Annotated in this window: 59 protein-coding genes and 1 pseudogene (1 of these 60 cut by a window edge); 19 read left to right on the forward strand and 41 right to left on the reverse strand. The window is 61.2% G+C overall.

What is annotated here, in order from left to right:
* Positions 1-254: 254 nt before the first annotated feature.
* From FHP91_RS00010 to FHP91_RS00050, 9 genes are all read right to left on the reverse strand, one after another.
* Entirely contained in the window at positions 255-1,286 is a 1,032-nt protein-coding gene (locus FHP91_RS00010) for an acyltransferase family protein (protein ID WP_144307667.1), read from the reverse strand.
* A gap of 392 nt (positions 1,287-1,678) precedes the next feature.
* Entirely contained in the window at positions 1,679-3,433 is a 1,755-nt protein-coding gene (locus FHP91_RS00015; RefSeq protein ID WP_222105062.1) for an asparagine synthetase B family protein, read from the reverse strand.
* Positions 3,434-3,451: 18 nt separating this feature from the next.
* Positions 3,452-4,693, reverse strand: coding sequence for a pyridoxal-dependent decarboxylase, exosortase A system-associated (locus FHP91_RS00020; protein ID WP_144307668.1), 1,242 nt, complete (start codon positions 4,691-4,693; stop codon positions 3,452-3,454).
* 56 nt (positions 4,694-4,749) lie between these two features.
* Positions 4,750-5,670 carry a hydrolase 1, exosortase A system-associated gene (locus FHP91_RS00025; protein ID WP_144307669.1) on the reverse strand — a complete coding sequence of 307 codons (921 nt, stop codon included), beginning with the start codon at positions 5,668-5,670 and terminating at the stop codon, positions 4,750-4,752.
* Positions 5,667-6,524 (reverse strand): hydrolase 2, exosortase A system-associated, encoded by an 858-nt coding sequence (locus tag FHP91_RS00030; RefSeq protein ID WP_186301390.1) that lies wholly within the window; start codon positions 6,522-6,524, stop codon positions 5,667-5,669. The genes FHP91_RS00025 and FHP91_RS00030 overlap by 4 nt, the downstream gene beginning before the upstream one ends.
* Positions 6,525-6,558: 34 nt before the next feature.
* Positions 6,559-7,323, reverse strand: coding sequence for a hypothetical protein (locus tag FHP91_RS00035; protein ID WP_144307671.1), 765 nt, complete (start codon positions 7,321-7,323; stop codon positions 6,559-6,561).
* 15 nt (positions 7,324-7,338) lie between these two features.
* Complete coding sequence (locus FHP91_RS00040) at positions 7,339-8,337, reverse strand: glycosyltransferase family 2 protein (RefSeq protein WP_144307672.1); 999 nt, start codon at positions 8,335-8,337, stop codon at positions 7,339-7,341.
* A 3-nt stretch (positions 8,338-8,340) separates the two neighbouring features.
* Positions 8,341-9,969, reverse strand: a complete 1,629-nt coding sequence (locus tag FHP91_RS00045; protein ID WP_186301391.1) for an arsenate reductase/protein-tyrosine-phosphatase family protein — start codon at positions 9,967-9,969, stop codon at positions 8,341-8,343.
* Between the two features lie 137 nt (positions 9,970-10,106).
* Entirely contained in the window at positions 10,107-11,594 is a 1,488-nt protein-coding gene (locus FHP91_RS00050; RefSeq protein WP_144307674.1) for an oligosaccharide flippase family protein, read from the reverse strand.
* Between the two features lie 174 nt (positions 11,595-11,768).
* Between FHP91_RS00050 and FHP91_RS00055 the strand changes: the two genes are divergently transcribed.
* The 3 genes from FHP91_RS00055 (at position 11,769) to FHP91_RS00065 (ending at position 14,395) form a co-directional block, all read left to right on the forward strand.
* Positions 11,769-13,373, forward strand: coding sequence for an acyl-CoA ligase (AMP-forming), exosortase A system-associated (locus FHP91_RS00055; protein ID WP_246116170.1), 1,605 nt, complete (start codon positions 11,769-11,771; stop codon positions 13,371-13,373).
* 74 nt (positions 13,374-13,447) lie between these two features.
* Complete coding sequence (locus FHP91_RS00060) at positions 13,448-13,696, forward strand: acyl carrier protein (protein WP_144307675.1); 249 nt, start codon at positions 13,448-13,450, stop codon at positions 13,694-13,696.
* A 3-nt stretch (positions 13,697-13,699) separates the two neighbouring features.
* On the forward strand, positions 13,700-14,395 hold the full coding sequence (locus tag FHP91_RS00065) for a hypothetical protein (RefSeq protein ID WP_144307676.1): 696 nt from the start codon (positions 13,700-13,702) through the stop codon (positions 14,393-14,395).
* Here FHP91_RS00065 and argB read toward each other — a convergent pair whose 3' ends face one another.
* The 15 genes from argB to FHP91_RS00140 form a co-directional block, all read right to left on the reverse strand.
* Positions 14,396-15,295, reverse strand: a complete 900-nt coding sequence (gene argB, locus FHP91_RS00070; RefSeq protein ID WP_144179017.1) for an acetylglutamate kinase — start codon at positions 15,293-15,295, stop codon at positions 14,396-14,398.
* A 77-nt stretch (positions 15,296-15,372) separates the two neighbouring features.
* A complete protein-coding gene (locus tag FHP91_RS00075) occupies positions 15,373-16,542 on the reverse strand; it encodes a right-handed parallel beta-helix repeat-containing protein (protein WP_144307677.1) in 1,170 nt (389 codons plus the stop codon).
* Positions 16,543-16,636: 94 nt separating this feature from the next.
* Positions 16,637-17,053: an Hsp20/alpha crystallin family protein gene (locus FHP91_RS00080; RefSeq protein ID WP_144307678.1), complete on the reverse strand. Its 417-nt coding sequence runs from the start codon at positions 17,051-17,053 to the stop codon at positions 16,637-16,639.
* A 106-nt stretch (positions 17,054-17,159) separates the two neighbouring features.
* Positions 17,160-17,645 carry a dihydroneopterin triphosphate diphosphatase gene (gene nudB / locus FHP91_RS00085; RefSeq protein WP_144307679.1) on the reverse strand — a complete coding sequence of 162 codons (486 nt, stop codon included), beginning with the start codon at positions 17,643-17,645 and terminating at the stop codon, positions 17,160-17,162.
* Positions 17,642-18,064: a barstar family protein gene (locus FHP91_RS00090; protein ID WP_246116171.1), complete on the reverse strand. Its 423-nt coding sequence runs from the start codon at positions 18,062-18,064 to the stop codon at positions 17,642-17,644. The genes nudB and FHP91_RS00090 overlap by 4 nt, the downstream gene beginning before the upstream one ends.
* Positions 18,061-18,441, reverse strand: a complete 381-nt coding sequence (locus tag FHP91_RS00095; RefSeq protein WP_144307680.1) for a ribonuclease domain-containing protein — start codon at positions 18,439-18,441, stop codon at positions 18,061-18,063. Before FHP91_RS00095 ends, FHP91_RS00090 begins: the two co-directional genes overlap by 4 nt.
* 67 nt (positions 18,442-18,508) lie before the next feature.
* Positions 18,509-20,134, reverse strand: coding sequence for a response regulator (locus FHP91_RS00100; protein WP_144307681.1), 1,626 nt, complete (start codon positions 20,132-20,134; stop codon positions 18,509-18,511).
* 132 nt (positions 20,135-20,266) lie between these two features.
* A complete protein-coding gene (gene aspS, locus FHP91_RS00105) occupies positions 20,267-22,069 on the reverse strand; it encodes an aspartate--tRNA ligase (RefSeq protein WP_144307682.1) in 1,803 nt (600 codons plus the stop codon).
* A 48-nt stretch (positions 22,070-22,117) separates the two neighbouring features.
* Positions 22,118-22,744: a DUF502 domain-containing protein gene (locus FHP91_RS00110; RefSeq protein WP_144307683.1), complete on the reverse strand. Its 627-nt coding sequence runs from the start codon at positions 22,742-22,744 to the stop codon at positions 22,118-22,120.
* Positions 22,745-22,753: 9 nt separating this feature from the next.
* Positions 22,754-23,026 carry an FmdB family zinc ribbon protein gene (locus FHP91_RS00115; protein ID WP_144307684.1) on the reverse strand — a complete coding sequence of 91 codons (273 nt, stop codon included), beginning with the start codon at positions 23,024-23,026 and terminating at the stop codon, positions 22,754-22,756.
* Between the two features lie 107 nt (positions 23,027-23,133).
* A complete protein-coding gene (locus FHP91_RS00120; RefSeq protein WP_144307685.1) occupies positions 23,134-23,985 on the reverse strand; it encodes a prepilin peptidase in 852 nt (283 codons plus the stop codon).
* A gap of 43 nt (positions 23,986-24,028) precedes the next feature.
* Complete coding sequence (locus tag FHP91_RS00125; protein WP_144307686.1) at positions 24,029-25,264, reverse strand: type II secretion system F family protein; 1,236 nt, start codon at positions 25,262-25,264, stop codon at positions 24,029-24,031.
* A gap of 17 nt (positions 25,265-25,281) precedes the next feature.
* Entirely contained in the window at positions 25,282-26,997 is a 1,716-nt protein-coding gene (gene pilB / locus FHP91_RS00130; RefSeq protein WP_144307687.1) for a type IV-A pilus assembly ATPase PilB, read from the reverse strand.
* Positions 26,998-27,085: 88 nt separating this feature from the next.
* Entirely contained in the window at positions 27,086-28,354 is a 1,269-nt protein-coding gene (locus FHP91_RS00135) for an HlyC/CorC family transporter (RefSeq protein WP_144307688.1), read from the reverse strand.
* A gap of 73 nt (positions 28,355-28,427) precedes the next feature.
* Positions 28,428-29,255, reverse strand: coding sequence for a cytochrome C assembly family protein (locus tag FHP91_RS00140; RefSeq protein ID WP_144307689.1), 828 nt, complete (start codon positions 29,253-29,255; stop codon positions 28,428-28,430).
* A gap of 37 nt (positions 29,256-29,292) precedes the next feature.
* Between FHP91_RS00140 and ffh the strand changes: the two genes are divergently transcribed.
* Together ffh and FHP91_RS00150 are read left to right on the forward strand one after the other, a co-directional pair.
* Entirely contained in the window at positions 29,293-30,651 is a 1,359-nt protein-coding gene (gene ffh / locus FHP91_RS00145; protein WP_144307690.1) for a signal recognition particle protein, read from the forward strand.
* Positions 30,651-31,484: a ferritin-like domain-containing protein gene (locus FHP91_RS00150; RefSeq protein ID WP_144307691.1), complete on the forward strand. Its 834-nt coding sequence runs from the start codon at positions 30,651-30,653 to the stop codon at positions 31,482-31,484. Before ffh ends, FHP91_RS00150 begins: the two co-directional genes overlap by 1 nt.
* Before the next feature lie 281 nt (positions 31,485-31,765).
* Here FHP91_RS00150 and FHP91_RS00155 read toward each other — a convergent pair whose 3' ends face one another.
* Positions 31,766-32,392: a c-type cytochrome gene (locus FHP91_RS00155; RefSeq protein WP_144307692.1), complete on the reverse strand. Its 627-nt coding sequence runs from the start codon at positions 32,390-32,392 to the stop codon at positions 31,766-31,768.
* A 113-nt stretch (positions 32,393-32,505) separates the two neighbouring features.
* On the opposite strand from FHP91_RS00155, the gene yihA reads away from it, so the two are divergent.
* The 3 genes from yihA to FHP91_RS00170 all read left to right on the forward strand — a co-directional run bounded on the left by yihA (position 32,506) and on the right by FHP91_RS00170 (position 34,819).
* Positions 32,506-33,132, forward strand: coding sequence for a ribosome biogenesis GTP-binding protein YihA/YsxC (gene yihA, locus FHP91_RS00160; protein WP_144307693.1), 627 nt, complete (start codon positions 32,506-32,508; stop codon positions 33,130-33,132).
* 185 nt (positions 33,133-33,317) lie between these two features.
* Positions 33,318-34,325 carry a porphobilinogen synthase gene (hemB, locus tag FHP91_RS00165; protein ID WP_222105063.1) on the forward strand — a complete coding sequence of 336 codons (1,008 nt, stop codon included), beginning with the start codon at positions 33,318-33,320 and terminating at the stop codon, positions 34,323-34,325.
* Positions 34,322-34,819 carry a GNAT family N-acetyltransferase gene (locus FHP91_RS00170; protein ID WP_246116172.1) on the forward strand — a complete coding sequence of 166 codons (498 nt, stop codon included), beginning with the start codon at positions 34,322-34,324 and terminating at the stop codon, positions 34,817-34,819. The genes hemB and FHP91_RS00170 overlap by 4 nt, the downstream gene beginning before the upstream one ends.
* Here the strand turns inward: FHP91_RS00170 and FHP91_RS00175 are convergent.
* From FHP91_RS00175 to bioB, 3 genes are read right to left on the reverse strand one after another with little or no spacing between them, the layout of a single operon-like run.
* The gene (locus tag FHP91_RS00175) at positions 34,794-35,462 is read right to left on the reverse strand and encodes a pyrimidine 5'-nucleotidase (protein WP_144307694.1); all 669 of its coding nucleotides are present in this window, start codon (positions 35,460-35,462) and stop codon (positions 34,794-34,796) included. The two genes, FHP91_RS00170 and FHP91_RS00175, sit on opposite strands and share 26 nt — an antisense overlap.
* Positions 35,459-36,337 (reverse strand): methyltransferase domain-containing protein, encoded by an 879-nt coding sequence (locus tag FHP91_RS00180; RefSeq protein ID WP_144307695.1) that lies wholly within the window; start codon positions 36,335-36,337, stop codon positions 35,459-35,461. Before FHP91_RS00180 ends, FHP91_RS00175 begins: the two co-directional genes overlap by 4 nt.
* Before the next feature lie 7 nt (positions 36,338-36,344).
* Positions 36,345-37,337, reverse strand: coding sequence for a biotin synthase BioB (gene bioB / locus FHP91_RS00185; RefSeq protein WP_144307696.1), 993 nt, complete (start codon positions 37,335-37,337; stop codon positions 36,345-36,347).
* A 30-nt stretch (positions 37,338-37,367) separates the two neighbouring features.
* Here bioB and FHP91_RS21675 point away from each other — a divergent pair.
* From FHP91_RS21675 to FHP91_RS00195, 3 genes and pseudogenes are all read left to right on the forward strand, one after another.
* Positions 37,368-37,586 (forward strand): annotated as a pseudogene (locus FHP91_RS21675) (double zinc ribbon domain-containing protein); the annotation flags it as partial.
* A gap of 168 nt (positions 37,587-37,754) precedes the next feature.
* Entirely contained in the window at positions 37,755-38,102 is a 348-nt protein-coding gene (locus FHP91_RS21380; protein WP_246116181.1) for a ComF family protein, read from the forward strand.
* A gap of 33 nt (positions 38,103-38,135) precedes the next feature.
* On the forward strand, positions 38,136-38,600 hold the full coding sequence (locus FHP91_RS00195; protein ID WP_144307697.1) for a tRNA (cytidine(34)-2'-O)-methyltransferase: 465 nt from the start codon (positions 38,136-38,138) through the stop codon (positions 38,598-38,600).
* Between the two features lies 1 nt (position 38,601).
* Here FHP91_RS00195 and FHP91_RS00200 read toward each other — a convergent pair whose 3' ends face one another.
* The 6 genes from FHP91_RS00200 to FHP91_RS00225 all read right to left on the reverse strand — a co-directional run bounded on the left by FHP91_RS00200 (position 38,602) and on the right by FHP91_RS00225 (position 41,648).
* The gene (locus tag FHP91_RS00200) at positions 38,602-39,585 is read right to left on the reverse strand and encodes an NAD(P)H-dependent glycerol-3-phosphate dehydrogenase (RefSeq protein WP_144307698.1); all 984 of its coding nucleotides are present in this window, start codon (positions 39,583-39,585) and stop codon (positions 38,602-38,604) included.
* A 61-nt stretch (positions 39,586-39,646) separates the two neighbouring features.
* On the reverse strand, positions 39,647-40,087 hold the full coding sequence (locus FHP91_RS00205) for an SH3 domain-containing protein (RefSeq protein WP_144307699.1): 441 nt from the start codon (positions 40,085-40,087) through the stop codon (positions 39,647-39,649).
* Positions 40,088-40,089: 2 nt separating this feature from the next.
* Positions 40,090-40,575 carry a protein-export chaperone SecB gene (gene secB / locus FHP91_RS00210; protein WP_144307700.1) on the reverse strand — a complete coding sequence of 162 codons (486 nt, stop codon included), beginning with the start codon at positions 40,573-40,575 and terminating at the stop codon, positions 40,090-40,092.
* A gap of 33 nt (positions 40,576-40,608) precedes the next feature.
* The gene (gene grxC, locus FHP91_RS00215) at positions 40,609-40,878 is read right to left on the reverse strand and encodes a glutaredoxin 3 (RefSeq protein ID WP_186300410.1); all 270 of its coding nucleotides are present in this window, start codon (positions 40,876-40,878) and stop codon (positions 40,609-40,611) included.
* A gap of 2 nt (positions 40,879-40,880) precedes the next feature.
* Complete coding sequence (locus tag FHP91_RS00220) at positions 40,881-41,297, reverse strand: rhodanese-like domain-containing protein (protein WP_144307701.1); 417 nt, start codon at positions 41,295-41,297, stop codon at positions 40,881-40,883.
* Between the two features lie 21 nt (positions 41,298-41,318).
* Positions 41,319-41,648: an ArsR/SmtB family transcription factor gene (locus FHP91_RS00225; RefSeq protein WP_144179676.1), complete on the reverse strand. Its 330-nt coding sequence runs from the start codon at positions 41,646-41,648 to the stop codon at positions 41,319-41,321.
* Between the two features lie 116 nt (positions 41,649-41,764).
* Here FHP91_RS00225 and gpmA point away from each other — a divergent pair, with 116 nt between their 5' ends.
* From gpmA to FHP91_RS00250, 5 genes are read left to right on the forward strand one after another with little or no spacing between them, the layout of a single operon-like run.
* The gene (gene gpmA / locus FHP91_RS00230) at positions 41,765-42,514 is read left to right on the forward strand and encodes a 2,3-diphosphoglycerate-dependent phosphoglycerate mutase (RefSeq protein WP_144307702.1); all 750 of its coding nucleotides are present in this window, start codon (positions 41,765-41,767) and stop codon (positions 42,512-42,514) included.
* 4 nt (positions 42,515-42,518) lie between these two features.
* Positions 42,519-43,772 (forward strand): murein hydrolase activator EnvC family protein, encoded by a 1,254-nt coding sequence (locus FHP91_RS00235; protein WP_186301392.1) that lies wholly within the window; start codon positions 42,519-42,521, stop codon positions 43,770-43,772.
* Between the two features lie 49 nt (positions 43,773-43,821).
* Positions 43,822-45,213: a S41 family peptidase gene (locus tag FHP91_RS00240; protein ID WP_144307704.1), complete on the forward strand. Its 1,392-nt coding sequence runs from the start codon at positions 43,822-43,824 to the stop codon at positions 45,211-45,213.
* Positions 45,214-45,243: 30 nt separating this feature from the next.
* Positions 45,244-45,699: a hypothetical protein gene (locus FHP91_RS00245; RefSeq protein WP_144179672.1), complete on the forward strand. Its 456-nt coding sequence runs from the start codon at positions 45,244-45,246 to the stop codon at positions 45,697-45,699.
* A gap of 23 nt (positions 45,700-45,722) precedes the next feature.
* Positions 45,723-46,478 carry a HesA/MoeB/ThiF family protein gene (locus tag FHP91_RS00250; protein ID WP_144307705.1) on the forward strand — a complete coding sequence of 252 codons (756 nt, stop codon included), beginning with the start codon at positions 45,723-45,725 and terminating at the stop codon, positions 46,476-46,478.
* Here the strand turns inward: FHP91_RS00250 and ribD are convergent.
* The 4 genes from ribD to FHP91_RS00270 all read right to left on the reverse strand — a co-directional run bounded on the left by ribD (position 46,463) and on the right by FHP91_RS00270 (position 50,068).
* Positions 46,463-47,560, reverse strand: coding sequence for a bifunctional diaminohydroxyphosphoribosylaminopyrimidine deaminase/5-amino-6-(5-phosphoribosylamino)uracil reductase RibD (gene ribD, locus FHP91_RS00255; RefSeq protein WP_144307706.1), 1,098 nt, complete (start codon positions 47,558-47,560; stop codon positions 46,463-46,465). The two genes, FHP91_RS00250 and ribD, sit on opposite strands and share 16 nt — an antisense overlap.
* Before the next feature lie 5 nt (positions 47,561-47,565).
* Positions 47,566-48,042, reverse strand: a complete 477-nt coding sequence (gene nrdR, locus FHP91_RS00260; RefSeq protein ID WP_144307707.1) for a transcriptional regulator NrdR — start codon at positions 48,040-48,042, stop codon at positions 47,566-47,568.
* A gap of 52 nt (positions 48,043-48,094) precedes the next feature.
* The gene (gene glyA, locus FHP91_RS00265) at positions 48,095-49,345 is read right to left on the reverse strand and encodes a serine hydroxymethyltransferase (protein WP_144307708.1); all 1,251 of its coding nucleotides are present in this window, start codon (positions 49,343-49,345) and stop codon (positions 48,095-48,097) included.
* Between the two features lie 75 nt (positions 49,346-49,420).
* A complete protein-coding gene (locus FHP91_RS00270; RefSeq protein ID WP_144307709.1) occupies positions 49,421-50,068 on the reverse strand; it encodes a histidine phosphatase family protein in 648 nt (215 codons plus the stop codon).
* Positions 50,069-50,223: 155 nt separating this feature from the next.
* Between FHP91_RS00270 and FHP91_RS00275 the strand changes: the two genes are divergently transcribed.
* Positions 50,224-50,787 (forward strand): TRAP transporter small permease subunit, encoded by a 564-nt coding sequence (locus tag FHP91_RS00275; RefSeq protein WP_313791133.1) that lies wholly within the window; start codon positions 50,224-50,226, stop codon positions 50,785-50,787.
* Positions 50,784-52,352 (forward strand): TRAP transporter large permease, encoded by a 1,569-nt coding sequence (locus tag FHP91_RS00280; protein ID WP_144307710.1) that lies wholly within the window; start codon positions 50,784-50,786, stop codon positions 52,350-52,352. Before FHP91_RS00275 ends, FHP91_RS00280 begins: the two co-directional genes overlap by 4 nt.
* A gap of 144 nt (positions 52,353-52,496) precedes the next feature.
* Here FHP91_RS00280 and FHP91_RS00285 read toward each other — a convergent pair whose 3' ends face one another.
* From FHP91_RS00285 to FHP91_RS00295, 3 genes are all read right to left on the reverse strand, one after another.
* Positions 52,497-53,081: a DUF3501 family protein gene (locus FHP91_RS00285; RefSeq protein WP_144307711.1), complete on the reverse strand. Its 585-nt coding sequence runs from the start codon at positions 53,079-53,081 to the stop codon at positions 52,497-52,499.
* Positions 53,082-53,096: 15 nt separating this feature from the next.
* Complete coding sequence (locus tag FHP91_RS00290) at positions 53,097-54,446, reverse strand: heterodisulfide reductase-related iron-sulfur binding cluster (RefSeq protein ID WP_144307712.1); 1,350 nt, start codon at positions 54,444-54,446, stop codon at positions 53,097-53,099.
* A gap of 61 nt (positions 54,447-54,507) precedes the next feature.
* Positions 54,508-54,933 (reverse strand): rubrerythrin family protein, encoded by a 426-nt coding sequence (locus FHP91_RS00295; RefSeq protein WP_144179662.1) that lies wholly within the window; start codon positions 54,931-54,933, stop codon positions 54,508-54,510.
* Between the two features lie 213 nt (positions 54,934-55,146).
* Here FHP91_RS00295 and pepN point away from each other — a divergent pair, with 213 nt between their 5' ends.
* Positions 55,147-55,300 carry the start of an aminopeptidase N gene (gene pepN / locus FHP91_RS00300; RefSeq protein WP_144307713.1) on the forward strand. It continues 2,513 nt past the right edge of the window, so 154 of the gene's 2,667 nt are visible here — the first part of the coding sequence; it begins with the start codon at positions 55,147-55,149; its stop codon lies off the right edge, out of view.

The following is a 55,300-nucleotide window of genomic DNA, read 5'->3' on the forward strand; positions in this document are numbered from 1 at the left end:
AACCATGCAACAAAATGGCTCTGGACCTACAATCATGAGCGTCCGAACATGGGCCTTGGAGGCATCACCCCGAAACAGAAATTGGCCCTCGTGCCATGACCTCTACTTCTGGTGAGCGCTAAAAACGGGGGGATTACCGGGGGATGCGGAGGGCAGGTTGGTGAACGATGGTGCGACGGTGGAGATGGTGGCTGATCAGTGGCGCGCCATGCTTCACGAAAAACGGATGGTCGACTAACTTTGATTCGCAACGTTCAGGAAGTCACCGGCGCATGGCGCTTGAGCGCCCGGCGCAATGCTTCGATGCGTGAATCGAGGATCCGGTTGATGAGATACGCCGTGGCGACGGCCAGGGCTGCCGCCAGCGCCGCCGCAAGCATGCTGGCGTTGCTCCCTTCTCTCAGGGGGCTTCCCCAAAAAACTATGGTGACGATGAAGCCCGCTTGATAGTGCCCCAGATAGATTGGGTAACTCAAGTCGCCGATCAGTTTATCTGCTTGCGTCAACCAGCCGCTGCGTGGCATGTCGCGCAGCTTGGTGATGATCAGGGCGTGCAACGCAATATTGGCAAAAAACACTGGCTCGATCAAAGCGCGATTGTTGGATTGGGCGAGGAAGGCCAGAAGGAGGTAGAGCGGCAGCCAGGCCAGCGCGTGCCCCGGCACTGCGGCCGCGATGCGTGCTGTTTGCGTTTTGTAGTGGAACAGCAAAGCACCGATTGAAAAGGGCAAAGAGGCTGCCGGGATGTAGCTGTAACGAGACTCGTGGCCAAGCTCCAGCGCGAACGTCGCGCCGACGTAGCCCGCGCCGACAGCCAGCCACGCCAACGTGGTGCGCCGCGAACGCGATACGCCCAAGCCGATCAGGACATAGAAAACAATCTCGAGTGTCAGTGCCCAAGTGGGCGGTGCCAGCCGGGGTTCGACCCACTTTGGAGAGGTTGCGGGAAAGATCAGCGATGCATTGGCGATAATGTCTGCAAGCTCGCGCGGCAGGAATATCGCGCTATGGTAAGCGCGTGTGGCTGCCTCTCCGTAGAACAGAATCAGCCCGATCGTCAGTAGGCAGATCAGCCAGTAGGTGGGAAATAAGCGGAGAAAGCGGTTGACCAGATAGGCGAACCTGCCTTGCAGGCTGTAGCCGTAGGTCTTGTGCATGATGGCCGTCATCAGATAGCCACTGAGGACGAAGAAGCCGTAGACCGCGAAATGCCCAATCAGCGGAACACCCGCCAGGTGCTGAAACAGGACCGCCAATGCGAGGAGCGTTCGGTAAGTGCCGAACATGACGCACCTTGAAATGTTAGGACTAAACACTTTGCAGGAGTGACTTCGCTGCGGGTGCGACAGGTGGGGCGGGAATGCAAGCGGATGCTTCTTCGGTGCGTTGGGCGATGTTAGCCCCGGAGCATCCTGTGAGGGTGGCTTGGGAATGGCTGATGGCCAAGAGCCCGTCGGTGCTTTACATACAGGGCAATCTGCCGCGCTACCTGCGTGTCGCAAGTGGCAGTGCTTTATCCTTTACGGCGAATCTATAGGAAACATCTTGAAACGCGTCGTGCGCGGACTCGCACGGATGGGGGCTTACGAAGCCCCGCGGACGTGTTCGGGTGGACTTGACTGACAGCGGCCGGCTGAAAAGCGCCCTGAATAAGAGGGGGCGATAGTACCAATGGAGGTCACTCGTCGTTGCGGTTGGGCTTACCCGAAAGCCACAACTCCATCATCATCAAAATCCAGACCAACTCACCGTAGTAGCCGGGATGTTCCGGGAGGAGTTCGTTGATCAGGCGGTCGATGAAGGCAGGTTGAATGATGCGGCGTTGCTTGAGCTGGCTGAGGGTGTCGCCGGCGAGGTTGCGTAGCCCGGCATGCTGGCAGGCCCAGACGCCGAAAGGCAGGCCGAAGCCGTGCTTTTTCTTCTTGATGATGGCTTCGGGTAGAAAATCGCGCAGGGCTTCCTTGAAGAACCACCGTAGTTGGAAGCCCCGCAGTTTGTAGTCGAGTGGCAGGTTCAGCGAGAAATCGATCAATGCGTCATCGAGCAACGGGAAGCCGACGCCAATGTTGGCCAGCTCTGTGGTGCCGAGAATTTTCGGCAAATCGTTGTCTTCAAGGGTGAACTTCCAGTCGAAGGCCAGTTGGCGGTTCAGGTCGCTGCTGGCCTGGATGCGCTGCCAGGCGGCCTCATGCGCCTGGGCCGGGCCATTCAGGTCGATGTGCGACAGGTAGTCGGGCGTAAAGACCTGATTCGCTCCCAAGCGTACCAGCAGGTTGTATTGGTGAATGCGATGGGGCAGGGGCACCTTTGCCTGATCTACGTAGCTGGCGGCCTTTCTGAATACTGGCAGACGTTTGCTGATGGGTTGCGATAGCAGCGGTTCGAGCACACCACTGCGCAGCGGCGCGGGTACCCGGTCGTACCAGCCGAACACTTGCTGCTTGGCGTAGCGGGTGTTACCACCGAAGAGTTCGTCGCCGCCGTCGCCAGCGAGGAGCGTGTCGATGCCGTCGCGCTTGGCCAGCGAGGCGCATAGCCAGGCCGGGACGGCGGAGGAGTTGCCGAATGGCTGGTCGTAATGGCGGGCGACCTTGGGGATGCCGTCGAGCAGGTCTTCGGGGGTCACGTAATACTCGTGATGCTTGGTGCCGAAGTGCTGCGAGGCCGTCCGGGCGTATTCCATTTCGTCGTAGCCGCTGGCGTCGAAACCCATGGAATAGGTTTCGGCGGGTTCGCCGAGGATTTTGCACAGCATGCCGGCGACGGTGGAGCTGTCGGTGCCGCCGGACAGGAAGCTGCCGACCTTGCCGGTGGCAGAGCCACGGCGAACGGCGTTTTCGATGATGCCCATGAACTGCGCTTTGGCGTCGGCGAAGTCAAGGCTGCGCGGCTCGGTGAAGACGGGGCGCCACCAGGCATCGATGCTCGGTTGTGCGCCGTTCCATTGCAACCGATGGCCGCCTTCGAGTCGTTTGACGTCGTCGAAGATCGTGGTCGGGGAGGGAATCATGTGGTGGAACAGGTAGCTGTAGACCGCCGAGGGTGACAGCGCACTGTGTGTGTCAGCAGCCAGATCGGCGCGGTCGGCGACGATGAGGCGCTCGCCCCGGCGCGTGAAGCACCATGGCGCGGTGCCGAAGCGGTCGGCAGCGAGAAAAACGCTGCGCGCGCGGGTGTCGATGATGGCAAGGCCGAAGCGGCCATGGACCTTGGTCGGGGCGTCGGCGCCATGTTGTCGGAACAGCGCGAGCCAGGCCGCTGCAACGGGGGCTTCAGCCGCCAACGTGGTTTCGGTCGGGAATTCTGGCGTGCCGCGGGCGATGCAGATCAGGCCATCGGCTTCAATGATTGATGCTGGGCCGCTGAGGCGGACTTCCGCATGCGGCCATTCAAGGCGTTCAGTCATCGGGCGAGTGGTTTGGACTTGGGTCATGGCGACAACTTTTCTGGATCAGACGAGGACTTCAGCGACGGCGGGGTGCCCCAGAAAACGCTGCGGGCTGGCGGTCGCGCCGTAGGCGCCGGATTGATACACAACGACGAGATCACCGACCTGGGCGGGTGGGAGCATCATCCGGTCGCCGAGGATGTCCAGCGGCGTGCACAGGGGGCCAACTACATTGGCGGCTTCGAGCGTCGTGGCATCCATGCGGTTGCCGATGGCCACCGGGTAGTTCTTGCGGATGACCTGGCCGAAGTTGCCCGAGGCCGACAAGTGGTGGTGAAGACCGCCGTCGGTGACAAGAAAGACCTGCCCGCGCGACAGTTTGCGGTCAAGCACGCGGCACACATAGAGGCCAGCCTCGCCGACGAGGTAGCGGCCCAGTTCGATGCACAGTTCGGCCTGCGGAAACCGGGTTTTCGCTTCTTCGGCAATTTGCGCCAGATTGGCGCCGATGGGGGCGAGGTCGACCCGTTGGTTGCCCGGAAAGTACGGAATCCCGAGCCCGCCGCCGAGGTTCAGCGAGCGGATGGGGTGACTGGCATGCTTGGCCAGTTCACCGGCCAGGTCGAAGCATTTGCGTTGGGCTTCAATGATGGATTCGGCTTGCAGGTTCTGTGAGCCGGCAAACAGATGGAAGCCTTCAATGACCAGCCCCTGTGACTCGGCGCGGGCAATGACCTCGGGAATGGTTTCGGCGTCGATGCCGAATTGCTTCGGCCCGCCGCCCATGCGCATGCCGGAGCTCTTGAGCTCGAAGTCCGGATTGACGCGCAGCGCGATGCGCGGCGTCCAGCCGGTATCGGCGGCGATGCCGGCCAACGCATCGAGCTCGGCGGGCGATTCGACGTTGATCAGCACGCCGGCGGCAACGGCCTGGCGAAGCTCTTCGATGCGTTTGCCCGGCCCGGCAAAGGAGATGTCTTTGGGTGACATGCCGCTGTCGAGCGCCACGGTGAGTTCGCCACCTGAAGCCACATCCAGCCCGTCGACAATGCCTGCCATATGCCCGACCAGCGCCGGCATGGGGTTGGCCTTGATGGCGTAGTGCAGCTTGATGGCCGCGGGCAGTGCGGACTTGAGTTCGCGGACGCGCTCGCTCAGGAGCTGGCGGTCGTAGGCGTAAAACGGCGTACTGCCGACACGGGCAGCCAGCCGCGTGAGCGGGATGCCGCCGACGAGCAGCTCGCCATCGCGAACCGGGAACTGGCTCATGGGGACATGGACGGGCGGGGTCTTGGGTGCGTTCATAGAGCTCACTGATCTGGGGTGATGCACAAGCGAGAAGGCATCACGTTCGCATGAATTCAGGGGTTTGTCTGCGGCGCATGCAACGGTGCCGCTGCGTTGTGCAGCCATTGTTGTGCTACGGCGATCACTTCGCGACGCGAAGCCACGGAAGAATAGGTCTGGTCGGCCTCGGGCATGTCGTGCCGGGCGAGGTGTCGCGGCGTTGCCATGGCTTGCTGCCATCCGGGGTTGCTGGCGACGAGTTCGTCGAACTCTTTGCTCACCAGCGAGCGGCCGCTCATGAGGAGAAGCACGTCACCGCGAAACTGCGACATGCCGAGGCGCATGCGGGTGACAAAGGGGCGTGTGCGGTCGTCGACGACTGGCCCGTTGTCAGCGCGGGGGCCGATGGTTTTGGCTGTCAGTGTTTGACGTACGCGAGAGCGCAGGGTGCGGCCGACGGTGGCCAGTGCGGGAAGCGGATTGAACTGCCCGCGCAAGACCTTGAGCCAGAAGTCCTTGTCCTTGATCCGCTTCGCGTAGTGGTGCTTGACGGTGACGGCGTTGCCGGTTTCTTCGGTGTGCACCCAGGGGTTGCCGACCATGATGCCCGTGACCTGTGGGTACTTCCAGGCGTTGATCATGATCGCGGCGGCCGCATCGCAGCCGCCCCAGAGGACGACTTCTTTCATGTCGGGCACGTGCGCCAGAAAGGCATCAATGGCGGCACGGAAGTCGGCTTCGACATCCTGAAAGCCGCGGAATTGCCCTTCGCTGTCGCCCAGTCCGCGGTAATCAAAACGCAGGATGGGGGTGCCGGTAGCGGCTAGTTGGCGCGCCAGTTGCACTTGCAGGCGGCCGACGCCGCCACGGTATTGCGGCCCGCCGGCAACGATGGCGATCACGCCGCGGGTCTGGATCGTTTCGGGCACATGCATCATGCCGATCAGTTCGCTGCCTTCGCACTCGAAGACGATGGGGGTCTCCTGGACGTTCATGCGGGGGCTCCCTGCTGCGCGAAAATCAGTTCAAGTGTGGCCGTTTCGAGCGCGTGCGCGTCGGCGCGCTCGTGCAACTGCCAGATCATCGGGCAGGCCACGGACTGGACGTCGATGCGACCACCGGCTTCGGTCAAGGTGTCGATCAGTTTGCGGCTGGGGAGTGCGAGTGCCTGACCGGGTTTGGCGACGACTTCGACCCAGGCGATGCGCGTCTTCGAGAGGGCTGTGAAGTCGCTCATCTTGCGCGTGGCCAGACTGTCGGCCATGGCGCCGCCGAGCGGGTAGCCGGCCACTTCGATGACTTCGCCAGCGCTCAGGCGATCACGCAGTTGCTCGGTGGTTTCCTTTTCGGTGTCATTGAACATCTGTGCAGCAAGCCGCAAACGCAGTAGTTGATTGAGGAACAGCTTGCCGTCGAGTACGGGTTGCCAGAAGAGGAGACGTTCAAGCGCTGGGGCGTTTTCGCTGGCGGCCAGCTCGGCGGCCAGCAATGCGCCGGTGCGCACGCCCCAGAGTGTCGGGGCATGGCCGGTTTCCTGAGTGAGCCAGTGCGCTGCTGCGCGCGCGTCGTCCAGCCACAGATCCCAGCGCGCGTCGATGATCTCGCCCTCGCTTTCACCGGTGCCGAAGGGATCGAGGATCAGGCAGTGCAGGCCGCGCTCGGCCATGGCACGCGCTTGCGCGACGACATGTGAGCGGCAGCGGTTCATTTCCTCGGCAAAAGGGGGCAGATACAGCACGGCGCCGCTGGTCGCGCCGGTGGGCACGATCTGGAGGGCAAACAGGCGGCGCCCGTTCAGCGTGAGAAAGACGGGCTTGGCGGTCGTGGTTCTGGCGGCGGTTGTATTCATGGCGTCAGGTGAATCTGCGATGAGGCGCGTCGGCTCATGCCGTCGCATGCCGGTCGGCGCCGGCGATGATTCGGCCGCGATGGCGTTGATAGGCCTCTTCGGCGGCGGTTTGTTGGGCACTTGTCAGCACGATGTCGGAGTAGTCACTGCGGGCACGATTGACCTTGCCGGACTTCAATCGGCTGGAATGGTCGCCGGTGTTGCCTTGCCCGGTGTTGGCAAAGGTGTCGTATTCGGAGGGAATCGGCGTGTCAAACCCCAGCCAGCCCGAGAGCGCGGCGAGTGTGGTGTCGGTGCATGAGATCAGGCTCTCGGCATCCAGGTAAAAATAGCGTGGGCCGATCGCGCGCGCGGTGTCGGCCAGCGAAGCGAGGCGGTCGACGTAGTACTGGGTGGCGCCTTCGGGCGTGGCTTCGGGTAGATGCGGGTTGCGTTGGCGAAACAAGGCGACCAGGCTTTTGATGGATTGCTCGGGCGAACGCAGCATGATGAGGGTGCGACTGGTGTCGCGCATCAGCAGCGACGGCGCGACGTGGTGCCCGTCGTGCAATACCTTGTCGAACATCCAGCGCGCGCCGGGTTTTACGTTGTGATTGGCGAAGTGGCGCAGTTTCTGCCGCCACAGGCTTTTCCAGCTGTAGTAGCTGATATGCATCTCGTAATATCCCTCGACCAGCGGATGGCTGCCGATCAGGTGGCCGAACAGACTGGTGTTGGCGCGCATATGGCTGAGCAAAAAGATATTGCGGTGCTGCAGGATCAGTTCGGGGTTGGCGAGCAGGGCCTTGGCAAATGACATGAGCCAGCGTCCTTGTCAGTGATCTTTGGGGCGCAGCGCAAGTTGCGCCACGTTGGCAAGCGTGTAGGCCAGCCACTTGAAGGTGAAGGACACCAGCAGGGCTTCTTTCATGTAGTAGACGGCCTCGCGATGACGGCCTGCTTGCTTGAGCAGCGCGGCCATGTTTTTGAGTTCAAACCCTTTTGTTCTTCGGGCGAAGGCGCGCATGCTGGCATGGCGGCTGAAGGCAATCGCCTTGTCGAAAATCCGGAACTGGATAATCTTCTTTTCGATCCGCGTCACTGCGGTTGATACGTTGTCGGTCTTTTTTGGATCGGGAATGTGATGTTGCGCGATGATCGCCGGGTTGTAGCGCATTGTCTGCGCTGCATCGATGGCGCGCAGATACACGTCCCGATCGTTTTCGTAGCGTAGCGATTCGTCCATGCCACCGATGGATTCAAAAAAGTCTCGCCGGTATACGGTGCAGTTCAAGTGTGCAAACCCCATCGTTTGAAGCAGGTGTTCGAGCGTGACGGCATAGTTGCCCAGCGAATCGCCTGGGCCATCGATCCGTTGTTCGAGACCGGAGATCCACAGGCCGCCGGGGTGCTTGGTGCCATCGGGATACACCGCGCGCTGGTCGGTGAAGTACAGATCGATCGGCGTTTCGCTGGCCGCCAGGCTGTCGCGGACACGACGCAGATGACTGATGTCGATCCATAGGTCATCGTCGTCAAGAAAACACAGGTAGTCGCCTGAGGCGTGTGCCGCGCCGACGTTGCGTGAATAGGCCGGCCCATGACCCCGCTGCCGGTGCTGCAGATAGACCCAGCGCACACGCCCATCGTATCGGGATTCCATAGCCTGGTAGGCGGCCAGTTGATCGCCGCTTGAGCCATCATTGACGATGATGACTTCGAAGTCATCGATGTCTTGCTGGAAAACCGATTGCAGCGTGCGCTCGAACAGCTCGGCGCGATCGCGGGTGGGAATCACGATGCTGAACATGGGTGATGATGGGGAGGCGGTCATGGTTCAGCGCTCCGTGTGGGCTTGTGTGTGGCCGAGCCAGGTGTCGACTGAGCAGATGACCTGGCGGCATACGGTTTGATAGATGTCGGGTGACAAGCCATATGGGTCGATGATTTCGACATCATTGCCAATGGCACTTGCGCCCCTGAGCAGAAAAGTCTTGTCGGCCGCATCTGGATACTGCTTCAGCAGGCGGTCGATGTGGGGGAGTTCCATCGCCAGAACGAGATCGGCTGACGCTACCATCGTTGCGTCGACGGATTTAGATTTCCAGCCGCTCAGATCAATGCCCTGGGCCGCCGCCGTTTCGACCATGACAGGGTCGGCGGGTCGATCACCCTGGGCGTGGAAGCCTGCGGACATCAGTTTGACATCGCGGCCCAAACGCTGCGCGGCGTAGGCATGCGCCAGTGCGCTGCGGTTGATGTTTCCATAGCACAGGAAAAGAACGGTTTTGATCGGGCGCTTGCCGCATGCCTGACGCGCGCGCTGACCGTGCCGTCTGAGTTGCCAACGGCGACGGAGCAGATCGGTCACACGCTTGACCTGACTGTTGACGATGCGGCCGAGGTCGATCAATCCGGGCTTTGGATCGCGCAAGGATTGCACGTCGAAGTGGTGCCGTGGTGAAAACACCAGTGCCGAGTCGCGAAGGACGTCTTTCCAGCTTGGGAGGCGGACCAGCGATGCAGGGGCATTGCGTCGCAGTACATGCTCAAGCCAGTCGACATCGCGTGCTAATTGACGGCATACGACGTTTTCACGGGCGGGGGGGCGGGGGGCAATGCGGCCTTCGCAAATCAGCTCGTAAAGCATGCGAGGGAAGTCGGCACCCGCGGCGATCGCCAGCGGCAAAGACCCCCAGAAGCGGCCGTTGATTTCCATGAGACGGAATTCACCTGTCCGGGTGTCGTACTTGAATTCGACCATCGCGACACCGTGCCACTTGAGCGCTTTGATCAGTTTTTCCGACGCTGCCAGCAGCGGCGGGGAAATTGCTTCGCTTGTTCGCAAACTGCTGCCACCACCGGTGAGCGGCACCTCGTGCAGCCTGCGGTGTTGGAAGGCAAAGCGTATCTCGCCATGGTCGGCGATCAGTTCGATGCCCACGCCGTCGCCGCGGAAGTATTCCTGCAAGATGACGGCGCCGTGATTCAGTGCGTGGCGCACCTGTTTTTCCAGATCGTCGCGGTTGTGGGCATAGCTCACACTGAGTTGAACGCCGCCGTCATTGCCATGGCCGACCGAGCGCGAGGGCTTGATTACCATCGGGTAGCCCAGGTCGGCGGCTGCGGTGTCCAGTTGATCCAGCGAATCGATGGGCCAAGAGCGTGGAACGGGAATGTCCAGGCGCGTTGCAAGCGTGACGGTGCGCTCCTTGTCGAGCACCTGTTCCAGTGCGTCGCTTGGCGCCATGGCAATCCGGGTGTCGTCGATTGCTTCTCTGTGACGTAGCAAGGGGACCAGCGTGCGCTCGGTAACCGGAATGATCAGCGCGTAGCCACCGCTTTCCATCCGTTCGTTGATCCAGTTGATAAAGCGAGATTCGTTCTGGAGCGGATCGGGGTAGCGAGTGCATAAGCGTGTATGGCGAGAAGCGGCGCAAATAGGTGACTCGAATGCACTGGCCACATCGACAACCAGCCCCGAGTGGCCTAGCGAGCGAACGACCGCCAGCGCGGAGGTTTGGTCACCATCCAGAACGAGGATGGTGTCGGTGCGATCGGAGAGGCGCGATGAGCCCTGCGTCATTGTTTATATCGCTCCGCTCAAACGCCCGCGGCACGCCCTTTGCGGGCGAGCAGGCTGATGAAAATGGCTTCGAGGCCATTTGGACGCCCGGATGCGTGCCAGATGGCAAACGAGCAAACGGCATAAGTTGCCGCGCCGATGCCTGCGCACAGCGCCAGTTTGACAATCGGTATAACGTCGAGGGCTTGTACCAGCGGAAGCAGCACAATGGCCATGCCGGCACCGGCAAGGAGTGGCCGCAGGTAGGTGAGCAAGTAGTCGATGAGCGATGCTTCGATACGGCGCGTGCAGTGGTGTGACAGGTACAGGATCTCAAGGGAGGACAGAGTGATCTTCATTTCAATGAGCCCGGCAATGCCGCCGAGTTGGAAGGCTGGGTAGATCAGCATCAGGAACAGACTTGTGCGCACCATGCCGCTACGGGCGGCCACGGCTTGCAGGCCGGTCATCGCCATGAAGCGATTGAGGTTCTCAACGACCGAATAGCACAGATAGAACACCGCAAAGAGCCCCAGAATAGGTGCGGCATCGGCCCATTGAGCGCCGAGCACGACGGCCGTCAATTGGTCTGCGAGGATGGCAACGCCGATCGCGGCAGGAATCAGAAGGGCAACAAACGCCGATTGGGACACGAGAAATGCGGAACGCAGCCGCGATGGTTCGTCCTGCAATTTCGCGTAGCCGGGGATCAGCGCATTGCCGACGGCGCCGACGAGCTCGTTGGTAATCATTGCGGCGAGGCTCCCGCCAACGCTGAAGAAGCCGAGGCGCTCTTTGGAAATCCAGCCTGAGAGCAGGAATTGGTCAGTTGCCGCGAAAAGCTGTCGACTGATTGCCGATATGACGATCCACTTGGAAAAACGCCAGAGCTTGCCGGCACCCTCTAGTCGCAAGCGTGGTCGAAAGTCGCACATCAGATAGCTGAACAGGGTCTGATAGACGTTCTGCATGACCGCGCCGATAACGATTGCCCAGTAGGAGCGCAGCCACAGCGCCATAACCACGCTGGTGATCACCGCAAGGAGGCGTGGGTAAAGCTTGATGCGGAACAGACGGTCGAACTGGAGTTCCTTCTGGAAGCGTACGATGCCGACGTTTTCCGCTCCACGGATAAAGATACCAGCGCCGATCAGTGCGCTGATGGCGACGAGACTCTCTTCATTGGCGTAACTCGCCACGAAGGGTGAGGCCGCAATGACGGCGACGCCGAACAGCACCCCCTTGAGCAGGCGCATGGTCCACGCGGTGTCATAGTCTTCTCGAGTGACATCTTTATCGCGAATCAGCGCCAGATCGAAGCCGAACTCAAAAAAACCATCCATGATGGCCACAACGGCTGTCACCGCCGCGACAATGCCGAAATCTTCCGGCATAAGGACACGCGCAAGCACCATGGTGCTGACGAGGCCGAGCAGTCGGTGTACCCAGCGGGTGGCAATCAGCCATAAGGCGCTGTTGACGACTTTGTCTCGCAGTGAAGGTACAGGGGGTGGACGGGAGGGCATGCCTGAGGTTCGTTGGACGCAGCGCGCAGGATACCGCAACTATCGATACGCAAATGTGATGTCGGACACAGATACCGAGGGTGTGCTGGGCGACCATTGGCAAGCGATAGCCCCGCGGGGCGATTGGTTTGCGCGCTCTCATGCAGAGGCTGTGGGAGAATCTGCGAAACTGGAATGAACGGAAGGATGACAATGGGTAGGTTGTTGCATGAGCTCGTTTTAGATAGTGCGCAGCGCAGTCCTGACGCAGAGGCGCTCAAATATCGACAAGAATCGTTAACTTACGCAGATTTGTCGCGTGAAGTTCGACGCACGGCCAGTGCGTTTCGCCACATGGGCGTGGCACGGGGCGAGCGTATTGCCGTGTGGATGGAAAAGCGCGTCGAGACGGTTGTCGCGCTGTTTGCTGCGAGCGCCGCGGATGCCGTGTTCGTGCCGGTCAATCCGCTTCTGAAGCCGGAGCAGGTACTGCACATCTTGCGTGACTGCGATGTGCGCGTGCTTGTAACGACCATTGAGCGCGTTGGCTTGCTCGCGTCGGTCATTGCACAATGCCCCGCACTCAAAGACGTGATGATCGTGGGTGACGCCGATGTGACGCTGGACGACGTTGCGGTGGCGCGTTGGTCGGCTCGTCCGGACGGCGTTTTGCGCGACAGCCAGGTCATCGATGCCGATATGGCGGCGATTCTTTACACCTCGGGCAGTACCGGCAAACCCAAAGGGGTTGTTCTCTCGCATCGCAACATCGTTGAGGGCGCCAGAAGCGTGGCGGAGTATCTGGAGAATACGAGCGAAGACCGGATTCTCTCTGTGCTGCCATTGAGCTTCGATTATGGCCTCAACCAGATCACCACGAGCTTCTTGGTGGGTGCTTGCGCGGTGCTCATCAATTATTTAATGCCCAGGGATGTCGTTAACGCGGTTCGCAAGGAGCGTATTACCGGCCTGGCGGCTGTGCCGCCCTTGTGGATTCAGCTTTCCCAGCTCGAATGGCCGGAAGGATTGGATGAGCATCTGCGGTATTTCACTAACTCGGGCGGGCATATGCCGAGGACCACGCTTGATGCGTTGCGCTTGCGCATGCCAAGGGCTCGCCCGTATTTGATGTACGGTTTGACGGAGGCTTTTCGGTCGACCTACTTGCCGCCCAGCGAGGTGGATAGACGCCCTGACTCCATGGGGAAAGCCATCCCGAATGCGGAAATTCTGGTTGTTCGCGCCGACGGTACGTTGTGCGAACCGGACGAACCCGGCGAACTGGTCCATCGAGGTGTCCATGTATCAATGGGCTACTGGAACGATCCTGCCCGGACCGCAGAGCGGTTCAAACCAGCGCCCGGGCGACCACAGGGCATTCCGACGCCCGAACTGGCGGTGTTTTCCGGTGACACTGTCCGTCGTGACGCCGATGGCTTTCTGTATTTCATCGGCCGTCATGACGAGATGATCAAGACGTCCGGCTATCGGGTGAGCCCAACCGAGGTGGAAGAGGTATTGTACGGCTTTGACGGTATTCAAGAGGTGGCCGCCGTGGGGGCGCCGCATCCTGCGCTGGGGCAGGCGGTTGTTCTGGTAGTGATGGCGGCATGTGTGGATGACGCGCTCGAAGCAAGGCTCTTGCAGGCGTGTCGCCAGCACTTGCCTGTCTTCATGGTGCCGGCCAAAGTGATCTGCTCCGAGTCTCCCTTGCCGCGCAATCCCAATGGTAAAGTCGATCGCAAGCGCTTGGCGGACTCTGTGGTGGATTTGTTTGCCGATGTTTCTCAATTGAAATAGGATGCCCCGGTTCCCGCAAAGTGGCGGATCTGCGTTAGGGGCCGGCTCGTCAGCCGGTTTGATGGAGAATCGAGTTGGATATCAAGAACGAAGTACTGGAAATTCTCGACGATGCTTTGGGGCTCAATGGCCGGGCACAGGCGTTTGCGCTTGACACACCGCTGCTGGGGGCACTCCCCGAGCTTGACTCGATGGCCGTCGTGGCAGTCATCAATCTGATGGAAGAGCGCCTCGGTGTGTATGTAGATGATGACGAAATCGATGGAGCAACATTTGCGTCAGTCGGCACGCTGGTTGATTTTGTTCAAACAAAGGTGACCTGAGCAATGACGCCGACTGGTTTCTCCCCTTCGCGAAAGGCGGTTCGACTGGCGGCCGTAATTTGCACAGTTTTTCTGGGTTGGGTGGTGTCCGGCACCGTGCGCGCGGAGGGCCGGCTACCGGCGCAGTGTGGATCACTCGCAACGCATTTCGGGCCGTTCGACTACCGTGTTGAGAAAAGCAAGCTCCCCATTGTCGAGCGCTATCACTTCACCCCCGATATTGAAAGTCTGTCTGCTGGGGCTCCCAATCCGGGCGGCAATATTGTCTATACCTTGCAAGCCTTCCCCAATCACCACCGCGCGCTCATGTCATTGCTTCGATATGGCGAAAAACAGCGCAGCGATAGGCCAAGGGGACTGCCTTTCACCATTGAGTGCTTCATGCTGAGGGCAGAAGCTTTTGCTCATGATGATGCGATGGTGAAAATGATTTCCGGGCTTTACTACCTCAAGCACGATCAGGCGAAAGTCGCTATCGAGCGGCTGGAGCAGGCCGATGCGCTGGGCAGTGCCAATCCCAATCTTTACTACAATTTGGGCTTGGCCTACCTGGAGGTCGGAGAGAAAGAGAAGGCACTGGAGAGCGCCCACAAGGCGTATGCGGCCGGATTTCCGTTGCCTGGGTTGATGAATCGCCTCAAGCGGGCCGGCGCATGGCGGGATGTCCCGCCTAAGCCTGCGCCGAAAGCCGACAAATAACTAACGACTCTTGATCATCGTGCCGACGCCATGGTCGGTCAGGATTTCCAGTAGCAGACAGTGTTCAACCCGGCCATCGATGATGTGCACCGAGTTGACGCCGCTGCGGGCGGCATCTAGTGCAGAGCCGATTTTCGGTAGCATGCCGCCGGACAGGGTGCCATCTTCGACGAGGCCGTCGATTTCTTTTGGGGTGAGACCGGTAAGCAGTTTACCGTTCTGGTCGAGCACGCCCGGGGTGTTGGTCAGCAGGACCAGTTTTTCGGCCTTGAGAATTTCGGCCAGCTTGCCGGCCACCACGTCAGCGTTGATGTTATAGGTTTCGCCATCTTCGCCAACGCCGATCGGGGCAATCACCGGAATGAAGTCGCCCTTGTCCAGGAAGGAGATGAGACTGGGGTCGATCTGTGTGATTTCGCCAACCTGGCCGATGTCGACCACGTCGCCGAGCGGGGCGCCGGTTTTTTGCATCAGCAATTTCTTGGCGCGGATGAAACGCGCGTCCTTGCCGGTCAGGCCCACGGCCTTGCCGCCGTGCTGGTTGATCAGGTTGACGATTTCCTTGTTGACCTGGCCGCCGAGCACCATTTCCACCACTTCCATGGTTTCGGCGTCGGTGACGCGCATGCCCTGAATGAATTCACCCTTCTTGCCGACACGGGCCAGCAGGCTTTCGATCTGGGGGCCGCCGCCGTGGACGACCACCGGGTTGAGTCCGACCAGCTTGAGCAGCACGACGTCTTGCGCGAAGCAATCCTTCAGGTGCTGGTCGGTCATGGCGTTGCCGCCGTATTTGATGACGATGGTCTTGTCGAAGAAGCGTTTGATGTAGGGCAGCGCTTCGGAGAGGATGGCGGCTTTGCGGGCCGGCGTGATCGGGGTGGGCGTGTCGGTGCTCATCTAGGCGGTCGCGAGGGGTGAGATAAAACCTGATTCTAACGGCCCGGCCCCCCGCCGCAAAGCCGGCGCGTGTTTGTTTAACGTGGCCGGGGGGTTTGCCAGGCCCCGGGGGCCCAGCGTTGAGGGGGCTCAAGTGCCACGGTGCCGGCGGGATGGCGAAATTCGTGTGTGGGTTGCAGGGGGATGTCGCGCCATGTCGGCGCGGCGCTGATATGGCCGCGGAGTAATGTATCGGGCGCCAGCCGAACATCGATGGCGTGCTCGCTCGAGGCGGCTGGCGGGATGGTGCTGGGGTTGTCGATGAACTCGCCGGGGTTGCCGAGTGCAAAGGCACCGAGGCCGATCAACAGGTTGTTTCGCGCCATGATCGCTGGCGTTGCGGCCGTTTGGCTGGGCCAGACGCGCAGAAATATGCCGCCAGCGGCGCGCTCATTCACCAGCGTGTTATGGCTAAGTGCGAGGCGGTTTGCATCGCTGCGGTAGCCTTCAGCGCCATAGCTGATCAGGGTGGTGTTTGAGGTGTTGGCGGACTGCCCGATGGTATTGCCGATGACGGTGGCGATACCGCCTTCGGGAAATTCAAGCTCATATGATGCCTCGCCATCGGGGCCGTCGACGATCCAGTTGTATTCGATGTGATTGCTTCGGGCGCGTGTTTTGACAAGGTGAGCGTTGTAACCGCCTTGCAGGCGACTGCCCCGCAGCGTGAACTGGTCGATTTGGCCGACGTAAAGCAGGTGATGCAGTGCGCCGGGGTGGCGGGGGGCGTCGCCAAACTGGCAGTTTTCGATATGGAGCCGGGCGCTTGGGTCGTTGCTGGTGAGAATGCCGTTTTCGTTGTCGATAAAGCGGCTGTTGGTGATGCTCAGATGCCCGCGTTCGAAGCGGATGCCTGCGCCGTTCAAATGCGGTACGCGGGCGCCACGGAAGGTGATGTTGTCGATCTGGATGTCGCCGCCGCGGATTAACCAGATGGCTTTGCCTTCGATCGACTGGCCGGCGGCTTCGAGTACCGCGCCGGCACCCAGCCCGCGAATGGTGAGCCGGTTTTGGGTCCAGAGCGCAACGTCGCCGTGATACGTGCCCGGCTGGATGCTGACGGTGTCGCCGTCTTGTGCCAGGCGGGCGGCGTCGGCAATGCGCTGAATGGGCTCGTTGGGGCCGACGCGCAATTCGGCTGCCATGGCGGACGAGGGCGCCAGGGCGGCACTCAAGACGAGAAGCCAGCGATGTGTGCGATGGAGCATGGGCGCCAGTGTCCAATCAAAAAGGATTGGCGCCAGTGTGAACCGGCCGCCCGGGCCGCGCCAGTGAACGGTGCCCGGGCGGGATGGGGTCAGATTACTCGATGGTCAGGCGTCTGGCTTGAACGGACGCTTTTTTTGGCAGTGTCAGTTCCAGCACACCATCGATAAATTTTGCGCCAGCGCGCGCTTCATCAACGTCCTGGCCGAGCTGGAAGCTGCGTGAGACCTTACCGTAATACCGCTCCGTCCGCAGTACCCGTTCGCCGTCCTTTTGTTCGGACTGTTGCTTGCGTTCGGCCGTGATTGAAACGACTGGCCCGTCGATGCTGACATGGATGTCGTCCTTGGTAACACCCGGCAGTTCGGCGTGAACGGCGTAGCTTTCGGGGCTTTCCTTGACGTCGACGCGCATTTGCGGCGCTTCGGTGGCGCTGCCCCCAAACTCGACAGGGCGTACGAAAAATCCGCGAAAGAAGTCTTCGAGCGGATCGCGGCGTGTGATGTTGCTCATGAGATCCTCCTTGTCAAATGGGTCAAGATTCCCGCTTGAAAAAATAGTGGCGAGACAGGGTTTTTCAAGTGACAAGGACGCAAGCAGATGTTTCAGTGCTAGCCGCTCAAGCTTGGCGATCGGGTGTGAAGGGATTCGCGGTGTGCGGGTTGATGCGTGCGCACAGCCGAACAGCATCCCGGTTGGTCCAGGACCAGATACGGTCGATGGCGTCTCGGGCGGACAGCCACTCAGCGGTATGGTGCTCAGCGGCTGCAAGTGTGACCGGTAGCGGTGCCGGCAAGCACAGGCTGAACACCGATTCGCTGTTATGGCTAACCTCGGGCGCATAGCGGTGGCGCCACTTTGGGGGAATCGGATATCGGTTGTTCAGGCGCAAGTCGACGAGGGCCTCGCCGGGTGCTGACAGGCCGGTTTCTTCGAACACTTCTCGGATGGCGGCCTCTCGGGGTGTTTCGTCGGGCTCCAGGCTGCCGGTGACGGATTGCCAGAAGTCAAAGGGTTGCTGCCGGTGCAGCACAAGAACTTCCATCGCTCGGGTGTGGATGACCACCAGAACGGAGTGGGGGCGCTTGCCGTTGTTGGCTGTCACGCCGCGTCGGCACTGCGCGTGGTTTGGGCAAATACGTGAAACGGCACGCCGCGATCCTGCCAGTATTCGCAACAGTCGGTGAGCAGGTCGGTGAGGATGGAAGCGGCGCGGGTGTCGGGCGCCACCTTGGTGAGGACCAGCACGTAGCCCTTACCGGGCAGCCACGAGAGGTCGGTCAGACAGTCGTAGAGGGCGTCCCAGTTGTGTCCGAACCAGCGCGGCATGTCGAAGCGCTGGGCGAGGGCGTCGAGGATCTGGCCTTTGTCAGTCAGGCCGTCGAGGGCGACGTCGAAAATACATCGCTCACGTGTCTGAGCGGCAGAAATGATCGCTTCAGATTCGCCTTGGCGCATGGACAGAATGCGGTTGGGGCCGTCGAGCGCGAGGCCCGGGTCAGTTTTTGACGGAAAGGGGGTCATCGCGTCTCCGGAATGCGTCGAAAACTGCGGTAGTGATCGGCGGTGTAGTAAAACACCTCGGGCGGATTGCCGCCGGTGACGATGCGTTGTGCGCCGCGAGTGCGTTCGCCCGGCGTGGGGACGGTGTACTCGCGGTAGTAGCCGCGTGACCGGCGTGGCAACTGGCCTTCGCGGTTGAAGAAGGTGGTGCCATCTTTGCTGTAAGGGAAGGGGCCGCCGCGCTGGATCAATGCCAATGTGTTCAGCGCTTCGGGCGGAAGCCAGGCAAGTTCGCTGCGCGTTGACGCGGCGTTGTGAGGCGCTTCGCGCGAGCATGCCGGGAGCAGCGTAAACGCGGCGAGCAGGAAAACAAGGAAGGCTTGGGTCAGGCGGCGCATGCGCGATCCATCCACCGGGTGATGCTCGGAGTGTAGCAGTTCCGCTGCGTTGCGCCGGCGCGTTGGTTCAGACCTTGATGTCGCGAATACCGAATTTTGCCTTGAGCGTGGCGTGGAAGTCTTTCAGCGCCGGCAGGCGGGCATTGTTCGGGTCCTGACGGCGAACCCGGTCGATCAGGCGTTGGGCCTGGTCGGCATATTGTTCGTTCCAGCCCCGGTTTTCGATATGGCGCAGCAGTGCCAGCGCGGCGTTGAAGAGCACATGGACGTTGTTGGGCATTTTGCCCACGGCACTGAGCATTTCGTCGACCGCACCGTCGAAATCGCCGGCCTTTGCTTTTTCGGCGCCGGTGGCGACCAGCGCCCGGACTTCGTGGTGGACTTGCTTTTCAAGCTCTTGCGCGAGGTTTGAATAGCCTCTTGTGTCAAGCATCTTGCGGGTGTTTTCAACGACGCGAGGCGTGTCGGCGGTGCGTATGATGTCGAGCACTACTTCGGAGCCGTCGGCCTCCATGCCGTGATCAAAGCAGGCTTGCGCCAGTTGTTGTTTGAGGCTGAGAGAGACTTTGCCGAGCCGGCGTGATTCGGTGAGGGCCGACTCAACAGCGGCCTTTGCCTTGGCCCTGTCACCGAGTTTGCCATGGAGCATGGCCGAGGATAATGCGGTGCACAGCTTGCCGCGCTCGGTCGAGGCCATGGTTCGATCCAGGTCGCGCAAGGTGGCGGCGGCCTCTTCAAGCTTGCCATTGCCGATTTGCGCCTGCATCAGCCACACGTGGTCGTCCGGATCACGAAAGTCGGAATATTTACCTTTGCGAACAACCTCGCCCAGCACAGCTTCGGCGGTGTGCGAATCATCCATTTCCAGCGCGATAGCGCCGAGGCGGCGCAAGCGACTGAGGCGATTGGGAGAAACGGCTGCCGCGCGGGCCAGAATGTCGCGCGCCTTGGCCATTTCCCCCGCGGCTTCGCGCGTTCGGGCCAGCCAGTCGTAGGCGTCAAGGAATTGGTCGTTCTCTTCTACCAGACCGGTGAGCAGATCTTCAGCATCGTCGTAGCGCTGGCGCATGTAGAGCGCTTTGGCGAGGCCAAGCCGGGCCCAGGGGATAGCGCGCAGTTCGAGGACTTGTTGGTAGACTTTTTCGGCTTCATCGGCCTCGCCGGCAGAGATATGCAACTCTGCGCGCAGCCGGAGGAAATCGAGGAGGTATTGGGGGTGCTTGTGCTCGCCCTCGATACATTCTCGCAGGGCACCGGGAATGTCGCCGGCGTCGATGAGGTTGTAGGTGGGCAGCAGGGCGTCACGCTTGATCACAGCGCGCGCGATTCGGATATGCAGCGTGTCTGCGGCAAAAGGCTTGAGGACGTAGTCGTTGGGCGCTAGCTCGGCGGCGGAAACGACTTTTTCATATTGGCGCTCCCCCGTAACCATGATGAACAGCGTTGCCAGCGGAATGATGTTGTTGTGGCGCAGGTCTTCGAGCAGATGCTGGCCGTCTTGGCCATCACCGATGTGGTATTCGCAGAGGATCAGGTCGAAGCGCGTCTCGCGCAGTTTGCGCACCGCGGCGCCTGCCGATACGGCCAGTTGGACCTTGTCGACACCGCTTTCGCCCAGCATGTTGCGCAACTGCGTACGCATGTTGGGGTTGGCCTCAATGACGAGGGCGGTAACGGCGGATAGGTCAGGCATGTTGGTGGTGCCGTAGAAAAAGGGACTCAAGCTGAATTGTCGGCTATTGCAGGGTGATCTTGAGCGTGGGGATTAAAACAAACGAGGCGACCGAAGTCGCCTCGCTGAGTCTTTGACACCATTTTGGTGGAATTAGTCCTTGGTGACTTCCACCGAGGTTTCGACTTTTTGACGCAGGCGGACGTGCAGGTCGCGCAACTGGCGGTCGTCAACGGGCGAGGGCGCCTCGGTAAGCAGGCACTGGGCGCGCTGCGTTTTGGGGAAAGCAATCACGTCGCGGATCGACTCTGCGCCGGTCATCATGGTGACGATGCGGTCGAGGCCAAAGGCCAGGCCACCATGCGGCGGTGCGCCGTATTTCAGCGCATCGAGCAGGAAGCCGAATTTCTGCTGGGCCTCTTCGTCGCCGATTCCCAGCGCGCTGAATACCTTGCTTTGCACGTCGGCACGGTGGATACGTACCGAGCCACCGCCGAGTTCCCAGCCATTCAATGCGAGATCATAGGCTTTGGCGAGGCACTTGCCCGGGTCGCTGACGAGCAAGTCGAGGTGTTCGTCCTTGGGGCTGGTGAAGGGATGGTGGCAGGCGGTCCAGCGCTTGTCTTCGTCGTCATACTCGAACATCGGGAAATCCACCACCCACAGCGGCTCCCAGGCCTTGCCATTGACGTAGCCCTTCTCGTGCCCGACCTTGCTGCGCAATGCGCCGAGGGCGTCGTTCACGATCTTGGTCTTGTCTGCGCCGAAGAAGATCAGGTCGCCGTTCTGCGCGCCGGTGCGCTCGATGATGGTCGCCAGTGCCTGCGGGTGCAGGTTCTTGACGATCGGCGATTGCAGGCCTTCATCGCTCAGCTTGCTGATGTCGTTGACCTTGATGTAGGCCAGACCCCGGGCGCCGTAGATGCCGACGAACTTGGTGTATTCGTCGATTTCGCCACGGGAGAGCTGAGCGCCGCCAGGGATGCGCATGGCTGCGACACGGCCGGTTTCGGAATTGGCCGGGCCGGAGAAGACCTTGAAGGCAACGTCCTTGACAGCGTCGGTGACATCGGTGATTTCGAGCGTTACACGCAGGTCGGGCTTGTCCGAGCCGAAGCGCGACATCGCTTCGGCGTAGCTCATGCGCGGAAAGGGCGCGAGGAGATCGACGTCCAGCACTTCCTTGAAGATGCTGCGAATCATCTCTTCCATCAGCGCGGTAATCTCGGCTTCGCCAAGGAAGGAGGTCTCGATATCGACCTGGGTGAACTCGGGCTGCCGGTCGGCCCGGAGGTCTTCGTCACGGAAGCACTTGGTGATCTGGTAGTAGCGGTCGTAACCGGCCACCATCAGCAGTTGCTTGAACAGTTGCGGCGACTGCGGCAGGGCGAAGAAGTGACCCGGATGAACTCGCGACGGCACCAGGTAGTCACGCGCGCCTTCCGGCGTGCTCTTGGTGAGCATCGGTGTCTCGATGTCGATGAAGCCCTTGGCGTCGAGAAAGCGACGGAAGGCCATCGCTGTCTTGTAGCGCAGCATCATGTTGCGCTGCATGGCCGGGCGGCGCAGATCGATCACGCGATGGGTCAGGCGGGTGGTTTCCGACAGGTTGTCGTCATCGAGCTGGAACGGCGGCGTGACCGAGGCGTTGAGGACTTCAATTTCGTGGCACAGCACTTCGATTTCGCCGGACGTGAGGTTGGCGTTTTCGGTGCCGGCAGGGCGGCGTCGGACCTTGCCCGTCATGCGTACGACAAACTCGTTGCGAAGCGATTCAGCCACGGTAAACATGTCGGCGCGGTCGGGGTCGCAGACCACCTGAACAAGACCTTCGCGGTCGCGCAGGTCGACAAAAATCACCCCGCCATGATCTCGCCGGCGATGCACCCAGCCGCACAGGGTGACGATCTGGTCGAGGTTGGCGGCAGTGACCTGGCCGCAGTATTGAGTACGCATGATTCTGATTCCGTATTTTGTACGCTTGGGGCGAATCGCCCCGAGTTGTTAGGGTTTGACCGGGGCGAGCTCGGCGATGTCGGCCTTTTTGCCGGACGTGACCACACCCATTGAAATGACATACTTGAGCGCTTCGTCAACGCTCATTTCCAGTTCGATGACGTCTGCGCGCGGGACCATCAGGAAAAACCCCGAGGTCGGGTTCGGCGTGGTCGGGACGTAGATGCTGATGTAGTCGCCGGTCAGATGGCGGGCCGCGTCGCCACCCGGTTTTCCGGTGAGGAATGCGATGGTCCAGGCACCCTGGCGGGGATACTGAACCAGCAGCGCTTTGCGGAACGCGTGGCTGGAACTGGAAAACAGGGTGTCGGATACCTGCTTGACGCTTGAATAGATGGATTTCACCACCGGGATGCGCGCCAGCAACGCCTCCCAGACCAGCACCAGACGCTGACCAAGCACATTGGCGCCGATCAAGCCGGTGAGCAGAATGATCAGCAAGGTCAGTGCGACGCCGATGCCCGGAATGTCGAGCCCGAGCAAGACTTTGGGCTGCCAGTGTTCGGGTATCCACAGCAGGATTCGATCCAGGGTGCTGACGATCCAGGCGATCACCATGAAGGTGATGGCGAGCGGGATCCAGATCAGGAGCCCCGTGACGAAGTATTTCTTCATTCGATACGGTCAGTGGCAAGCGCAGCCGCCGCCACAACTGGCGTCGGTCGTGCCGGAGGAGGTCGGGGCAGTCTCGGCTTTGGAGGGGGCACTGGCGCTGCCGCCTTTGAAGTCTGTGGCGTACCAGCCCGAGCCCTTCAGCTGAAAGCCGGGCGCGGTGAGCTGTTTGGTGTAGGCGTTCGCGCCACAGGCGGGGCAGACCGTCAGTGGTGCATCACTCATCTTCTGCAAATGATCTTTTTGAGCACCGCAATCGGTGCAGCGATAGGCGTAGATCGGCATGACAAGCTCCGAAAAATCAAGCCCGTAAGTCTAACTTATTGGCGAGGGAGCGGGAAGCGGTGTGCACTGTCTCGCAGGCGTAACACTGATTTGATTTTGTGCTGGTGTCAGAACGCCTGGAGGTAACGCGCGTTCAAGCTTTCACCGAAAAAGAGGGCCAGCAGGCCTGCCGCGGCGAGGTAGGGGCCAAACGGAATCGGTGTATCCCGCCCATGGCGAGCGAAGAGCATCAAGGCAATCCCGACTGTTGCACCGACAATTGAGGACATCAGAATGGTCAGCGGCAGCATCTGCCAGCCAAGCCAGGCGCCAACGGCGGAGAGTAGCTTGAAGTCGCCGTAACCCATTCCTTCCTTGCCGGTGACCAGACGGAATAGGTGAAAGACCAACCACAGGCTGAGATACCCTGCGACAGCGCCGACCACTGCATCATGCAAGGATGTATATGTGCCGCCCAGATTGAATAGGAGTCCAATCCAGATCAGTGGCAGGGTGATGGTGTCGGGTAGAAGCTGGGTGTCCAGATCGATAAACGTCAATGCGATCATCGCCCAGACGAATAGCAGGGCGCCTATGGTGGCGACGCTGTTGCCGAACTTCCACGCGACAAGTGCTGAAAGGGCCGCAGTGGCGATTTCAATGCTCGGGTAGCGCCGGCTGATTGGCGCTTTGCAGTGACGGCAACGGCCGCGGAGCACCAGATAACTCAATACCGGAATGTTGTCGATGGCGGTGACCGGGGTGCCACAGTGCGGGCAGCGGGAGCAGGGCGTGGCCAGATTGAAACGGGCTGGCGCGCTGACTTCTTCCCCGCGCATTTCGGCCGCCTGTTGTGCCCATTCGTTTTCCATCATCATGGGGAGGCGATGGATGACGACGTTCAGAAAGCTGCCGATAAACAGCCCGAGAAGGCAACTGAGCGCGACGAGCGCTGTCGGTTCGTTGAAGAGTTCTGTCATGGGGGCTTGGTGCCGCCCTAGGATCCAGGGCGGGCCAGGAAAGTTAGACGACGGCGCCGAGTTTGAAAATCGGGAGATACATGGCGACGACTAGGCCGCCGATAACAGTACCTAGAAACACCATGATCATTGGCTCAAGCAACTGAGATAGTCCCGCGACTGCGTCGTCTACCTCCTGCTCGAAGAAATCAGCGACCTTGCTCAACATACCGTCGAGTTGTCCGGACTCTTCACCTATGGATACCATTTGTACAACCATGGTCGGAAAAACCTTAACGCCTTGCATGGATACGGTAAGGCTGGTGCCTGTGCTGACGTCGGACTGGATCTGTTTGGTTGCGACTTTGTAAACATGGTTTCCGGCTGCGCCACCGACAGAGTCAAGCGCCTCCACCAGTGGAACTCCAGCCGCAAACATGGTTGCAAGTGTACGGGTCCAGCGTGCAATTGTGGCTTTCCGGATGACATCGCCAATGACCGGTACCTGAAGGATGAAACGATCCATGGCGTTCTGAGCTTTCTCTGATCTTCGATATGCCATGCTCAAGCCGACAATAATCGCGGCGAGACCGCCAAAAACAATGTACCAATTGTCGACAAAGTAGTCTGACATGGCAATTACGATCTGTGTTGGGGCGGGAAGATCTGCGCCAAAATTAGCGAACACATTTTTGAATTCAGGAATAACGAAGATCATCATCACCGACACCACCAAAGTGGCGACGACAATGACCGCCATTGGATAGAAAAGTGCCGACTTGATCTTGCCTTTGATGGCGATAATTTTTTCTTTATAGGTTGCAAGGCGATCTAGCAGACTATCCAAAATACCTGCTTGCTCGCCCGCCGCTACCAAATTACAGAAGAGTTGATCAAAGTGAAGTGGATGCTTCCGAAACGCTTGCGACAAACTGCTGCCGGTTTCAACGTCATTGCGAATGTCATTCAGCAAACGCCCCAGCGAGGGGTTGCCCGATCCCTTGATGCCAATATCAAAGGCCTGAAGCAGTGGTACGCCGGACTTCATCATGGTTGCCATCTGGCGAGTAAACAGCGCGATGTCCTTGTCGGTGATGCGGCGGCCCCGAGAAAGCTTCCGCTTCTTGACCTTGGTGACGAGAATGCCCTGACGGCGCAGTGTTGCCTGGACAACCGCCTCACCCCCGGCGCGTACTTCGCCGCGAATGATCTTGCCTTTCTTGTCCTTGCCTTCCCAGTCGTAAAGATGCTCTTTGACATCTTGGGCGGTGCGGCGAGTAGAGCGGGTAGCGGTTGCCATGTGTGTCGTGCCTCGAATTAGTCGTTGGTCGTCGCCAGAACTTCTGCCAGAGAAGTCATGCCGGCCTTGACCTTGCGTAGACCCGAGCGGCGAAGGTCCATCACACCGTCGAGCTCCGCTTGCGCGGCGATCTCAATTGAGTTGCCGTTGTTCATGATGATGCGGGCGATCTCATCCGTGATTGGCATGACTTGGTAGATACCTACCCGGCCTTTGTAGCCACTGCCTTTGCATTTGTCGCAGCCTACCGGGCCGTAGGGTGTCCAGCTGCCATCCAGATCCGTTTCCGAAAAGCCGGCTTCGATCAGTGCGTCGTGTGGGATGTCCAGTGCTTGTTTACAGCTGCACAAGCGTCGCGCAAGTCGCTGCGCGGTAATCAGGATGACCGAGGAGGCGATGTTGAATGCCGCAACGCCCATGTTGCGCAGACGCTCAAGCGTGGTCGGCGCGTCGTTGGTGTGCAGAGTCGATAGCACCAAGTGTCCGGTCTGTGCCGCTTTGATGGAGATCTCGGAGGTTTCCAGGTCGCGAATTTCGCCGACCATGATGACGTCCGGATCCTGGCGTAGGAAGGCTCTTAGCGCAAAAGCGAAGGTCAGTCCGGCTTTTTCGTTGACGTTGACCTGGTTGATGCCGGGCAGGTTGATTTCAGCCGGATCCTCGGCGGTGGAGATGTTGACCCCGGCCTTGTTCAGGATGTTCAGGCAGGTATAGAGTGAAACGGTTTTGCCGCTACCGGTGGGGCCGGTGACCAGAATCATGCCATAAGGGCGCTCAATGGCTTCCAGCAATGCGGCCTTTTGTTCGGGGTCGTAACCCAGCGCGTCGACGCCCAGCATGGCGGACGAGGGGTCGAGAATACGCATGACGATTTTTTCGCCATGGAGGGTTGGCAGCGTCGATACCCGGAAGTCGATGGCCTTGTTCTTGGAAAGCACCAGCTTCATCCGGCCGTCCTGGGGGACGCGTTTTTCCGAGATATCCAGACGCGAGATGACCTTGATACGGGCAGCGATTTTCTCTCGCAGCACCAGGGGCGGTTGCGCCACTTCGCGCAAGGTGCCGTCGGTTCGTACGCGAATGCGGTAATACTTTTCGTAAGGCTCGAAATGGATGTCAGACGCCCCTTCATTGATGGCGTCGATCAGGACCTTCTGAATGAATCGAACGACTGGCGCGTCATCGACTTCCGCCTGTGCATCGTCGGCGGCGGCTTCGCTGGGCGTGTCCTGCTCCAGCATGTCCATGTCGAATTCGTCACCGGTGAGGGCTTCGAGCGTCTCCTTCGCGGACTCGCCTTGCTTGTCGATGGCTGCAAGCAGCTTGCTCGCCTCGACAACCACCGGGTCGACGGACAGGCCGCTCTGAAAGCGGATTTCGTCGAGTGCACGCAGGTTGGTTGGGTCGGCGAGCGCGACGGTCAGGCGATTGCCGCGCTTGGCGATCGGCAGGACATGGTGCTTTCCGATCAGCTTTCGGTCGATCGCATCGACCAGGATATTGCTCGGATCGAGCGCCGAGATGTCCAGCAACGGATGGCCGAAGGTGTCTGCAGCGAAGCGGGCGATATCCCGTTCGCCGAGCAGGCCTCGGCGGGCGGCTTCAAGAATGAAACCGTTGACCTTGTTTTGCTGTTCGGACGTGCACGCCGCAGCGTCCGCCTCTGTCAGGCGGTTTTGTTGGACGAGTGCGCGCGCAAGACCCGTGAGCGCAGTTTGAGGATTTGCAGCCATGACCACCTGTTATGGATCCGACATAGCATGTTGCATCGCTTGATGTGGCTTGTAAAGCTTCAGGCGCAAACCCTTGTCACAACTTGGTTTATGTCCGCGGCTTGAACAGCCGTGCGGTCTTCACCATGCGATCTTGAGTCTGCACCACTTCGATGGGTACATCGCCAATCCGGATTGAGAGTCCGGCCTCAGGAATATCCTGGAGGTATTCAACAATCAGCCCGTTCACTGTTTTCGGACCATTTACCGGAAGGTTGAGGCCTAATTTGCGATTGAGGTCTCTCAGGTTGTGCGCACCGTCGACAAGAACGCTGTCGCTGGCGTGCCACGCAACGTGATCACCGCCGGCTGGCGCACTGGTGGTGAACTTTCCGATCATCTCTTCGATGATGTCTTCGACGGTGACCAAGCCGAGCAATTCGCCGTATTCGTCCACGACGAGGCCCATGCGTTGCTTGTTCTCCTGGAAGAACTGAAGCTGTGAGTAGACGGGCGTGTCTGCCGGAATGAAGTAGGGCTTGGAGAGTATGTTGCGCAAGGCTTCATGGTCCAGACGCTCTTCAAGCGTATGGCTGAGCATGCGGCGCAGGTGCAGGATGCCGACGACGTTGTCGGTCTCGCCGTCGAACACCGGCAAACGGGTGTGGTAGCTCGTTGCCAGTTGCTGGCGAATATCTTCGATGGTGTCCGACAGGTCGATGCCCTCAATGGCGCCTCTTGGCGTCATGACGTCCTCGACGGTGATGTCTTCCAGTTCAAACATGTTCAGCAGGATGCTGCGGTGCTTTGATGGAATGACGTGTCCCGCCTCGAGAACCATGCTGCGCAGTTCTTCCGTCGAGACCTGGTCTTGTCCGTTTTCGCCTTGAGGGGCCAGTCGGAGTGCGCGCAGGAGAACGGCGACGAACAGGTTGACGAACCAGACCGCAAAATAGGAGGCGCGCAATAAAAAGGTCAGCGGAAAGGCGTAGATGACCGCGAGTCGGTCGGCATACCTCGCGCCGATCACCTTTGGCGTGATCTCTGAAAAAACGAGAATCATGAAGGTCACGGCAAGTGTGCCCGCGCCGAGCGCCCAACGTTCCTCGCCGAACAAGGCAATCGTGATCACGCTTACCAGCGTCGCGGCGGCAGCGTTGACCAGATTGTTGAACAGCAAAATGACGCCGAGCAGCTTTTCTGTCTGCCCGAGCAGATTCAGCGCCAGAGTGGCACCTCGGTGGCCGCTTGAGGCCATGGATTTGAGGCGATAGCGGTTAGCGACCATCATGGTCGTTTCGGCCATCGAGAACAGGCCGGAAAACACCAACAGCAAGGCGAGTGCAGAGATCTGCACTGAAAGAGGAATGTCGGTCACGGCCTGCTAGGCGAAAAGGGGAGCGTCGAGTATTCCGGCGCGATGCGGTGATGTCAAGGCAGCGACTCCGGTTTCAGGCCGCGCGTTGAAGCAGGATTTCGATGACAAACCGGCTGCCGACATAGGCCAGCATCAAGGCCGCGAAGCCGGCAATCGTCCAGCGCTGGGCGAGTTTCCCGCGCCATCCCCACAGATGGCGACCGACCAGCAAGCCGCCAAAGAGCAGCCATGAGATTGCGGCGAACACCGTTTTATGGTCGACCGAAAAGGCTTTTCCGAATAGCACTTCGGAAAAGGCGACGCCCGAAATCAGCGTCAGGGTGAGCAGCACAAAGGCGATGCGGATCAGGCGGAACAGCAGATGTTCCATTGTCAGCAATGGCGGCAGAGAGGCAAAGGCGTTCGAAAGACGCGCGCTGTGCAGTCGCTTTTCGGCAATGGCCATGAGTAGCGCATGCAAGGTGGCGAGGGTAAACAGGCTGTAGGCCAGCATGGCCACGATGAAATGTGCCCGGAACGCTGGCGAATCGGCTTTATCCAGCAAGTGAGGTGGCGGAAACAGCCCGGGGAGCAGCGCCGCAACGGCGGCGGCTGGCATCACAAAGGTTTGCAGGCCATCCAGCCGGGAGAAAAAATTTTCGATCCAGTAGAACAAGACTGCGAGCCACACCATCAGCGACATGGCGGTGCCAAAGCCGAAATGCATCCCCTCGCCAGGGAAGAGCTCGCCATGGAGCACCGCGCCGTGGGCGAGCAGGGCAATGAGAAGCGCGACGCGCTCCAAGGTCGATAGGCCGCGACGTGGTGTATGGCCGGAGGGGTGCCAGCGGGTACGCCAGAAGTGCACGCCAAGAGCGGCATACATGGAGGCGGGCAGCAGATGCAGTAGAATCGATGGCATTGCGCAAGTTTACTCCAAGCCAGAATCCCGGACCATCATGCTAGACAATTTGACCACGCGGCTTTCCAAAGTCGTCAAAACCCTCCGTGGCCACGCCCGGCTGACCGAAGACAACATTCAGGACGCGATGCGTGAAGTGCGCATGGCACTTCTGGAAGCCGACGTGGCCTTGCCTGTGGTCAAGGATTTCGTTGCGCGGGTGCGCGAGAAGGCTGTCGGCCAGGCGGTGGTCGGTTCGCTCACGCCGGGGCAGGCCCTCGTCGGGGTGGTGCACGACGAATTGTGTGCCCTCATGGGGGCGAAGAATGAAGGCTTGAATCTCGCCGCACAGCCGCCTGCCGTGGTGCTGATGGCGGGCTTGCAGGGCGCCGGTAAAACGACGACCACTGGCAAGCTCGGCAAATTGCTGCGCGAGCGCAAGAAGAAAAAGGTGCTGGTGGTGTCGGCCGACGTGTATCGGCCGGCGGCAATCGAGCAGCTGAAAACCGTGGCCGGGCAAGCCGGCGTGGAATTCTTCCCGTCGCAAACCACCCAGAAGCCGGTCGATATCGCCTTGGCGGCGCTGGATTACGCCCGCAAGCACTTCTTTGATGTGTTGCTGGTCGACACGGCGGGCCGGCTCGCCATCGACGAAGCGATGATGGCCGAAATCAAGGCGGTGCATGCCGCGATTCTGCCGGTCGAGACCTTGTTTGTGGTCGATGCCATGTTGGGTCAGGACGCGGTCAATACCGCGGCGGCCTTCAACGAGGCACTCCCCCTGACCGGTATCGTGCTGACCAAGCTGGATGGCGACTCGCGTGGCGGTGCGGCACTGTCGGTGCGTCACGTGACCGGCAAGCCGATCAAGTTCGCTGGTGTGGCCGAGAAGCTCGATGGCCTGGAAGAGTTCTTCCCGGAGCGCATGGCGTCCCGGATTCTCGGCATGGGCGACATCATGGGCCTGGTCGAGGACGCGCGCCGTGGCGTCGACGAGGACAAGGCTAAAGCCTTTGCGCAGAAGCTCAAATCGGGCAAGGGCTTCGATCTGAATGATTTCAAGGAGCAGATCGGCCAGATGCGCAAGATGGGCGGTTTGACGTCGATGATGGACAAGCTGCCCGCACAGTTTGCGCAAGCCGCCAGTCAGTTGCAGGGCGGGGCCGAAGAAAAGATGGTTGGACGCGTTGAAGGCATCATCAATTCGATGACGCCGCTTGAGCGTGCTAAGCCTGAACTGCTCAAGGCATCGCGCAAGCGGCGTATTGCCAGCGGCGCCGGGGTGCCGGTGCAAGAGGTCAATCGACTGCTCAAGCAGTTTGAACAGACTCAGAAGGTGATGAAGCAGTTCTCCAAGGGCGGCATGTCGAAGATGATGCGTGGTATGAAGGGGATGCTGCCGGGCATGATGCGGTGATGGCGGCACCGCGCGTGCCGGAATCCTTGTTCGCTGCTTTGCGGGGTGCCTTGCTCGAGTGCGATGTCGTGCAAAAGTGCGCGCGTGTGCATACCCTGAAAACCGCGTTTGATGCCGGCCAGTTGTGTCTTGATGACGACACGCCGCCCGAATCAATCGTTGAGTGCGGTCGGCCCGCGCGCCCTGAACTGGTGGCGCCAAACAAGCTGCGCAAGCGCCGTCCCGGCAGCCCCGACGGTCACGCCGCCTTGTTGCATGCCATTGCCCACATCGAATTCAATGCGATCAACCTGGCGCTGGACTGTGCTTATCGCTACCGTGGGTTGCCGGACGCGTTCTATCACGGTTGGGTGCGGGTCGCCGTCGAAGAGGCGATGCATTTCGGTTTGTTGCGCGAACGGCTGCAGGCGCTGGGGTCCGACTATGGGCGGTTCGCGGCGCACAATGGCTTGTGGGAGATGACCGTCCAAACGTCGGATGATCCGCTTGCCCGGATGGCACTGGTGCCGCGCGTGTTAGAGGCGCGCGGACTGGATGCGACGCCGCCGATCATGAACAAGCTACGTCATGTCGGCGATGCCGCCACATTGGCCGTGTTGGAGATCATCCTGCACGACGAGATCGGCCATGTGGCGCTCGGCGATCACTGGTTTCGATACTTCTGCGCGCAGCGGGGGCTGGCGCCCGAAGCAACGTATCTGGCGCTGATTGATCAATTCAATGCGCCGTGGCCCAAGCCGCCCCTCAATCTTCCTGCGCGACGCACTGCGGGTTTTAGCGAAGCCGAGTTGGCCGTGTTATCCGCGCCACGTCGTTCTAAACAGCCTTCCTGATCGGCCTTGTTGTTTCGCATGGCCTTGCGGAACGTGTCGTGAGAGGCATTTGCATGTCTCATCAGCGTCGCCCACGGTGGCTCGAATGGCGGCGTTGTTGTTGCTCGACGCGACCAGGGCGAGCGCGTCGATTGTCAGTATCAGAGTGTTGCCCTGGCGCTTGAAGCCGGGAAAGTCTCTCCCAGGCGTCAGGCGTCAGGCGTCATGCGACGGATGGCGCCAATAAAAAAAGGGAGTGACGAATCACTCCCTTTTTAACCGCGTCGGTGCGCTTTAACGAATCAGCGCAGTCCGGCGATGAAGTCTGATACGGCCTCGATTTCCTTGTCGGTCATCTTGAGTGCAATCATCTGCATCATCTTGGCCGGATCGTTGGCGCGCTCGCCGGCACGGAAGGCCTTCAGCTGAGCGGCCGTGTATTCGGCAAACTGGCCAGACAGGCGCGGGAACTGCGTCGGCAGACCTTTGCCTGCGGGGCCGTGGCAGGCAGCACAGGCGGGCAGGCCTTTGGTGGCATCGCCGGCGCGCCACAGTTTCTGGCCCCATTCGATGGTCTCGCCATTCTTGGCGACCGCGGGTTCGAGTGTCTGGCTACCAAAATAGTGCGCCACGTTGATGACGTCTTCGTCAGTCAGCGCCATTGCCATGCCGTTCATCACAGCATTGACGCGAACGGGCGGATTGCCGTCGGCGGACTTGAACTCAGTGAGTTGCTTGGCCAGATATTCAGGGATCTGACCCGCCAGTTTCGGGTTGGCAGGCAGCGGGCTATTGCCGTCGGGGTTATGACAGCCGGCGCAGATGCCCTCGGCCGTCAGCTTGCCTTTTTCGAGATCGGGGGCTTTTTGTTCGGCCTGAACGCTGCCAGCGGCCAGGAAAAGGGAAAGCAGCAGGGAACGCTTCAGCATGATCTTGATGTCCTCGGGTGCCGTTGTCGGTCGTTCAAATCCTGATATTCTATAACAGCTTGCTAGGTTTGCGCGATGCAACACCCGCCCCTTTTCCCCATAGTGCCTTCCGAATGTCCCTCTTCCGTCACGCCGCATTTGAAATCTCAGTCGCCGAACCCCGGGGTCTGCCACCACCTAATGGCGCTGAAATCGCCTTCGCAGGGCGCTCCAATGCTGGAAAATCGAGCGCCATCAACACCTTGGCGATGCACACACGTCTGGCCTTTGTGTCGAAGACGCCCGGTCGAACCCAGTTGATCAATTTTTTCCGGCTGCGCTGTGGCGCCGTGATGGTGGACCTGCCGGGCTACGGCTATGCCGAAGTACCCGAAAAAATCCGCCGCCAGTGGCAGGCGCTGCTCGAAAACTACCTGCGCGAACGCCCGAATCTGATTGGTCTGGTGTTGATCATGGATTCCCGGCGCCCATTGACCCAACTCGATCGTCAGATGCTCGACTGGTTTGCGCCCAGCGGCCGGCCGGTGCACGTGCTGCTGACCAAGAGCGATAAGCTGACACGTAATGAACAAGCCAAAACCCTGGCCGCGACGCGCAAAGGGCTGGCCGAGTGGGGCGATGCGGTGACCGTGCAGATGTTCTCGAGTCTGAAAAAGACCGGGATGGATGAAGTGGATGGTGTTGTGCGCCAATGGCTGGAAGCGCTGCCGGGCGAGGTGCTTGAGGCTGACGACGCCTGAAAAAATAGACCCCCGGCCAAAGGGGAGAAAGCCGGGGGTTGAACGCCCTGCTTGAGGGGCAGGGCTCCCGCTCAGGGAGGTGAAGCGGGAGACGGCTTGCGCCATCTGTTTCCCTAGATCAAAGCGGCGCAAGAAAGTTCCCGGCACACTTTTTCTCTATGTTTCTTTCTGTTTCGAGTGATCTGATGACTTCCAATCCCGCCTTTCCTGCCACCCGTATGCGCCGCATGCGCCGTGATGCATTTTCCCGTCGCCTGATGCGCGAGAACGAACTGAGCGTCAACGACCTGATCTACCCGGTGTTCGTGCTCCCCGGCCAAGGGCAGCGTCAGTCCGTGGCGTCCATGCCTGGTGTTGAGCGTGTGTCGCTGGATGGTTTGCTGGGCGTTGCCGAAGAGGCGGTGTCCTTGGGGGTCCCCGCGCTGGCGCTGTTTCCGGTGATCGAAACCGAGAAAAAGAGTGAAGCCGCCGAAGAAGCGTGGAATCCGGAAGGGCTGGTGCAGACGGTGGTGCGTGAACTCAAGGCGCGCTTTCCCGAGTTAGGTGTGATCACCGATGTTGCGCTCGACCCCTACACCAGCCATGGTCAGGACGGCCTGATCGATGCGTCGGGCTACGTCTTGAATGACGAAACGCTGGAGGCGCTGGCCAAGCAGGCGCGCAGCCACGCAGATGCCGGTGCCGACGTCGTGGCGCCGTCCGACATGATGGACGGCCGCGTCGCGCGCATTCGGGCAGAACTCGACGCCGGCGGGCACATTCTGACTCGTATTCTGGCCTACTCGGCCAAGTACGCGTCGAGTTATTACGGCCCCTTCCGTGACGCCGTGGGTTCGGCCGGCAACTTGGGCGGTGGCAATAAATACACCTACCAGATGGACCCGGCCAACTCTGACGAGGCGATCCGCGAAGTATCGCTGGATATTGCCGAGGGCGCGGACATGTTCATGGTCAAGCCGGGCATGCCGTATCTCGATATCGTCCGTCGGGTTAAAACCGAATTGCAGGTGCCAACCTTTGTGTATCAGGTCAGCGGTGAGTACGCCATGCTCAAGGCAGCCGCCGCCAATGGCTGGCTCGACGAAAAAGCCTGCGCGCTGGAAGCGCTGATGGCCTTCAAGCGAGCCGGTGCCGATGGCGTGCTGACCTACTTTGCGCTGGACGCGGCGCGCTGGTTGAAAGCCGGCCAGTGAATTTCGCTTTGCGGCCGATGACGGCCGACGATTTGCCCGCCATCTTGCTGGTGCAGCGGCTCGCTTATGGCAATGCCTATCAGGAAGCGGTCCAGGTGCTCGATGCCAAACGGAAACGTAGTCCTGCAGCGTGTTGGGTCGCTTGCGACGCAGCAGGCATGGCGGGCTACGTGTTTGCGCATGACTGGCCCGGCGATGCGCCACCGCCGCTACATGTCGTGTTGCCCGCGGCCGCGGTGTCGACGTGTGGCTTCTTGCACGACCTCGCCGTGGTGCCTCGTGCCCACGGCGGCGGCGTTGGCGCCGCGCTGTTTGCGGCGGTCCAGCAGTGGTCGCTTGCTGCAGGCCATGAAGCACTTCATCTGGTGTCGCTGGCGAGCGCTGCGGGCTATTGGCGGCGCGCCGGCTTTGTGTCGATCGTGCCGTCAGAGCGGTCGGCAATGGCGGCTTACGGTGAAGGCGCGTGTTTTATGCGCCTGTCGCTCGGCTGCTGAATCCGAGTCGGCTCAGGGCCCGGGGCAGCGCCAGTACGCTGGAAAATTTGGCGTCGACATATGCCGGACACCCGCTGGCACGGCTGATCCACACCGTACGCATGCCCAGACGTTTGGCAGCCTTCAGGTTGGCCAGACTGTCCTCGACCAGAATGCAGCGAGACGCCTGCAACTTGTGGTCGACCAGCAGACGACGAAACGCGCGGTGACCGGGCTTGGGCTGCAAACGCATTTGCTCGATGGCGAATACGCTGTCGACAGATCGACGAAGTCCCATGACGCTCAGCACCGCATGGGCGTACGCCGAGGGGCCATTCGAGAACACGATTTTTCGACCCGGCAGGCGTTTGAGGCGATGGCGTAGCGCGCGCTCGAACACCACCATGTTGTGGAGCCGGTCGAAGCGATGCGTCTCGCGCAGGAAGTGCGCCGGGTCGGTGTCGTGATGACGCATCAAACCGAGTAGCGTCGCGCCGTAGCGGCGCCAGTAGTCGTTGCGCAGGGCATTGGCCTGGCCTTCATCTACCGCCAACTGCTGCATGATGTAGTCGGTCATGCTGCGGTTGATGTGCGGGAAGATGTGCGCGCTGGCGTGGTGCAGCGTGTCGTCGAGGTCAAACAGCCAGACCGGTGTGGTGCTCATTTGGGTCCGCCGGGCCGGCTCTGGAATCGAATGATGGCGTGGCCATCCGGCGTGGTGCGCGGTGCCGGTTTCCAGGCGTGGCCGTAGACGATTTCAAAGGTGGCGGGGAGTCGTCCGTCGATGCGGCGCGTTTCGTAGCGTTCGCGCGCCTTCAGCCAGCTGGTCTTGCCGCTCAAGCCACGGGGGCGCGCTGCGCTGGCGTTCCGGCTGCCCGACAGGCGTAGATCGGCGAACAGGCTGTTCAGATCGGCATAGGTGAGTGTGAGCGTGTCCATGTCCATCACCGGGTCACCGAATCCTGCGCCAACCAGTGCATCGCCGATGTCGTGCATGTCGATGAAGCGATGGACGCGGGTGCCCTCGGCATCCTCAAACGCTTCGCGCAGCTCGCGTAGCGTATCGGGGCCGAGCGTGGCGAACATCAGCATGCCGCCGACTTTCATGACCCGCGCCATTTCGGCCAAGGCAGGAGCCGGGTCGTCCAACCAGTTGAGCATCAGATTCGACCAAAGCATGTCGAACTGGCTGGGGCCGAAGGGCAGGGCGTTGGCGTTGGCGGCGGTCAGTTGTACCTGGTCGCTGCGACCGAGCAGGCGCTGAAGTCGGCCGACCGTTGGGGCGGCCTGCTGCAGCATGGCAGGCGCAATGTCGGCGCCGACGCGCCGGGCTTTGGGATAGCGTTCCGCCAGGCGGCGCAGATCGCGCCCGTTGCCGCAGCCCAGGTCGAGGATTGACGTTGGCTGATGGAGAATGCCTTCCAGGCGTTCATCCATCTGCTGCGCGACGGCGCGTGCCAGAACGTCGTCGTAGCTGCGCGCGGCGGCGTCGAAATGCCGCCGCACACTGCCGGCGTCGAGGTGAAAGTCGCCTGCCATGAAGCGCTTAGATGGCCTTCAGTCCGAGCTTGGCGAACAGTGCCTCGTCGCGATCGGTTTCCGGGTTGTCGGTGGTCAGCAAGCGGTCGCCGTAGAACATCGAGTTGGCGCCGGCGGCAAAGCACAGTGCCTGCATCTCGTCACTCATTTGCTGGCGACCGGCCGACAGGCGAACGAAGCTATTCGGCATGGTGATGCGCGCCACAGCAATGGTACGGACGAATTCGATCGGGTCGACCTGCTCGTTGTCGGCCATGGGCGTACCTTCGATGGCGACCAGATTGTTGATGGGCACCGACTCGGGCGGCGGGTTCATGTTGGCCAGTTGGGCAATCATGGCGGCGCGGTTGCGGCGGTCTTCACCCATGCCGACGATGCCGCCGCTGCACACGTTGATGCCGACGTTACGCACCCGGTCGAGCGTATCAAGGCGGTCCTGGAAGGTGTGCGTGGTGATGACCTGACCGTAGAATTCGGGCGCGGTGTCGATGTTGTGGTTGTAGTAATCAAGCCCGGCGTCGCGCAGCTTCTCGGCCTGGCCTTCCTTGAGCATGCCGAGGGTGACGCAGGTTTCGAGGCCCAGCGCCTTGACCTCGCGGATCATGTCGATCACTGGCTCCAGGTCTTTGTCTTTCGGCCCGCGCCAGGCGGCGCCCATGCAGAAGCGGCTCGATCCTTTGGCCTTGGCGGCACGCGCGTTTTCGAGAACTTCTTCGAGCGCCAGCAGTCGTTCGCGCTCAAGCCCGGTATCGTAGCGGGCAGACTGCGAGCAATAGCCGCAGTCTTCGGAGCAGCCGCCGGTCTTGATCGACAAGAGCGTCGAGCGCTGGACAGCATTCGGATCGAAGTGCTCCCGATGCACTTGCTGTGCGCGGAAGAGCAGGTCATTGAACGGCAGCTTGAGCAATGCCTCAATTTCAGCGACCTTCCACTTGCGGCCATCGGTCGATTGAGGGGCGGGTGCCGTTTTCGGCGCGGAGTGTTGGGAAGTCATTGTCATGATGAGGATTTTTTGCTGTAATTCAAAATTATGGATGTTCCACGATTGAGGGATGCCTTGTCAAACCAGCCTGCCCGATGGCAGCGCGCGCTGGATGGTGCGTGGCAGTCTCTCTGGCCGCGTCGCTGCGTTCTGTGCGCCAGCGTGCGTGACCCCGATGGTTTGTGTGCGGGTTGTCGCCGCGACCTGCCATTGTGCCTGTCTGCGTGCCCCACGTGTGCATTGCCGGGCACGGGCGGGGCGCTTTGCGGCCGGTGTCTGAAGCATCCGCCGGCATTCGATGCCACGACGGCGCTGTATTGCTATGACTATCCTGTGGATCGTTTGGTGCATCGCCTTAAGTACAGTCATGACTTTGGCGTGGCTGTGGCTTTGTCGCAATGTGTCGTTCGCACCATGGCGGCGCCGGCGGTGGATGTGATCGTGCCGGTGCCGCTGCACGTCGGGAGGCTGGCTGAGCGCGGTTTCAATCAGGCGCTTGAGATTGCTCGCCCGCTGGGTCGTGCGTGGCAGATACCGGTTGTTGCACGCGGTGTGACACGAACGCGCGTGACTGCCGATCAGGTCGGGCTCTCGTGGCAAGCGCGAAAGAAAAATCTCCGTGATGCTTTTGATTGCGATATTTCGGTCAACGGCGCTCGGGTGTTGTTGATTGATGATGTGATGACCACCGGCGCGACGCTCGGCGCCTTGGCGGCCTGCCTGAAAAAGGCGGGCGCCGCGGCAGTGAGCAATCTGGTGATTGCGCGCACGCCCCTGCGTTGATCCGCGCCAGTCCTGCGGGCACAATGCCGCACCATGTTCCATATCGTCCTCTATCAGCCGGAAATTCCGCCCAATACCGGCAACGCCATTCGCTTGAGTGCCAATGTGGGCGCACGTCTGCATCTGATCGAGCCACTCGGCTTCGAGATGTCCGACAAGGCGCTGGCGCGGGCGGGTCTCGATTACCATCAACTGACGCATGTCCAGACGCATGCCGACTGGGCGGCGTTTCGCGCCAGTGTGCCTGAGGGGCAGATCTATGCCGTGACGACGCGGGGTGGGCGAGGGTTCAATGAGGTGTGCTATCAGCCCGGCGATGTGCTGTTGTTTGGCTGCGAAACACGGGGTTTGCCGGCCGAGATGCTTGCCCGGCTTAGTGATGAGCAGCGGGTGCGCATCCCAATGCGGCCGGGCAATCGCAGCTTGAATTTGTCGAATGCGGTGGCTGTCGTGGCCTATGAGGCGTGGCGGCAGCGGGGTTACGAAGGCGGCGCTTAGATCACTCGCTGCGCGGATCGCGTGCGAGCAGGCGCTCAACCGCTTCGCGCGCGCTGAGCGTGCCCGAGAGCAGGGCGTTGACGCCCTCGGTGATGGGCATCTCGACATGATGGTGATGTGCCAAAGCCACCGTTTCGCGCGTGGTCGGTACGCCTTCGGCGACGTGGCCGAGTTCATTCAGAATTTGCGGTAATGCTTTGCCTTCGGCCAGCGCAAGCCCAACCCGGCGATTGCGTGACAGATCGCCCGTGCAGGTCAGGACCAGATCGCCCATGCCCGCCAGCCCCATGAAGGTTTCATGGCGGGCACCAAGCGCAATGCCGAGGCGAGCCATTTCAGCCAGGCCGCGGGTGATCAGCGCGGCGCGACTGTTCAGTCCGAAGCCCAGGCCGTCAGATACGCCGGCCGCAATGGCCATGACGTTCTTGACCGCGCCGCCGACCTCTGCACCCACCAGGTCGTCGTTGGCGTAGAGGCGTAACCGGGGTTGGTGCAGATGCCCTGTCCAGGCGGACGCGAAGGCCGCGTCGCGCGCGGCCAGGGTGATGGCTGCGGGGAGCCCGGCGGCGACTTCTGCGGCAAAGCTCGGGCCGGTCAGTACGCCGCATGGATAGTCGGCGCCCAGTTCGTCGGCGACGACTTGATGCGGCAGTTTTCCGGTGCCAGCTTCGAAGCCCTTGCAGGCCCAGATGAGCGGAGCCGTCAGGTGTTCTGCTGCCAGGTGATGGGCAATATCGCGCAGACCGGCGACGGGTGTGACCACCAGATGCAGTTCGGCATTCTGGCTTGCACGATGAAGGTCGGGCTCTAGCGCAAGAGCGTCAGGAAAGGGCGCGTTCGGAAGGAGTTGCTGATTGACCCGCGCTTCGGCGCAGTGGGTCAAGGCGTCGGTGTCGCGCCCCCACAGTGTGACCTGATGCGATTTGGCGTAGGCAATGGCCAGGGCCGTGCCCCAGGCGCCGGCGCCGTAAACGGTGATCTTCATGCTTGGCCGACTCCTGGCAAGGTGACGCCGCGCCGCGGACGTGGCGGCGCAAGGGAGAGAATCATTGGCCCCAGACGTCAACCCGGCGGACAAAACCGCGGTCGCCATCGGCATGCCGTACCGGCAACCAGCTGCCGCTGGCAGGGCCGGAGACGTTGAGAATGACTCCGCGGACGGCATCGAAACTCGTCGGCGCGTCGTCCGCTGCCTGTTGGCGAATGGTGGTGCGATCCGCGGTAACGACAACGGTTTGGCCGTTGGCGAGGGCGCTACGCTCGATCCAGGCCAGATGGCCGTCACGGTCGCGGACCTTGACCCATTTTTCGAGGGTCACGACCACTTCGAACGGGCTGCCGGCTGACGCGACGAACACGCGTTTGCCCTGGGCGGACGGCGTGTCGTACAGAATCGCAGGCCCGGCCGTCGCCCGGAAATCCAGAGCGGCGGCCGGTGCGCAGGCCGCACCGGCCAGAATCAATGTGATGAGGCGGGCGGCGCGCATGCTCACTGAACCGGGGTGTCCTGACCGGCGCCTTGCTGCTCTTGCTGACGCGCCTGGTACAGTGCCTCGAAGTTGACCGGCGCCAGCAGCACGGGCTGGAAACCGGCGCGGGTCACTGCGTCGGAGATCGCTTCGCGGGCATACGGGAACAGGATGTTGGCGCAGCCGATCATCATGATCGGTTCGATGTCGGACTCGGGCACATTGCGAATCTGGAAAATACCGGCCTGCGCGGCTTCAACCAGGAACACCGTCTTTTCTTCGCCGATCTTGGCGGTCACGGTGACGGTCAGCACCACTTCATAGACGCCTGTGTCAATGCCCTTGGTATCCGTGCGCAGTTGCACATTGATCTGCGGGGTTTCGCGATCGAGGAAGATCGTCGGTGCGTTGGGCACCTCGACCGACAGGTCACGAATGTAAAGCTTCTCGATGGTGAAGACGGGTTGCGTGTTTTCAGCGGCGTTGGCTTGGTTGGTTTCGGGCATGTCTGAGCCTTGTTTGAGAGTGATAAAAGGTGTTCAGGCCGCTTCGGCGTTCAGAAGCGGGTCCAGCTTTCCTGCCTGGTCGAGCGCGTAGAGATCATCGCACCCGCCCACATGCAAATCGTTGATGAAGATCTGGGGCACGGTACGGCGGCCGGTGATCATCATCATTTCTTCGCGCCGTGCCGGGTCGAGGTCGACACGAATCTTGTCGATGCCCGTGACGCCCTTTTGGTTGAGCAGCGCTTCTGCGCGAACGCAGTAGGGGCAGCCCAGGGTTGCGTACATGCGGATCTTGGGTGCCATGCTTATTTCCTCTTGCGGCTCACCGGCTGGCCGGCTTGTTGCCAGCTTGCGATGCCGCCCTGGAGGTTAAACACTTTGTCGCAACCGAGCTTGCGCAGGGTGGCGGCCGCTGCGTTCGAGCGGGCGCCCGAGGCGCAGCATACGATGATCGGTTGCTGTTTCAGTTTTTCGATCTCGGCCGACCGCTTTTCCAGCGCTGCGAACGGAATGTGCCGGGCGTTGGGAATGTGGCCGCTCAGGAATTCATTCTGCTCACGCACGTCGATAATGACCGCGTCTTCGCGGTTGATCATCAGTGTGGCTTGCACCGGGGACAGGCTGCTACTGTCGCCACGTTGGCGGAGGGTTTCAATCAACAGGAATGCACCGCTGGCGACAGCCAAGGCTGCCCAGTACCAATTTTGCTGCAAGAACTCCACGGAAATTTCCTTCTTGTAATGTCAGGGCTGAGCGGGCGCTTCGCCGCAGAAGACCTCGCGCATGAGGACGATCAATTGCAATGTGCGCTGGTCTCCGACCCGGTAATACACCCGGTTGGCGTCCTTTCTGGTGAGCAGAACGCCTTTGTCACGCAGAATGGCCAGGTGCTGGGATATGTTGCTCTGGGATGTGCCGACGGCCTCGACGATGTCTTGTACACAGACTTCGCCTTCTCCGATGACGCACAGGATCTTGAGCCTGAGCGGATGGGAGATGGCCTTGAGGGCGCGGGCGGCGGTTTCTATCTGCTCGGTCTTGCCGATCAGATCAACAATGGGATGACTATTCACGATCAGCGATCGATTCGACAAAGATGAATGTAATAAAATACCATTTTTTGCTGTAGCGGCGACTTGGCGCGACGCAAGAACCCATGTTTACCACCTTAGCGAGTAGATAGTTCCTCATGTACAAGATCGTATTGCTTCGCCACGGAGAGTCCACCTGGAACAAGGAAAACCGGTTTACCGGCTGGACGGACGTTGATTTGACCGACAAGGGCGTGGAAGAAGCGCGCGCGGCCGGCGACCTGCTGCGCGACGAGGGCTATGCCTTCGACGTGGCTTTTACATCGGTGCTCAAGCGCGCCAACAAAACCCTGAACATCGTGCTCGAGCATATGGCCGCGCTGTGGCTGCCGGTTGAGCACTCCTGGCGCCTGAATGAGCGCCACTACGGTGCTTTGCAGGGGCTCAACAAAGCCGAGACGGCCGCGAAGTTTGGCGATGATCAAGTGCTGAAGTGGCGTCGTTCCTACGATGTGCCGCCCCCGGCGCTGGAAACCGGTGATGAGCGTCTGACACCTAATGACCCGCGCTATGCCAGCTTGCCGGCGGACCGCTTCCCGCACACCGAGTGCTTGAAAGACACCGTCGCGCGCGTCGTGCCTTATTGGGAAACGGTCATCGTTCCGCGCGTGCTGGCCGGTGATCGTATCCTGATCGCCGCGCACGGCAACAGCCTGCGTGCGCTGATCAAATACCTCGACGGGGTGAGTGATGCCGATATTGTCGGCCTGAACATTCCGACCGCCCAGCCCTTGGTGTATGAGCTCGACGCCAATCTGCGTCCGATCCGCAGCTACTATCTGGCGGATGAAGACACCATCAAGGCGGCAGCCGCAGCGGTCGCAGGGCAGGGCAAAGCCAAGGCCTGAAGACGTGACCCTTTTTGCCGCCACTTGCGGGCGGCCATCGGCGGCGCTGGCATTGATGCTGGCGCTTGCTGTCTTTCCTGCGTGGGTAGCGGCCGAGGATGCGAGCGGTCGAATCGCGTCGTCGCGCAGCGATCTGGATGCCATCAAGGCGCGTCTGCGCTCGGCGCAAGCCGAAGTGGCCGATACCGAAACGACGCATGCCGAGGCCGCCAAAGCGCTCAAGCAGGCCGATGTGGCGGTGTCGCGCATATTGCGCCGGGTCCGCGAGCTGGTACGCGAGCGCAAGCGCGCCGATGCCGCGGTGCTGAAGGTCGAGGCCGCGTTGCGGGAGACCGAGGCGCAAGTGGTGACTGGCCGAGCGGCGCTGGCCAGTTGGCTGCGGCGTTACTACCAGCATGGTGGCGAGCCGGGCGTCGCCTATTTGCTCAGCGCGCGCGAACCCAATCAGCTCGCTCGCGACGCTTTTTACCTCGAACAGATTGGTCGGGAGAAGCAGGCGATTGTCACTCGCTTGCGTGAAGCTATGGCCTTGCAGCACCAGCAGCAAACGGAGGCCGAGGCGCGGCGTGCGGAGGTCGTGCGGCTCGAGGCGGTGCAGCGCCGGGAAATGGCTGATCTGAAAAAAGAGCGCGCACGGCGGGGGCAGATCGTGGCGACGCTGTCGAAAGAATTGAAGGCGCAAAAGCAGGTCGTGGCTGATCTTCAGCGTGACGAAGCGCGTTTGCGTGCCTTGATGGTTGAACTCGAGAAAGCCAGGGCACGTCCAAGACCACCGCCGCCGGTCGCGATTCCAAGCTCGCCCGGCGAGCCGGTGGTGGGTGCATCCCGGGAGAGTGCCGACAGCAGCACGCGTGGCAAAGCGTTTTCGGCGCTGCGTGGGCAGCTCAAGCCGCCCTTGCGTGGCGCGATCATCGGGCGCTTTGGTGCCGACAGGGCCTCAGGCGGGACGACCTGGAAGGGCGTTTTCATCCGCGCCAACAGTGGCGAAGAGGTGCATGCCGTGGCCGATGGCGAGGTGGTTTTCTCGGATTGGTTGCGCGGCTTCGGAAATCTCATCATCATCGACCACGGTCAGGGCTATTTGACGGTGTACGGAAACAATGACGCGCTGTTCAAGTCCAACGGCGTACGCGTTTCCGCCGGCGAGGTGCTGGCGGCAGCAGGCGACAGCGGAGGAAACCCCGAGCCGGGGCTATACTTCGAGATCCGCCATCAGGGGCGGCCGGTGGATCCGATGGAGTGGATCCGCCTGAATTGAATTGTCGGGGGTCGCGCCGTGGTGCGATGCCCCATCGTTTGGAGTCGTCATGCGTAGTAAATTGCAGCAGTTTGGATTGGTCTTCACCGGTATGTGTGCGGGCGTCCTGATCAGTCTGAATTTCCCGGCCAATGCCGACAAGGCGGCCCTGGCGCCACTGCCGATGCAGGAATTGCGTGCGCTGGCGGACGTGTTCAACGCCATCAAGCAAGGCTATGTCGAGCCCGTGGAAGACAAGGCACTGCTGACCGACGCAATCAGCGGCATGCTGACCGGGCTCGATCCGCATTCGGCCTATCTGGATGCCGATGCGTTCAAGGATCTGCAAGTCGGTACGCAAGGCGAATTCGGTGGCCTCGGCATCGAAGTGGGCATGGAAGACGGTTTCGTCAAGGTCATCTCCCCGATCGAAGATACGCCGGCCTTCCGCGCGGGTGTCAAAGCCGGCGACCTGATCGTCAAGCTCGATGAGACCCCCGTCAAAGGCATGACGCTGGGCGATGCGGTCAAGCAGATGCGAGGCAAGCCAAACACCAAGATCGTGCTGACCATCGTACGCAAGGGCGACGAAAAGCCGCTGGTGGTGACCATCGTGCGCGAGATCATCAAGGTGCGCAGTGTGAAGTCGAAGCTCGTGGAGCCCGGCTTTGGCTATGTGCGTGTGGTGCAGTTCCAGGAGGCAACGGCTGCGTCGCTGGCCGAGCACCTGACGCAACTCTATGCCAAGGGGCCGCTCACTGGTCTGGTGCTTGATTTGCGCAATGACCCGGGTGGTTTGCTGCATGGCGCAGTGGGTGTGTCGGCGGCATTCTTGCCGGCAGATACGCTGGTGGTGTCGACTGACGGCCGTACGCCGGACGCGAAGCGCAAGTACATGGCCACGCCGGACGATTACCTGCGCGGTACGCGGACTGACTTCCTGAAAGACCTGCCGGCCGGTGTGAAGAATGTGCCGATGGTGGTGTTGGTGAACGGCGGGTCGGCGTCGGCGTCCGAAATCGTCGCCGGCGCGCTTCAGGATCACAAGCGCGCCAAGGTGCTCGGTACCCAGACATTCGGTAAGGGCTCGGTGCAAACCATTTTGCCGCTGACCAACAACACTGCCATCAAGCTGACCACGGCGCGTTACTACACGCCGGGTGGGCGTTCGATTCAGGCCAAGGGCATCGAGCCGGATTACAAGGTTGAAGATCCGCAGGATACCTCGGCGCAGATGCGTATTCGCGAGGCGGACCTGCGCGGTCACCTTGAGAACGACAAGGACCCGGAAGCCGAGCGCAAGGCACTGGCGGTGCGTGAAGCGGCGCGTGCGGCCACTGAGGAAGAAAAGGCGAGCGATACGCCGTTCAAACGGATCGAGCCCGCCAGCGAGGAAGATTTCCAGTTTCAGCAGGCCTTGAACCTTCTCAAGGGGCGAGAGATCGTCCAGAATGCAAAGTAATCAAGTAACCATGACGCGAAGGGGGTAATCATGCGCCGTGAAACGGCCTACAAGCTGGCGGGCAGGCGGCATGAATCTCATGCGGGTGCTGGCGCCAGCGGGCTGATCAAGACGCGTGAGATCCGTTTTCGCCCCTTGCCGCCCGGGCAGGTTGAGCGCGCCCTGGGGGCGTTGCGTCGATTGCGTGGGCTGAAAGCGGAGCCGGGGGCGCGCGAATTATGTGTCGTGGTCGAGTACTCCGTGCTCGACTTTTCGCTTGAGTTGCTCGAAAACGCGCTGCGCGATGCCGGTTTCCATCTGGACAACTCCTTGTATGTGAAGCTGGTGCGCGCGCTGGTGTACTTCAGCGAAGAGACACAGCGCCATAACATTGAGTCACCCGAACGGCTGATCAAGCAGTCCAACGAGGTGTACATCAAGGTCTACGACCATCATCCGCACGGCGATCATGATGAAACGCCGGTCGAACTGCGCGACTACAAGTAAGCCTATCCCGCGCGACTGCTGCCATGAATGACGATCAACTCCTGCGGTACAGCCGCCATATTCTGTTGCCCGAAATCGGTGTCGAAGGCCAGCAGGCCTTTGTCGATGCGCGTGTGCTGGTGGTTGGCGCGGGCGGCCTCGGCTCGCCGGCCGCCATGTATCTTGCCGCAGCTGGTGTCGGGACGCTGGTGCTGGTCGACGACGATGAGGTTGATCTGACCAATCTGCAGCGTCAGATCCTGCATACCGCAGAGACGGTCGGGCAACCCAAGGTGCTGTCGGGTCAGGCTACGCTGCGCCGGCTCAATCCCGAGGTGCAGGTCGTGCCGCTGGCGCGACGCCTGTCGGGCGAGGCGCTACTGGAGGAGGTGGCCGCGGCCGATGTCGTGCTCGACTGCTCCGACAACTTCGAAACACGGCATGCCATCAATCGCGCGTGCCACATTCACCGCAAACCGCTGGTCTCTGGCGCGGCCATTCGTTTCGACGGGCAGCTCTATGTGTTTGATCTGCGTGGCGATGAGAGTCCGTGCTACCACTGTCTCTTCCCCGAGGGCGAAGACGTGGAGCAGGTGCGTTGCGCGGTGATGGGTGTGTTTGCGCCAATCACCGGCATCATTGGTGCGGCGCAGGCGGCCGAAGCCCTGAAGCTGCTGGCGGGGATTGGCACATCGCTGGCCGGGCGGGTATTGCTGCTCGATGGCCTGAACATGGAGTGGCGCGGCATCGGGCTATCCAAAGACCCGGCCTGCGCCGTGTGCGGTCAGTCGGCGGGTTGAAAGCGGCCAATGAGCCGAACGTCCTTGCCGATGAGGCGGACGTCGCGCCATTCGAGCTGGCGAGCGTGTTCCAGCGACGTCAGCTCGGGCAGATTGAATAGCCCTTGAGCACTATCGCCGACCAGCATCGGTGCGGTGTAGAGCAGCAGTTCATCCACGCAGTTTTCGCGCAGCAGCGAGCCGTTGAGCTTGAAGCCGGCTTCGACATGGAGTTCGTTCACACCACGTTGGGCGAGCGCGCTGAGCAAGGCGGGGAGGTCGACCTTGTCGTGTGCGTTGGGCAGCTGCAGCGTGTCTACGTTGCGCCCGGCGAGCGCCGTGGCTTTTTCCGGATTCGATACCGCCGTCACCACCAGCACCGGGTCGCCATTGAACAGGCGCGCTGTGGGGCTGACTTCAAAGCGTGCGTCGACCAGCACGCGAAGTGGCTGCCGGCTGCACGGTACATCGCGCACGGTGAGCAGCGGGTCGTCGGCGCGAACGGTGCCGAAACCGGTCAGGATGGCGCAGGCGCGTGCGCGCCAGCGGTGGCCATCGGCGCGCGCGGCGCTGCCGGTAATCCACTGGCTGACACCGTTGTTTAGCGCGGTCTTGCCGTCCAGTGAGGTGGCCGCTTTCAGGCGCACCCAGGGGCGAGATCGGGTCATGCGTGAGACGAAACCGAGATTCAACTCCACCGCTTCGGCGCCGAGCAGACCGACTTGTGTCGGGATGCCAGCCTGTTCGAGGCGGGCGATACCCTGGCCGGCCACCAGTGGGTTGGGGTCGCCCATGGCGATGACGACACGCGCGACCTTGGCGGCGATGAGTGCATCGGCGCAGGGCGGGGTACGGCCGTGGTGGGCGCAGGGCTCCAGCGTGACATAGGCGGTCGCGCCTTGCGCTTTGGCTCCTGCCGCGCGCAAGGCGTGGACTTCGGCATGGGCCTCGCCGGCGCGACGATGCCAGCCTTCGCCCACGATCGTGTCGCCCTGGGCGATGACGCAACCGACGCGGGGGTTGGGCGTGGTTGTGCAGAGGCCTTGTTCGGCCAGTTGCAGCGCACGGGCCATGTGCTGATGGTCGAGTGCGGAGAAACCCATGGGGGTCAGTCGGACTTGGGCGGGCGACCGCGGGTGCGTGACACCTCGCGCACGGCTTCTGAGAAGGCGTCGACGTCTTCGAAGTTGCGATAGACGGAGGCGAAGCGTACGTAGGCGACCTTGTCGAGCTTCTTGAGCTCACGCATCACCAGTTCACCGACCTTGACCGAGGGCAGCTCGCGCTCACCCATGGCCAGCAGTTTGCCTTCGATGCGGGCGGCGGCGGCTTCGATGTCTTCGACGGCCACCGGGCGCTTGCGCAGGGCCAACGTCATGCTGGCGAGTACCTTGCTGCGATCAAACTCGGCGCGATGCCCGTTGCGCTTCACGATATGCGGCATCTTGAGATCGATGCGCTCATAGGTGGTGAAGCGCTTGTCGCATTTGACGCAGCGACGACGACGGCGAACGATGTCGCCGTCCTCGTTTTCACGGGTATCGGTGACTTGTGTCGAGGGGTCGCCGCAGAAGGGGCATTTCATGTGGGGGAAGTGTCCGGGCCAGCGGGCGCACGCAGCGCCCGCTGATCGGTGCTCAGTCGCCGTAGACCGGGAACTTGGCGCACAGCGCGGACACTTGGGCGCGCACGCGCTCCAGGTTGGCCACATCGTCCGGTGCGTCGAGAACATCGGCCACCAGGTGGGCGATTTTCTCGGCCTCGATCTCGGTAAAGCCACGGGTGGTCATGGCCGGCGAGCCGAGACGGATGCCCGAGGTGACAAAGGGCTTTTCCGGGTCGTTCGGAATGGCGTTCTTGTTGACCGTGATGTGCGCCATGCCCAGTGCGGCTTCGGCCACTTTGCCGGTGACATGCTTGTTGCGCAGGTCGACCAGGAAGACGTGGCTTTCGGTACCGCCCGAGACGATGCGCAGGCCGCGCTCTTCGCCGAGCACACGTGCCATGACGCGGGCGTTGGCCAGAACCTGTTCCTGGTAATTCTTGAAGGTCGGCTTCATGGCCTCTTTGAAGGCCGTGGCCTTGGCGGCGATGACATGCATCAGCGGGCCGCCCTGCAGACCCGGGAAGATGGCCGAGTTGATGGCCTTGGCGTGTTCCTCTTTCATCAGGATCAGGCCGCCGCGTGGGCCGCGCAGGGTTTTGTGCGTGGTGGTGGTGACCACGTCGGCGTGCGGCACCGGGTTCGGGTAGAAACCGGCGGCGATCAGGCCGGCGTAGTGCGCCATGTCGACCATGAAGATGGCACCAACAGCCTTGGCCACCTTGGCGAAGCGTTCGAAGTCGATGCGCAGCGAGTAGGCCGAGGCGCCGGCGATGATCAGCTTCGGCTTGTGCTCATGGGCGAGACGCTCCATGGCGTCGTAGTCGATGGCTTCATTCTTGTCGAGGCCGTAGGAGACCACGTTGAACCACTTGCCGCTCATGTTCAGCGCCATGCCGTGGGTGAGGTGGCCGCCTTCGGCCAGGCTCATGCCCATGATGGTGTCGCCCGGCTTGAGGAAAGCCATCAGGACGGCCTGGTTGGCCTGCGAGCCCGAGTTGGGCTGCACGTTGGCGGCCTCGGCGCCGAACAGGGACTTGGCGCGGTCAATGGCCAGCTGCTCGGCCACGTCGACATGCTCGCAGCCGCCATAGTAACGCTTGCCCGGATAGCCTTCGGCGTACTTGTTGGTGAGCTGGGAGCCCTGGGCTTCCATGACGGCATGGCTCACATAATTTTCGGAGGCGATCAGTTCGATGTGGGCTTCCTGGCGGCGGTTTTCAGCCGTGATGGCTTCCCACAGTTCCGGATCGGTGCTGGCGAGCGTGTTTTTCTTGGAAAACATGGTCTTGGGTCTATGGCAGGGTCAAAAGCGGATTCTATCACGCAGATTGGCGGAAATTCCCACTGGCAGGTGCGCTCAGCTGTTGGGCAATTCGTCGCGGGCGGCGGTGAGGTGGGCCTCTTCCGCCCATTGATCGATCGACCATCTGGCCGGTGCCTCGTGGCGTATCCAGTTGAGTGCGGCGTTCGGTATTTTGAAGTCGCGCGCCTGGCTCAGCGAGCGTCCGCTGGCGATGCGATAGATGATGTCAAGGACACCGCCGTGGGCGACGACCAGAATCTGCTGACCTGTGTGGCGCTGCACCAGATCGTCAAGCGCTGTCGCGATGCGCTCGGCAAATGTGGTCAGGCTCTCGCCCCCGCCAGGCAGCGGATGATCGGGTGTTCGGGCCTTGAAATGCGCGTAGGCCTCTGGATGGCGAACCTGCGCTTCGTCGTAGGTCAGTCCTTGAAAAACGCCATAGTGACGTTCGCGCAGGGCCGCCATCGGCGTGGCGTTCAGGCCGATGCGCTCGCCAATGGCGCGTGCCGTGTCGGCCGCACGGCTCAGATCACTGGTGTAAGCCGCATCGAAACGGTGCGCGGCCAGCAGGCGGGCCGTGGCGGCTGCCTGGGCCCGGCCGGTGTCGTTCAAGGGAATGTCCGTATGGCCCTGGAGGCGGTGCTCGGCGTTCCAGGTGGTTTCGCCGTGGCGGACGAGGCAGATGCTGAGGATTTGAGTCATGTGTTTGTTTGATTGTCAGGCGGGCTTAGGCGTTTCCCCTGATATGCCTGAGTGCGGGGAGCCGGGATAATGCGGCCCGTTAAAAGCCGGATTCTGCGAGTCGGTGTCTGGCCATTCTAAAACGAGTCGGGAGGGGACGATCCGTGTCCTTATTATTGAAACTTGCTGCGCTGATCGATTGGATCAACACTCGCGTCGGGCAATTCACGATCTGGCTGGTGCTGGCCGCATCCGTGATCAGTGCCGGCAACGCATTCAGCCGTTACGGCTTCAGTCTGAGCTCCAATGCCATGCTTGAAGTTCAGTGGTATCTGTTCGCGGCGGTGTTCACCTTGTGCGCCGGATACACCTTTCTGCGTAACCAGCACGTGCGGATCGACCTGATCTCAAACCGCATGTCGGCCAAGGGCCGTAACTGGGTGGATGTGATCGGCATCGTGGTCTTCCTGATCCCGGTCGCGACCATGATCATGTGGATGTCGTGGCCCGGCTTCGTCGATTCCTACGTGAACATGGAAGAGTCCTCCAATGCTGGCGGCCTGATCCGCTGGCCGGTGCGCTTGCTGATTCCGGTGGGTTTCGGTCTGCTGGCGCTGCAGGCGATTTCTGAACTGATCAAACGGGTCGCGTTTTTGACCGGTCACGGGCCCGACCCGCTGGAAAAACCGGTGGAGCATGGTGTGGCTGCAGGCGGTGATGCTCAGGAGGGCACGAAATGACTGAGTTTCTGATCGCCAACATGGCGCCCCTGATGTTCGGCTCGCTGATCATCTTCTTGCTCAGCGGCTTCCCGGTGGCGTTTGCGCTGGCTGCCAACGGTCTGTTCTTCGGTTTTCTCGGCATCGAACTCGGGCTGCTGACCCCGGCCCTGCTGCAGGCCCTGCCTGAGCGGGTGCTCGGCATTATGTCGAACGACACGCTGCTGGCCATCCCGTTCTTCACCTTCATGGGCATCATCCTCGAGCGCTCCGGCATGGCCGAAGACCTGCTCGAATCGGCGGGGCAGCTGTTTGGTCCGATCCGTGGCGGTATCGCGTATGCGGTGATCTTCGTCGGCGCGCTGCTGGCGGCAACCACCGGCGTGGTGGCGGCATCGGTGATCTCGATGGGCCTGATTTCGCTGCCGGTGATGCTGCGCTACGGTTACTCGCGGGAAGTGTCGGCTGGCGTGATCTGCGCTTCCGGTACGCTGGCCCAGATCATTCCGCCGTCACTGGTGCTGATCGTGCTGGCCGACGTGCTTGGCGTGTCGGTGGGTGATGCCTACGCCGGTGCGATCATCCCGTCGCTGATGCTGGTCGGTCTTCTGGTGCTATACATCTTCGTGATGACCATCGTCAAGCCAGATGCCGTGCCGGCGTTGCCCAAAGAGGCGCGCACGCTGCAAGGCAAGGCACTGTTAATGCGGGTGCTGGTCGCCATGGTGCCGCCGGTGGTGCTGATTTTCCTGGTGCTGGGCACGATCTTCATCGGTCTGGCCACGCCGACCGAAGGCGGCGCAATGGGCGCGGTCGGTGCGCTGGCACTGGCAGGTATCCGTAAGCGCCTGAACTACGAAATGGTGCGCAGCGCGCTGGATACCACTGGTAACCTGGCCACCTTCGTGATGTTCATTCTGATCGGTTCCACCGTGTTCGCGCTGACCTTCCGCGCGGTCAACGGTGACCTGTGGGTCGAGCACCTGTTCAGCCTGGTGCCGGGTGGTCAGTGGGGCTTCCTGGTGGTGGTCAGTGCGCTGGTCTTTGTCCTGGGTTTCTTCATCGACTTCTTCGAGATCGCTTTCATCCTGCTGCCGCTGTTCGCGCCGGTGGCTGAGAAGCTGGGCATCGACATGGTGTGGTTCCTGGTGCTGATCGGCATGAACATGCAGACCTCGTTCCTGACGCCGCCCTTCGGTTTCGCCCTGTTCTACTTACGCAGTGTGGCGCCATCGACATCCTATGAGGACACCCAGACGGGCAAGACGATTGCCGGTATCAAGACCATGCAGATCTATCGTGGGGTGATTGCCTTTATCGCCATCCAGGTATTCGCCTTGATCATGATTCTGGTTTTCCCGGGGATCGTTACCGGCGGGCTTGATGAACATGTCGAGGTTGATCTCGATGCCGTGGAAATCAACATCCAGCAGAACAGCTACGGTGGCGGCAGTGCGTATGACACGCCGGCCTTCCCGAGCCTGCAAGATAGCGATGGTGGCGGTGCGGCCCCGGCGGCCGAGCCGGATCCGAACGCGGCGCTGATGGATGCGTTGCGCGATGCACCGGCGCCGGAAACGAAATAAGTTCGGCGCTTGATGCAAGAAACACAAAGGGGCCTCGTTGGCCCCTTTGTGTTTTTGTGCGTCTGACATGCTGACCAAGCACTTCGATGGCGTAAACAGCCCGATGGTGTTCGACCCGTGCCCAGGCGTCGCTGGCGAGTCGTGTCAGTGCAAATCCGACACCAGCGCGAACTGTGTTTCCGGCGCAATTTCCTCAAGGGCCACCGTGTAGGCGGGGTGGTCGATGCCCATCCCCAGCGGGGCCCCATTCTTGAGCGCGGTAATCGCTGCCTCGCTCAGCTCGAAGCGCAGAAAGTGCACCGATGAGGTCTTGGTGTTGTTCTCCCGGTCGAGGTCTTCATCGGCAATGGCGAAGCTGGGCGGGCAGCCTTCGGCCTGCAGCCACACGGCTCTTTCAATGCCGCGCAGCACCTGCAGCTGAGCCGCCCGCTCTTCGGGGTCGGGGTATTCGATAAGCATCGTGGCCTTGAGGTTGCTGCCGTCCGGAATCAACGGGTTGTAAACGTCCAGCTCGTCCTGAATGCCTGCGGCCTCAAAGGTGCGTTCGATGCGCAACATTTCCTGGATCTGATAACGGACCGTGATTTCATCCTCGAACAATAAGGTGACGTTCGGGCCCAGATGTACAGCGCGGCGGCGTTTGTGGGCCATCACCTCCTGGCGGAACGTGGGGCGACGCTCGGCGTATTCTTCAAGCGACCAGAGCGTGTTGCGGGTCAGATGCGGCATGGGCGGGACTCTCCTTCAGATGCCGTAGGCGCGCCGCACCAGGCTGATCGGGTGCGCGAGCTCGGGCGTTTTCTGGTGATTCTGTTCGATGCCTTGGGCGAGATGGTGCCCGCCCAGCGGGCAGTCGGAGCTGATGAAGTCGGGTTCGAATTCGGCCATCTTGCGAAACACCGGTCGGCCGATCTTCATCGCCATGGCGTGGAACTCCTTCTTGACGCCAAAGGTGCCGGCATGGCCGGAGCAGCGTTCGGTGGTGTCCACTTCAAGCCCTGCAATCTTCTTGAGGAATTCTTCGGTCTTGCGGCCAATCGCCTGCACGCGGCCGTGGCAGGGCACGTGATAGGCGATCTTTCCGAGCTTCTCCTTGAAGTCGGTCTTGAGCAGGCCGTCCTTGTGGCGGGCAACCAGGTATTCGAAGGGCTCCCACATGGCGTCGCGCACGGCGAGCACATCGGGGTCGTCGGGGAACATGTGGGGCAACTCCTGCTTGAACATCAGCGTACAGGAGGGCACGCCGGTCAGAATCGCGTAGCCCTCGCGGGCCAGCGCCACCAGTTGCGGCATGTTGATGTTCTTGAGTGCCTCGACGCCGTCCAGATCGCCTTGCTCCAGTTTCGGCATGCCGCAGCAGGCCTCTTTTTTGGCGAGCCGCCAGGGGATCTCGTTGTGGTCGAGAATCGCCACCAGGTCGAGCCCGATGCCGGGCTCGTTGTAATTGATGAAGCAGGTCGAGAACAGCACCACCTTGCCGGGCGTGCGCTGGCCGTCCTTCACTTCGGTGGCGACGGCGTCGCCGGCGGCGGAGCGGAACTTGCGGGTGGCAAAGCTCGGCAGCCAGGCCTTGGCGTCGACGCCCAGCGTCTTCTCCATCAGCGCGCGCATGGGCTGGGTGCGATTGACGGCGTTGATGGTCTGCGTGACCACCGGAATGCCGGCGAACAAACCGGTCTTGTCGGTGGAGGAGAGCACGGTGTCGCGCAGCCGCGGGCCGGTGCGCTTTCGCTCGACCGCCTTGGCGCGCAGCATCAGGTGCGGAAAATCGATATTCCACTCGTGCGGCGGCACATACGGACACTTCGACATGTAGCACATGTCGCACAGATAGCACTGATCGACCACCTCGCCATAGCGTGCCTTGGGCACGCCATCGACTTCGCCGGTCGGGCCCTCATCGACCAGATCGAACAGCGTCGGGAAGGCGCCGCACAGGCTCACGCAACGCCGGCAGCCATGGCAGACGTTGAAAACGCGTTCGAGTTCTGCGTCGAGCGCGCCTTCGTCCCAGAAGTCGGGGCTTTTCCAGTCGAGCGGGTGGCGCGTGGGCGCTTCAAGACTGCCTTCGCGGACGATTCCGTTGGACGCCATGGGGCACCTTTTGATGTGATCTGTGAAGACGCCGCCGGCGAGCGCCGGCGGCGGAGCGTGCTCAGGCGTCGGCCTTGACCTCGTCAAGCGTGCGCTGAAACTTGTTGGCGTGGCTGCGCTCGGCCTTGGCCAGGGTCTCGAACCAGTCGGCGATCTCGTCGAAGCCTTCGTCGCGGGCTTCTTTGGCCATGCCCGGGTACATGTCGGTGTACTCGTGGGTCTCGCCGGCGATGGCGGCGGCCAGGTTGTCGGCCGTGGCGCCGAAGGGCAGGCCGGTGGCCGGATCACCACAGGCTTCCAGATATTCCAGGTGGCCGTGGGCATGGCCGGTCTCGCCTTCGGCCGTGGAACGGAACACGGCGGCCACATCGTTGTAGCCTTCGACGTCGGCCTTGCTTGCAAAATACAGATAGCGACGATTGGCCTGGGACTCGCCCGCGAACGCCGCTTTCAGGTTGCCCTCGGTCTTGCTTCCCTTGAGTTGCATGGTCGTTCTCCAAAGTGATCGGATGGCGCCCAACCGGCGAACACATGCCGGAAGGTAGTTTCAACATAGGTGGCCGATTGCGCCGAATGAAATTGGAATGACCAATGGCGAACATAGGCGGGCGCTATCGCTGCGCGCCGGCTGCAATTGGCCGCCGCCGCCGGTACACTGCAGGCTTCGCGATCACCGCAGCCGACGACAAGGCCATCCAGAATGAAAACCGAACACGCCCCGACCATTCGCCGTATCGACTACCAGCCGCTGGCCTGGACCGTGCAGAGCGTGGATCTGCACTTCACGCTCGACGCCAAGGCCACCGTGGTGCGCAACCGCATGCACTGCGAGCGCCGAGGGGCGGGGCCGCTGG

This window comes from Denitromonas halophila (genome assembly GCF_007625155.1).
GTDB lineage: Bacteria > Pseudomonadota > Gammaproteobacteria > Burkholderiales > Rhodocyclaceae > Nitrogeniibacter > Nitrogeniibacter halophilus.

Coding starts and splice junctions, on each gene's coding strand:
- FHP91_RS00010 (WP_144307667.1), bottom strand. CDS start 1,286: ATGTTCGGCACTTACCGAACGCTCCTCGCATTGGCGGTCCTGTTTCAG.
- FHP91_RS00015 (WP_222105062.1), bottom strand. CDS start 3,433: ATGACCCAAGTCCAAACCACTCGCCCGATGACTGAACGCCTTGAATGG.
- FHP91_RS00020 (WP_144307668.1), bottom strand. CDS start 4,693: ATGAACGCACCCAAGACCCCGCCCGTCCATGTCCCCATGAGCCAGTTC.
- FHP91_RS00025 (WP_144307669.1), bottom strand. CDS start 5,670: ATGAACGTCCAGGAGACCCCCATCGTCTTCGAGTGCGAAGGCAGCGAA.
- FHP91_RS00030 (WP_186301390.1), bottom strand. CDS start 6,524: ATGAATACAACCGCCGCCAGAACCACGACCGCCAAGCCCGTCTTTCTC.
- FHP91_RS00035 (WP_144307671.1), bottom strand. CDS start 7,323: ATGTCATTTGCCAAGGCCCTGCTCGCCAACCCCGAACTGATCCTGCAG.
- FHP91_RS00040 (WP_144307672.1), bottom strand. CDS start 8,337: ATGACCGCCTCCCCATCATCACCCATGTTCAGCATCGTGATTCCCACC.
- FHP91_RS00050 (WP_144307674.1), bottom strand. CDS start 11,594: ATGCCCTCCCGTCCACCCCCTGTACCTTCACTGCGAGACAAAGTCGTC.
- FHP91_RS00055 (WP_246116170.1), top strand. CDS start 11,769: ATGAACGGAAGGATGACAATGGGTAGGTTGTTGCATGAGCTCGTTTTA.
- FHP91_RS00065 (WP_144307676.1), top strand. CDS start 13,700: ATGACGCCGACTGGTTTCTCCCCTTCGCGAAAGGCGGTTCGACTGGCG.
- argB (WP_144179017.1), bottom strand. CDS start 15,295: ATGAGCACCGACACGCCCACCCCGATCACGCCGGCCCGCAAAGCCGCC.
- FHP91_RS00075 (WP_144307677.1), bottom strand. CDS start 16,542: ATGCTCCATCGCACACATCGCTGGCTTCTCGTCTTGAGTGCCGCCCTG.
- FHP91_RS00080 (WP_144307678.1), bottom strand. CDS start 17,053: ATGAGCAACATCACACGCCGCGATCCGCTCGAAGACTTCTTTCGCGGA.
- FHP91_RS00090 (WP_246116171.1), bottom strand. CDS start 18,064: ATGACCCCCTTTCCGTCAAAAACTGACCCGGGCCTCGCGCTCGACGGC.
- FHP91_RS00095 (WP_144307680.1), bottom strand. CDS start 18,441: ATGCGCCGCCTGACCCAAGCCTTCCTTGTTTTCCTGCTCGCCGCGTTT.
- FHP91_RS00100 (WP_144307681.1), bottom strand. CDS start 20,134: ATGCCTGACCTATCCGCCGTTACCGCCCTCGTCATTGAGGCCAACCCC.
- aspS (WP_144307682.1), bottom strand. CDS start 22,069: ATGCGTACTCAATACTGCGGCCAGGTCACTGCCGCCAACCTCGACCAG.
- FHP91_RS00110 (WP_144307683.1), bottom strand. CDS start 22,744: ATGAAGAAATACTTCGTCACGGGGCTCCTGATCTGGATCCCGCTCGCC.
- FHP91_RS00115 (WP_144307684.1), bottom strand. CDS start 23,026: ATGCCGATCTACGCCTATCGCTGCACCGATTGCGGTGCTCAAAAAGAT.
- FHP91_RS00120 (WP_144307685.1), bottom strand. CDS start 23,985: ATGACAGAACTCTTCAACGAACCGACAGCGCTCGTCGCGCTCAGTTGC.
- FHP91_RS00125 (WP_144307686.1), bottom strand. CDS start 25,264: ATGGCAACCGCTACCCGCTCTACTCGCCGCACCGCCCAAGATGTCAAA.
- pilB (WP_144307687.1), bottom strand. CDS start 26,997: ATGGCTGCAAATCCTCAAACTGCGCTCACGGGTCTTGCGCGCGCACTC.
- FHP91_RS00140 (WP_144307689.1), bottom strand. CDS start 29,255: ATGCCATCGATTCTACTGCATCTGCTGCCCGCCTCCATGTATGCCGCT.
- ffh (WP_144307690.1), top strand. CDS start 29,293: ATGCTAGACAATTTGACCACGCGGCTTTCCAAAGTCGTCAAAACCCTC.
- FHP91_RS00150 (WP_144307691.1), top strand. CDS start 30,651: ATGGCGGCACCGCGCGTGCCGGAATCCTTGTTCGCTGCTTTGCGGGGT.
- FHP91_RS00155 (WP_144307692.1), bottom strand. CDS start 32,392: ATGCTGAAGCGTTCCCTGCTGCTTTCCCTTTTCCTGGCCGCTGGCAGC.
- yihA (WP_144307693.1), top strand. CDS start 32,506: ATGTCCCTCTTCCGTCACGCCGCATTTGAAATCTCAGTCGCCGAACCC.
- hemB (WP_222105063.1), top strand. CDS start 33,318: ATGACTTCCAATCCCGCCTTTCCTGCCACCCGTATGCGCCGCATGCGC.
- FHP91_RS00175 (WP_144307694.1), bottom strand. CDS start 35,462: ATGAGCACCACACCGGTCTGGCTGTTTGACCTCGACGACACGCTGCAC.
- FHP91_RS00180 (WP_144307695.1), bottom strand. CDS start 36,337: ATGGCAGGCGACTTTCACCTCGACGCCGGCAGTGTGCGGCGGCATTTC.
- bioB (WP_144307696.1), bottom strand. CDS start 37,337: ATGACAATGACTTCCCAACACTCCGCGCCGAAAACGGCACCCGCCCCT.
- FHP91_RS00195 (WP_144307697.1), top strand. CDS start 38,136: ATGTTCCATATCGTCCTCTATCAGCCGGAAATTCCGCCCAATACCGGC.
- FHP91_RS00200 (WP_144307698.1), bottom strand. CDS start 39,585: ATGAAGATCACCGTTTACGGCGCCGGCGCCTGGGGCACGGCCCTGGCC.
- FHP91_RS00205 (WP_144307699.1), bottom strand. CDS start 40,087: ATGCGCGCCGCCCGCCTCATCACATTGATTCTGGCCGGTGCGGCCTGC.
- secB (WP_144307700.1), bottom strand. CDS start 40,575: ATGCCCGAAACCAACCAAGCCAACGCCGCTGAAAACACGCAACCCGTC.
- grxC (WP_186300410.1), bottom strand. CDS start 40,878: ATGGCACCCAAGATCCGCATGTACGCAACCCTGGGCTGCCCCTACTGC.
- gpmA (WP_144307702.1), top strand. CDS start 41,765: ATGTACAAGATCGTATTGCTTCGCCACGGAGAGTCCACCTGGAACAAG.
- FHP91_RS00240 (WP_144307704.1), top strand. CDS start 43,822: ATGCGTAGTAAATTGCAGCAGTTTGGATTGGTCTTCACCGGTATGTGT.
- FHP91_RS00245 (WP_144179672.1), top strand. CDS start 45,244: ATGCGCCGTGAAACGGCCTACAAGCTGGCGGGCAGGCGGCATGAATCT.
- FHP91_RS00250 (WP_144307705.1), top strand. CDS start 45,723: ATGAATGACGATCAACTCCTGCGGTACAGCCGCCATATTCTGTTGCCC.
- ribD (WP_144307706.1), bottom strand. CDS start 47,560: ATGGGTTTCTCCGCACTCGACCATCAGCACATGGCCCGTGCGCTGCAA.
- nrdR (WP_144307707.1), bottom strand. CDS start 48,042: ATGAAATGCCCCTTCTGCGGCGACCCCTCGACACAAGTCACCGATACC.
- glyA (WP_144307708.1), bottom strand. CDS start 49,345: ATGTTTTCCAAGAAAAACACGCTCGCCAGCACCGATCCGGAACTGTGG.
- FHP91_RS00270 (WP_144307709.1), bottom strand. CDS start 50,068: ATGACTCAAATCCTCAGCATCTGCCTCGTCCGCCACGGCGAAACCACC.
- FHP91_RS00280 (WP_144307710.1), top strand. CDS start 50,784: ATGACTGAGTTTCTGATCGCCAACATGGCGCCCCTGATGTTCGGCTCG.
- FHP91_RS00285 (WP_144307711.1), bottom strand. CDS start 53,081: ATGCCGCATCTGACCCGCAACACGCTCTGGTCGCTTGAAGAATACGCC.
- FHP91_RS00290 (WP_144307712.1), bottom strand. CDS start 54,446: ATGGCGTCCAACGGAATCGTCCGCGAAGGCAGTCTTGAAGCGCCCACG.
- FHP91_RS00295 (WP_144179662.1), bottom strand. CDS start 54,933: ATGCAACTCAAGGGAAGCAAGACCGAGGGCAACCTGAAAGCGGCGTTC.